Origin of the sequence: Streptomyces echinatus (assembly GCF_014203595.1) — a bacterium.
Classification (GTDB): Bacteria; Actinomycetota; Actinomycetes; order Streptomycetales; family Streptomycetaceae; genus Streptomyces; species Streptomyces echinatus.
On record NZ_JACHJK010000003.1, the window covers coordinates 401,098 to 455,774 of the forward strand.

54 protein-coding genes, 6 pseudogenes and 1 riboswitch (2 of these 61 only partly in view) are annotated in these 54,677 nt (G+C 70.4%); of the genes and pseudogenes, 24 read left to right on the top strand and 36 right to left on the bottom strand.

What is annotated here, in order from left to right; all coding sequences use genetic code 11:
- Positions 1-366 carry the 5' portion of a VOC family protein gene (locus tag FHS34_RS10440; RefSeq protein ID WP_372478548.1) on the bottom strand. It extends 30 nt beyond the left edge of the window, so 366 of the gene's 396 nt are visible here — the first part of the coding sequence; it begins with the start codon at positions 364-366; its stop codon lies off the left edge, out of view.
- Here FHS34_RS10440 and FHS34_RS43420 point away from each other — a divergent pair.
- Both FHS34_RS43420 and FHS34_RS10450 read left to right on the top strand, forming a co-directional pair.
- Positions 305-436, top strand: coding sequence for a hypothetical protein (locus FHS34_RS43420; RefSeq protein WP_263978353.1), 132 nt, complete (start codon positions 305-307; stop codon positions 434-436). The genes FHS34_RS10440 and FHS34_RS43420 overlap by 62 nt on opposite strands.
- Before the next feature lie 34 nt (positions 437-470).
- Positions 471-911 (top strand): LysR substrate-binding domain-containing protein, encoded by a 441-nt coding sequence (locus tag FHS34_RS10450; protein WP_184963516.1) that lies wholly within the window; start codon positions 471-473, stop codon positions 909-911.
- 149 nt (positions 912-1,060) lie between these two features.
- On the opposite strand, the gene FHS34_RS10455 is transcribed toward FHS34_RS10450, so the two are convergent.
- Positions 1,061-1,573, bottom strand: coding sequence for a CAP domain-containing protein (locus tag FHS34_RS10455; protein WP_184963518.1), 513 nt, complete (start codon positions 1,571-1,573; stop codon positions 1,061-1,063).
- Between the two features lie 807 nt (positions 1,574-2,380).
- Positions 2,381-2,560: a multicopper oxidase domain-containing protein gene (locus FHS34_RS10460; RefSeq protein ID WP_184963520.1), complete on the bottom strand. Its 180-nt coding sequence runs from the start codon at positions 2,558-2,560 to the stop codon at positions 2,381-2,383.
- Between the two features lie 92 nt (positions 2,561-2,652).
- Between FHS34_RS10460 and FHS34_RS10465 the strand changes: the two genes are divergently transcribed.
- Positions 2,653-3,705: an alpha/beta hydrolase gene (locus FHS34_RS10465; RefSeq protein WP_221508772.1), complete on the top strand. Its 1,053-nt coding sequence runs from the start codon at positions 2,653-2,655 to the stop codon at positions 3,703-3,705.
- Between the two features lie 62 nt (positions 3,706-3,767).
- On the opposite strand, the gene FHS34_RS10470 is transcribed toward FHS34_RS10465, so the two are convergent.
- Positions 3,768-4,799: an NAD(P)H-dependent glycerol-3-phosphate dehydrogenase gene (locus tag FHS34_RS10470; RefSeq protein WP_184963522.1), complete on the bottom strand. Its 1,032-nt coding sequence runs from the start codon at positions 4,797-4,799 to the stop codon at positions 3,768-3,770.
- Positions 4,800-5,145: 346 nt separating this feature from the next.
- Here FHS34_RS10470 and FHS34_RS10475 point away from each other — a divergent pair, with 346 nt between their 5' ends.
- Positions 5,146-6,054 carry a DUF2199 domain-containing protein gene (locus FHS34_RS10475; protein ID WP_184963525.1) on the top strand — a complete coding sequence of 303 codons (909 nt, stop codon included), beginning with the start codon at positions 5,146-5,148 and terminating at the stop codon, positions 6,052-6,054.
- Between the two features lie 81 nt (positions 6,055-6,135).
- Here FHS34_RS10475 and FHS34_RS10480 read toward each other — a convergent pair whose 3' ends face one another.
- Positions 6,136-6,678 carry a GNAT family N-acetyltransferase gene (locus FHS34_RS10480; RefSeq protein ID WP_184963527.1) on the bottom strand — a complete coding sequence of 181 codons (543 nt, stop codon included), beginning with the start codon at positions 6,676-6,678 and terminating at the stop codon, positions 6,136-6,138.
- 246 nt (positions 6,679-6,924) lie between these two features.
- On the opposite strand from FHS34_RS10480, the gene FHS34_RS10485 reads away from it, so the two are divergent.
- The gene (locus FHS34_RS10485; protein WP_184963528.1) at positions 6,925-8,169 is read left to right on the top strand and encodes an SUKH-4 family immunity protein; all 1,245 of its coding nucleotides are present in this window, start codon (positions 6,925-6,927) and stop codon (positions 8,167-8,169) included.
- A gap of 83 nt (positions 8,170-8,252) precedes the next feature.
- Here FHS34_RS10485 and FHS34_RS10490 read toward each other — a convergent pair whose 3' ends face one another.
- The 3 genes from FHS34_RS10490 to FHS34_RS10500 all read right to left on the bottom strand — a co-directional run bounded on the left by FHS34_RS10490 (position 8,253) and on the right by FHS34_RS10500 (position 10,409).
- The gene (locus tag FHS34_RS10490; protein WP_184963530.1) at positions 8,253-8,867 is read right to left on the bottom strand and encodes a hypothetical protein; all 615 of its coding nucleotides are present in this window, start codon (positions 8,865-8,867) and stop codon (positions 8,253-8,255) included.
- Positions 8,868-9,059: 192 nt separating this feature from the next.
- Complete coding sequence (locus FHS34_RS10495) at positions 9,060-9,263, bottom strand: hypothetical protein (protein ID WP_184963532.1); 204 nt, start codon at positions 9,261-9,263, stop codon at positions 9,060-9,062.
- A gap of 189 nt (positions 9,264-9,452) precedes the next feature.
- A complete protein-coding gene (locus tag FHS34_RS10500) occupies positions 9,453-10,409 on the bottom strand; it encodes an ankyrin repeat domain-containing protein (protein WP_184963534.1) in 957 nt (318 codons plus the stop codon).
- A gap of 109 nt (positions 10,410-10,518) precedes the next feature.
- Here FHS34_RS10500 and FHS34_RS10505 point away from each other — a divergent pair, with 109 nt between their 5' ends.
- Complete coding sequence (locus FHS34_RS10505; protein WP_221508773.1) at positions 10,519-10,944, top strand: type 1 glutamine amidotransferase family protein; 426 nt, start codon at positions 10,519-10,521, stop codon at positions 10,942-10,944.
- Here FHS34_RS10505 and FHS34_RS10510 read toward each other — a convergent pair.
- The gene (locus FHS34_RS10510; protein ID WP_184963536.1) at positions 10,925-11,545 is read right to left on the bottom strand and encodes a TetR/AcrR family transcriptional regulator; all 621 of its coding nucleotides are present in this window, start codon (positions 11,543-11,545) and stop codon (positions 10,925-10,927) included. The two genes, FHS34_RS10505 and FHS34_RS10510, sit on opposite strands and share 20 nt — an antisense overlap.
- 36 nt (positions 11,546-11,581) lie before the next feature.
- On the opposite strand from FHS34_RS10510, the gene FHS34_RS10515 reads away from it, so the two are divergent.
- Together FHS34_RS10515 and FHS34_RS10520 are read left to right on the top strand one after the other, a co-directional pair.
- Entirely contained in the window at positions 11,582-12,379 is a 798-nt protein-coding gene (locus FHS34_RS10515) for an alpha/beta fold hydrolase (RefSeq protein ID WP_184963538.1), read from the top strand.
- Positions 12,379-13,383 (top strand): annotated as a pseudogene (locus FHS34_RS10520) (IS481 family transposase). Before FHS34_RS10515 ends, FHS34_RS10520 begins: the two are co-directional and overlap by 1 nt.
- 18 nt (positions 13,384-13,401) lie before the next feature.
- Here FHS34_RS10520 and FHS34_RS10525 read toward each other — a convergent pair.
- Positions 13,402-13,944, bottom strand: coding sequence for a GNAT family N-acetyltransferase (locus tag FHS34_RS10525; RefSeq protein ID WP_184964266.1), 543 nt, complete (start codon positions 13,942-13,944; stop codon positions 13,402-13,404).
- A 31-nt stretch (positions 13,945-13,975) separates the two neighbouring features.
- Positions 13,976-14,878, bottom strand: coding sequence for an ETEC_3214 domain-containing protein (locus FHS34_RS10530; RefSeq protein WP_184963540.1), 903 nt, complete (start codon positions 14,876-14,878; stop codon positions 13,976-13,978).
- A gap of 209 nt (positions 14,879-15,087) precedes the next feature.
- Between FHS34_RS10530 and FHS34_RS10535 the strand changes: the two genes are divergently transcribed.
- Entirely contained in the window at positions 15,088-16,269 is a 1,182-nt protein-coding gene (locus FHS34_RS10535) for a serine hydrolase domain-containing protein (protein ID WP_184963542.1), read from the top strand.
- Positions 16,270-16,441: 172 nt separating this feature from the next.
- Here the strand turns inward: FHS34_RS10535 and FHS34_RS10540 are convergent, their stop codons facing one another.
- Complete coding sequence (locus tag FHS34_RS10540; protein WP_184963544.1) at positions 16,442-16,879, bottom strand: CAP domain-containing protein; 438 nt, start codon at positions 16,877-16,879, stop codon at positions 16,442-16,444.
- A 902-nt stretch (positions 16,880-17,781) separates the two neighbouring features.
- Here FHS34_RS10540 and FHS34_RS10545 point away from each other — a divergent pair.
- On the top strand, positions 17,782-18,339 hold the full coding sequence (locus FHS34_RS10545; protein WP_225817331.1) for a lasso peptide biosynthesis B2 protein: 558 nt from the start codon (positions 17,782-17,784) through the stop codon (positions 18,337-18,339).
- A gap of 1 nt (position 18,340) precedes the next feature.
- Positions 18,341-20,158: an asparagine synthase-related protein gene (locus tag FHS34_RS10550; protein ID WP_184963548.1), complete on the top strand. Its 1,818-nt coding sequence runs from the start codon at positions 18,341-18,343 to the stop codon at positions 20,156-20,158.
- Positions 20,159-20,181: 23 nt separating this feature from the next.
- On the opposite strand, the gene FHS34_RS10555 is transcribed toward FHS34_RS10550, so the two are convergent.
- The 6 genes and pseudogenes from FHS34_RS10555 to FHS34_RS44145 all read right to left on the bottom strand — a co-directional run.
- A complete protein-coding gene (locus FHS34_RS10555) occupies positions 20,182-20,778 on the bottom strand; it encodes an NAD(P)H-dependent oxidoreductase (protein WP_184963550.1) in 597 nt (198 codons plus the stop codon).
- Positions 20,779-21,109: 331 nt separating this feature from the next.
- Entirely contained in the window at positions 21,110-21,805 is a 696-nt protein-coding gene (locus FHS34_RS10560; protein WP_184963552.1) for a lysoplasmalogenase family protein, read from the bottom strand.
- A gap of 1 nt (position 21,806) precedes the next feature.
- On the bottom strand, positions 21,807-22,640 hold the full coding sequence (locus FHS34_RS10565; RefSeq protein WP_184963554.1) for a sterol desaturase family protein: 834 nt from the start codon (positions 22,638-22,640) through the stop codon (positions 21,807-21,809).
- Position 22,641: 1 nt separating this feature from the next.
- The gene (locus tag FHS34_RS10570) at positions 22,642-23,352 is read right to left on the bottom strand and encodes a FadR/GntR family transcriptional regulator (RefSeq protein WP_184963556.1); all 711 of its coding nucleotides are present in this window, start codon (positions 23,350-23,352) and stop codon (positions 22,642-22,644) included.
- 205 nt (positions 23,353-23,557) lie between these two features.
- Positions 23,558-23,884, bottom strand: a pseudogene (locus FHS34_RS10575) (ABC transporter permease subunit); the annotation flags it as partial.
- Positions 23,866-24,132: pseudogene (locus FHS34_RS44145) on the bottom strand (sugar ABC transporter ATP-binding protein); the annotation flags it as partial. The pseudogenes FHS34_RS44145 and FHS34_RS10575, both read right to left, overlap by 19 nt.
- Before the next feature lie 244 nt (positions 24,133-24,376).
- Between FHS34_RS44145 and FHS34_RS10585 the strand changes: the two are divergent.
- A pseudogene (locus tag FHS34_RS10585) lies at positions 24,377-25,272 on the top strand (lytic polysaccharide monooxygenase auxiliary activity family 9 protein); the annotation flags it as partial.
- A 37-nt stretch (positions 25,273-25,309) separates the two neighbouring features.
- Here FHS34_RS10585 and FHS34_RS10590 read toward each other — a convergent pair.
- The gene (locus FHS34_RS10590) at positions 25,310-26,047 is read right to left on the bottom strand and encodes a flavodoxin family protein (RefSeq protein ID WP_184963558.1); all 738 of its coding nucleotides are present in this window, start codon (positions 26,045-26,047) and stop codon (positions 25,310-25,312) included.
- Between the two features lie 178 nt (positions 26,048-26,225).
- On the opposite strand from FHS34_RS10590, the gene FHS34_RS10595 reads away from it, so the two are divergent.
- Complete coding sequence (locus FHS34_RS10595; protein WP_184963560.1) at positions 26,226-26,954, top strand: YoaK family protein; 729 nt, start codon at positions 26,226-26,228, stop codon at positions 26,952-26,954.
- A 112-nt stretch (positions 26,955-27,066) separates the two neighbouring features.
- Here the strand turns inward: FHS34_RS10595 and FHS34_RS10600 are convergent, their stop codons facing one another.
- Positions 27,067-27,765: a YoaK family protein gene (locus FHS34_RS10600; RefSeq protein WP_184963562.1), complete on the bottom strand. Its 699-nt coding sequence runs from the start codon at positions 27,763-27,765 to the stop codon at positions 27,067-27,069.
- Positions 27,766-28,384: 619 nt separating this feature from the next.
- Between FHS34_RS10600 and FHS34_RS10605 the strand changes: the two genes are divergently transcribed.
- The 4 genes from FHS34_RS10605 (at position 28,385) to FHS34_RS10620 (ending at position 32,997) form a co-directional block, all read left to right on the top strand.
- Positions 28,385-28,870 carry a universal stress protein gene (locus FHS34_RS10605; RefSeq protein WP_184963564.1) on the top strand — a complete coding sequence of 162 codons (486 nt, stop codon included), beginning with the start codon at positions 28,385-28,387 and terminating at the stop codon, positions 28,868-28,870.
- Between the two features lie 189 nt (positions 28,871-29,059).
- On the top strand, positions 29,060-31,267 hold the full coding sequence (locus tag FHS34_RS10610) for an ATP-binding SpoIIE family protein phosphatase (RefSeq protein ID WP_184963566.1): 2,208 nt from the start codon (positions 29,060-29,062) through the stop codon (positions 31,265-31,267).
- Between the two features lie 99 nt (positions 31,268-31,366).
- A riboswitch (guanidine-III (ykkC-III) riboswitch) is annotated at positions 31,367-31,431 on the top strand.
- An 11-nt stretch (positions 31,432-31,442) separates the two neighbouring features.
- Entirely contained in the window at positions 31,443-32,324 is an 882-nt protein-coding gene (locus FHS34_RS10615) for an MBL fold metallo-hydrolase (RefSeq protein ID WP_184964268.1), read from the top strand.
- A 55-nt stretch (positions 32,325-32,379) separates the two neighbouring features.
- Positions 32,380-32,997 carry a TetR/AcrR family transcriptional regulator gene (locus tag FHS34_RS10620; RefSeq protein ID WP_184963568.1) on the top strand — a complete coding sequence of 206 codons (618 nt, stop codon included), beginning with the start codon at positions 32,380-32,382 and terminating at the stop codon, positions 32,995-32,997.
- Between the two features lie 162 nt (positions 32,998-33,159).
- Here FHS34_RS10620 and FHS34_RS10625 read toward each other — a convergent pair whose 3' ends face one another.
- The 4 genes from FHS34_RS10625 to FHS34_RS10640 form a co-directional block, all read right to left on the bottom strand.
- On the bottom strand, positions 33,160-34,083 hold the full coding sequence (locus FHS34_RS10625; protein ID WP_184963570.1) for an RNA polymerase sigma-70 factor: 924 nt from the start codon (positions 34,081-34,083) through the stop codon (positions 33,160-33,162).
- 184 nt (positions 34,084-34,267) lie between these two features.
- The gene (locus FHS34_RS10630) at positions 34,268-34,741 is read right to left on the bottom strand and encodes a carboxymuconolactone decarboxylase family protein (protein WP_184963572.1); all 474 of its coding nucleotides are present in this window, start codon (positions 34,739-34,741) and stop codon (positions 34,268-34,270) included.
- Positions 34,742-34,894: 153 nt separating this feature from the next.
- Positions 34,895-36,346 (bottom strand): MFS transporter, encoded by a 1,452-nt coding sequence (locus tag FHS34_RS10635; RefSeq protein WP_225817334.1) that lies wholly within the window; start codon positions 36,344-36,346, stop codon positions 34,895-34,897.
- Between the two features lie 54 nt (positions 36,347-36,400).
- Positions 36,401-37,078, bottom strand: coding sequence for an SGNH/GDSL hydrolase family protein (locus FHS34_RS10640; RefSeq protein ID WP_184963574.1), 678 nt, complete (start codon positions 37,076-37,078; stop codon positions 36,401-36,403).
- A gap of 825 nt (positions 37,079-37,903) precedes the next feature.
- Here FHS34_RS10640 and FHS34_RS10645 point away from each other — a divergent pair.
- A complete protein-coding gene (locus FHS34_RS10645) occupies positions 37,904-38,488 on the top strand; it encodes a DinB family protein (RefSeq protein ID WP_184963576.1) in 585 nt (194 codons plus the stop codon).
- 165 nt (positions 38,489-38,653) lie between these two features.
- Positions 38,654-38,919: pseudogene (locus tag FHS34_RS44150) on the top strand (hypothetical protein); the annotation flags it as partial.
- Between the two features lie 26 nt (positions 38,920-38,945).
- Here FHS34_RS44150 and FHS34_RS10655 read toward each other — a convergent pair.
- A complete protein-coding gene (locus FHS34_RS10655; protein WP_184964272.1) occupies positions 38,946-39,839 on the bottom strand; it encodes a LysR family transcriptional regulator in 894 nt (297 codons plus the stop codon).
- Positions 39,840-39,976: 137 nt separating this feature from the next.
- Here FHS34_RS10655 and FHS34_RS10660 point away from each other — a divergent pair, with 137 nt between their 5' ends.
- Entirely contained in the window at positions 39,977-40,810 is an 834-nt protein-coding gene (locus tag FHS34_RS10660) for an inositol monophosphatase family protein (RefSeq protein ID WP_184963578.1), read from the top strand.
- Between the two features lie 40 nt (positions 40,811-40,850).
- Positions 40,851-41,447 (top strand): NADPH-dependent F420 reductase, encoded by a 597-nt coding sequence (locus FHS34_RS10665; protein ID WP_184963580.1) that lies wholly within the window; start codon positions 40,851-40,853, stop codon positions 41,445-41,447.
- Positions 41,448-41,470: 23 nt separating this feature from the next.
- Here the strand turns inward: FHS34_RS10665 and FHS34_RS44365 are convergent.
- A pseudogene (locus FHS34_RS44365) lies at positions 41,471-41,572 on the bottom strand (helix-turn-helix domain-containing protein); the annotation flags it as partial.
- 63 nt (positions 41,573-41,635) lie between these two features.
- Complete coding sequence (locus tag FHS34_RS10670; RefSeq protein ID WP_184963582.1) at positions 41,636-42,541, bottom strand: poly-gamma-glutamate hydrolase family protein; 906 nt, start codon at positions 42,539-42,541, stop codon at positions 41,636-41,638.
- A 207-nt stretch (positions 42,542-42,748) separates the two neighbouring features.
- Here FHS34_RS10670 and FHS34_RS10675 point away from each other — a divergent pair, with 207 nt between their 5' ends.
- Complete coding sequence (locus FHS34_RS10675; protein ID WP_184963584.1) at positions 42,749-43,288, top strand: hypothetical protein; 540 nt, start codon at positions 42,749-42,751, stop codon at positions 43,286-43,288.
- Between the two features lie 500 nt (positions 43,289-43,788).
- Here the strand turns inward: FHS34_RS10675 and FHS34_RS10680 are convergent, their stop codons facing one another.
- From FHS34_RS10680 to FHS34_RS10715, 8 genes are all read right to left on the bottom strand, one after another.
- Positions 43,789-44,394, bottom strand: coding sequence for an SMI1/KNR4 family protein (locus tag FHS34_RS10680; RefSeq protein WP_225817335.1), 606 nt, complete (start codon positions 44,392-44,394; stop codon positions 43,789-43,791).
- Between the two features lie 185 nt (positions 44,395-44,579).
- Positions 44,580-45,008 (bottom strand): DUF7144 family membrane protein, encoded by a 429-nt coding sequence (locus FHS34_RS10685; protein ID WP_184963586.1) that lies wholly within the window; start codon positions 45,006-45,008, stop codon positions 44,580-44,582.
- Positions 45,009-45,041: 33 nt separating this feature from the next.
- Positions 45,042-45,539, bottom strand: coding sequence for an SHOCT domain-containing protein (locus FHS34_RS10690; protein WP_184963588.1), 498 nt, complete (start codon positions 45,537-45,539; stop codon positions 45,042-45,044).
- A gap of 211 nt (positions 45,540-45,750) precedes the next feature.
- A complete protein-coding gene (locus tag FHS34_RS10695) occupies positions 45,751-46,413 on the bottom strand; it encodes an HdeD family acid-resistance protein (protein WP_184963590.1) in 663 nt (220 codons plus the stop codon).
- 324 nt (positions 46,414-46,737) lie between these two features.
- The gene (locus FHS34_RS10700) at positions 46,738-46,935 is read right to left on the bottom strand and encodes a DUF8691 family protein (RefSeq protein WP_184963592.1); all 198 of its coding nucleotides are present in this window, start codon (positions 46,933-46,935) and stop codon (positions 46,738-46,740) included.
- A 169-nt stretch (positions 46,936-47,104) separates the two neighbouring features.
- Complete coding sequence (locus FHS34_RS10705) at positions 47,105-49,795, bottom strand: winged helix-turn-helix domain-containing protein (RefSeq protein WP_225817402.1); 2,691 nt, start codon at positions 49,793-49,795, stop codon at positions 47,105-47,107.
- A gap of 294 nt (positions 49,796-50,089) precedes the next feature.
- Entirely contained in the window at positions 50,090-50,818 is a 729-nt protein-coding gene (locus FHS34_RS10710; protein ID WP_184963594.1) for an ABC transporter ATP-binding protein, read from the bottom strand.
- The gene (locus FHS34_RS10715; RefSeq protein ID WP_184963596.1) at positions 50,815-51,897 is read right to left on the bottom strand and encodes an ABC transporter permease; all 1,083 of its coding nucleotides are present in this window, start codon (positions 51,895-51,897) and stop codon (positions 50,815-50,817) included. The genes FHS34_RS10710 and FHS34_RS10715 overlap by 4 nt, the downstream gene beginning before the upstream one ends.
- 172 nt (positions 51,898-52,069) lie before the next feature.
- Here FHS34_RS10715 and FHS34_RS10720 point away from each other — a divergent pair, with 172 nt between their 5' ends.
- Both FHS34_RS10720 and FHS34_RS10725 read left to right on the top strand, forming a co-directional pair.
- Complete coding sequence (locus FHS34_RS10720; RefSeq protein WP_184963598.1) at positions 52,070-53,290, top strand: sensor histidine kinase; 1,221 nt, start codon at positions 52,070-52,072, stop codon at positions 53,288-53,290.
- On the top strand, positions 53,287-53,922 hold the full coding sequence (locus tag FHS34_RS10725; RefSeq protein WP_184963600.1) for a response regulator: 636 nt from the start codon (positions 53,287-53,289) through the stop codon (positions 53,920-53,922). Before FHS34_RS10720 ends, FHS34_RS10725 begins: the two co-directional genes overlap by 4 nt.
- A gap of 101 nt (positions 53,923-54,023) precedes the next feature.
- Here FHS34_RS10725 and FHS34_RS10730 read toward each other — a convergent pair whose 3' ends face one another.
- Positions 54,024-54,677, bottom strand: partial view of an SDR family oxidoreductase gene (locus FHS34_RS10730; RefSeq protein WP_184963602.1) — the 3' portion only. 204 nt of this gene lie beyond the right edge of the window; the window shows 654 of its 858 coding nt (coding positions 205-858); its start codon lies off the right edge, out of view — the gene reads right to left on this strand; its stop codon occupies positions 54,024-54,026.

The window sequence follows — 54,677 nt, forward strand, 5'->3', positions numbered from 1 at the left end:
TTCGATGACCTCGCCGTTGAGGCCGTACACGAAGCCGACCTCGAGGGTCATGTTGCCCGTGGCGCCCTTGGCCTGCACCTGGGCCGGCTCCATCAGCGCACGGGCGCCGGCGGCGACGGCGCGCTGGAACAGCGCGGCGGGGTCCTCGGTGCGGATCGCGAAGTGGACCAGCGTGGCGGACCGGGCGCGCTCTTCGTCGCTCGGGAGGGCGTCGGTGTCGAGCGGCTGGGCCGAGCCACCGGGCGGGGTGGAGACCGCGTCGAAGAGCTCGATCACGCGGTCATCGTCCGAGGTCGCCGGGCGGATGACCAAGGTCATCGACGGCATCAACCCCGGCGCCGGCATCAGCCGCTTCTCCGCCCGCATGGTGCGGGACTACGGACTCGAACGGCACGGATACACCTACGTGCCCGGAACCTCGGCCCGGTCGCGGTAGGCGGTCAGGTATTCGCCGTGGCTGGCGGGCAGCCATGCCGAGACCAGCAGGTCGATCTCCCCCAGGCCCTGCAGCTCGAAGAGCTGCTGGTGGAGGGCGGCTGGCCGCCGGGGTCCCCCTGGCCGACCTCGCCGAGCGGGAGTGGATCCACTACACCCCCGACAGCGGCCTTGCCGGCCTTCTGGACGAGGCGTGCGCACGGGCCGGCTTCCAGGCCCGTGTCGCCGTCCGCACCCAGCAGGCCCCGTTCGCGGCCAACTTCGCCGCCGCCGGCCTCGGCATCGCCCTCGTGCCCGGCAACGTCCTGCCGCCGGAGTTCCACGGCATGCTGCTCCGCCCCGACCCGCCCCTCCTGCGCACCCTGGCCGCCTACACCCGCGGTGAACCCGACCCCATCACCCACGCCTTCCTGGACATGCTCACCGCGGAGGTGCCCCTCACGCCCCCGCACATCCGCGACCGCTTCCCCGACTGACGGCATTTCAGGACTACCGTCCGGCTCGCACGGCGCCCGCGCGAAGGAAGCCGCGGGCGGTGCGCGGAAACCGCAGCCCTGTCGCTCACAAAGGGCGAGACGTCCAGGGGGCGACCGGCGTGGTGCGGCACCACGCCGGTCGCTCGGCCTCAGCGGGCCGTCGCGAAGTCCTGCGTCCAGTAGTGGCTCGTCCCGGAGACGCCGACGCCGATCTCCTTGAAGGAGCAGTTGAGGATGTTCGCCTTGTGGCCCGGGCTGTGCATCCAGCCGTTCATGACCTTGGCAGGGGTGCCGTAGCCGTAGGCGACGTTCTCACCGTAGCCGCGCCAGCGGTACCCGGCACGCGTGATGCGCTGCCCGGGGTTGGAGCCGTCGGAGCCGGTGTGCGACATCCGGTGGTGGACGGACTGGTCCTTGCTGTGGTTCTGCGCGGCCTTGGTCAGCTTCGCGTTGACCTTCAGCGCCCGGCAGCCGGCCTTGGCTCGCTCCTTGTTCACCAGTGCCACGACCTTGGCCGTCGGGCTGGTGGACGACGGCGCCGCGGCGGCGGCCTGCGAGGTCTCCTGGGACGCCATCGCGGCCGTGGCTATGCCCACCATGCCGAGGGCTGCGACCGCGATGGCCGCATTGCGGAAGTGCTTCTTCCTGCGATGCTTCTGCATGCCTTACCTCATTCGGAAATCGGGATTCGCGACGACGCCTCGGGGCTCCGGCGCCGAGCGGGACGCCATTGTCAGAACCCCCGCGAAGGCATCGCAAATCACTCCGCTTGACCGCCCCTCAACTGCGCCGCATCGGGCTTGAAATGAGCGTGCATTCATGCGGGGCGGGCGGACGGCACCGCTCGTGAGATATTTGATGACTCCCAGAAGCCTTGCCCACCAAGGAATTCGCCGAATGCGTCTCGAATGAAGAGACGGGCATTTCGCCGGAGAGGGCAATATCGTTCTCCAGTGGGCATGTCCGGAGATGTCGGTGGGAGCTCGCCGTCCGTAACCTGCCCCGACCCATGATCCATTTCACATCCCGGCCGGCCGGACGGTCACCCCCTCTGAGGAGGCGCGCTTTCTTGCCGTGGGTGTGCCTCGGCGAAGAAAAACATCACCCCCATCACACCCGACTTCGACGAGTTCGTACTCCTGCTCGACGTCCAGGACGTCAAAGCCACCAAGCAGTACTACACCGACCCGGCCTGAACGTCGGCAGAAGCTTCGGCAGCAAGTACGTCGAGTTCACCACCGACGCCGGACACATCACGAAGCCACCACTTCCCTGTCCGGAAGGTCGTGCCGCAGGCCGGGAGCCATGGGCGCCGTCGCAGCCGTACCTTCCCGCCGGTCCTCGAAGACCTGTCCGCCACCGGCGACGATCGGAGGTTCGGTCATCACCGGCGTCAGCACCGCACCCGTTGCCGCGAGTTGTCCCCACGCGCGGTCATGCGCGTCACTTCTCCATGTCCAGCACTGCCATCATGCCCCGGTCCCGTGGTTGAGGATGTGACAGTGCGTGACGGTCTTGCCGGCGTAGTGCTTGAAGCGCATCCGGAGCACGAGGCGGCCCTTCGGGGAGACGTTCGCGACGTCCTGCATGCCGTGGCCCTGGTGCGGACGGCCGTTGATGCTCATCAGCTGGAAGTGGTTGGTGTGCACGTGGAAGGATTGTCGAAGTCCATGCCTATGGCCCGACCAGGGCGCGCTGCGATCATCTGGTCAGTGCCCTGCCCCCGCGTGAAGAACGAGGCATGATGTCGATTCCGCTTCAAGTGCGTGCCCAGGCGGTCGCCCTCCGGGCCGCGTTCGCGTTGCCACGCCCGCTGCGGCGGCTGCTGGCGGGTCCGCCGGTTCAGCGCGACGGTCAGGAACTCGCCCTGGACGCGCAGTTGCTGCTCCGGCTGATGCGCATCGCCGGCACCAGAATCGTCGTGGACGGCAACGTCGACGCCTCCCGCGCCGGCCTGGACCTGTCGAGGCATCTGGTGAGCGGACCCGTGATCGGGCGGGTCGCCGCGCAGGAGATCCGGATCCCGGTGGAGCACGGTCGGCTGGCCGCCACGCTGTACACGCCCGAGGGGCTCGCCACGCCGTCCGGGCTGCTGGTCTTCTACCACGGTGGCGGGTGGGTGATCGGCAGCCGGCTCAGCCATGACAACACCGCGCGCTTCCTCGCCCAGCAGGCCGGCGTACAAGTGCTGTCCGTCGAGTACCGGCAGCCTCCGGAGCACATCTTCCCGGCGGCCGTCGAGGACGCGCTGGCCGCGTTCGACCACGCCCACGACCACGCCGTCGACCTCGGGGCCGACCCGGCGCGGATCGCCGTCGGCGGCGACAGCGCGGGCGGCAACATCGCCGCCGTGACCGCGCAGCTCGCCACCAGGCGCGGCGGCCCGGCGCCCGCCTTCCAACTGCTGCTCTACCCCGCAACCGACGTCTCGCGGCGTTCGCACTCGCGGGACTCGTTCGCCGACGGCTTCTTCCTCACCGGCAAGGACATGGACTGGTTCGCCGACCACTACGCCCCCGCGGGCGTGGACCGTGCGGACCCCCGGATGTCCCCGCTCCTCACCGACGACCTCTCCGGACTGCCAAGCGCCTACATAGGCACCGCCGGCTTCGACCCGCTGCGCGACGACGGCGAGGACTACGCCGAGGCGCTCACCAAGGCCGGCGTACCGACCACCCTCAGCCGCCAGCCCGACCTGATCCACGGGTACGCCAACTTCCTCGGCATCGGCCACCGCTTCCGGGAGGCAACGCTGGAGGCGGCCAAGGCACTGCGGACGGCCCTCAGCGAATGAGTGGCGGACGGGGTGCAGGACGGGGCCCGGTACGGGGAGCACCGTCGTCGTTCGTCGCGCTTTCAGGCGTCTCTGGCGGCCGGTAGGTGCTGATGGCCTTCGGGCTTGGTGGCTCGGGACATCAGCTCCTGTACGACATGCGCCGCCTTCCGGCCGCCGTGGATGATGTCGACCACGGCCCGGGTGATCGGCATCTCCACGTCGTGACGCCGTCCCAGGTCCTGAATGGCCTTGCAGGAGGCGACGCCTTCCGCGGTCTGGGTGGTGGCGGCCCGCGCCTCCTCGACGCTCAGGCCCCGGCCCAGGTGGGCGCCGAAGGTGTGGTTACGGGACAGCGCGGACGAGCACGTGGCCACCAGGTCGCCCATGCCGGCCAGCCCGGCGAGTGTGAGCGGGTCCGCACCCATGGCGACGCCCAGCCTGGTCGCCTCGGCCAGCCCCCGGGTCACCAGAGCCGCCTTGGCGTTGTCACCCAGCCTCATGCCATCGGTGACACCGACGGCCAGGGCGATGACGTTCTTGATGGCGCCGCCCAGTTCGCAGCCGATGACGTCGGTGTTCGTGTAGGGCCGGAAGTACGGCGTGTGGCACGCGGACTGGATGAGTGCGGCCGTGCTCTCGTCGGTGCAGGCGACGACGCTCGCGGCCGGTTGTCGGGCGACGATCTCGGCGGCCAGGTTGGGCCCGGACACCACGGCGATCCGGTCGGACCACGCGCCGGTCGTCTCGGCGATGACCTCGCTCATGAGCCGGCCGGTGCCCAGCTCCACGCCCTTCATCAGCGACACGAACACCGTGCGGTTCTGCCACTGCCCCGTCCAGCCTTCGAGCAGCGGACGGGCGCTCTGGGCGGAGACGGCGAGGAGGGCGATGCCGGCGCCGTGCGCCGCCTCGGCCGGGTCGGTGGTCGCCCGGACGTTGTCCGGCAGCTTGACCTGGGGCAGGTAGTCGGGGTTGGCGCGGGTGCCGTTGATCGCGTCGACCAGCGCCGCCCGGCGTCCCCATAGCGTGACCTCGCATCCGGCGTCAGCCAGCACGCGGGAGAACGCGGTCCCCCAAGAGCCGGCCCCGTAGACGGCAACACGACGAGACATGCGATGGATCTCCTGTCCAGTGGGGGAGGCACTTCCGAGGACCGGGGCGCCTCATCGACTCAACGACCATCGACCGGTCAGGCAGCCGTTCAGAACACGACGTTGTCCTTGGTGAGGATTCATACCCAGCGGGCCGTGAGTACGTCGACTCGTGATCGACCGACGGCCGTCTTCTACAGGGGCCGGGACGGGTACGGGCGGATGGAGCAGGCGGCCCCTTCGGGCGACGTGGCCGACCCCCTTGCCCCCGGCGCGAGGGCCCGGAGCGCTTCCGGTCGGTTCGAGCCGAGGCACAGGACGGGGCCCGCGTCCCACTCGCCGGCGGAGACGTGCGTAGGCTGCTCGAGTGACTGCGCACCTCCCCACCTGCTCCTGCTGCGGCGACACGCTTTCCGACGGGTCGCGGGTCGACATCGGTTTCAACCTGCCCGACGCGGCGCTTCGGGCTCCAGAGGCGACCCGCCACCAGCTCGGGGTGCGCGCTCTGATGCGCGTGGACGGCGTCGGCTGCTTCGTACGGTGCCTGTTGCCCGTCAGTCTGACGCAGGCCACGGAACTCGTGATGGGCATGTGGCTGGAGGTGGACGACGCGACCCTGCGGCGCGCTCAGGACCTGTGGGAAGACCCGCGCTACGCCGACCTCTCCTTCCAGGGCAAGATCGCCAACAGGATTCAGCCATGGGGTGACGAGCTGGTCGGGGCCGAGGTCACCGCTCGGGTCGGGGACGCCGAGGAACTGCCCTACGTCGTCACCGGTCACGGCCCCGCCGCCGCCCGCCTCCTGGCGGAGACCTGGGAGCGGGACCATGTCCTCAGCCGATTCCCGAACCCGCTTCCGGTCGACGTGCGGACCTCCCTCGGGGACGGCTGGTCGGTGGTGCGGACCGCCGGCCTGGGTGCGTCCTTCGCCGACGGGACCGACCACTTCACCGGCCCGGACCGCAGTGTCGCCGTGAACCTCATGGAGGACGACGTCCCCGGCCGCGCGCCTGAGGACTTCCTGGCCGCCCTGATGGCCGGGGCTCCCGACAAGCTGCCCGCGCAGCGCCGCACGGAGCCTGTCCCCGGCGGGCTGCGGTACGCCTTCTGGCTGACCCCCGAGGACAATGGTCGTCCTCGGCACGAGTTCTACGGCTTCACCGTGGTGACCGGATCGGCCGCCGGCGCGTTCTGCACCTACGAGGACCCCGCCGGTCTGGCATGGGCCCAGGAGACCTGGCGATCACTGAACCATGATCTCCGAACCGCCCCCTAGGTGCTGTCGGAGCAGCCGGCGCCCAGGCTGTGGTTTCCTGGGAATCTCGGGTCGGCTCTCATCTCCCGGACGGTTGCGGGGTCAGCCGATGGTTCCTGGGCAGCCGATCCGGTACAGCACACACGGGCGGAGCGGCCCCTCGGGCGCACTCGGATCCTCGAAATCGTCGGCCGGGTCCCGGGTCATGCCGATGCGGCGCATCACGGCCTGGGAGCGGAGGTTGTTCACGGTCGTCGACGCAACCACTTCCCGCAGCCCGAGGGCCTCGAAGCCGAAGGCCAGGCAGGCCAGGGCGGCCTCGGTGGCGTAGCCGTGCCCCCATGCGGACCGCTTCAGCCGCCAGCCGACGTCCACGCCGGTGAAGGGCATGTCCTCCCCCACTACGTCCAGGCCGGCACGGCCGACGAACTCACCGGTGTGCCGTACTTCGAGCGCCCACCAACCAAAGCCTCGGTCTTCGAAATCAGCCTGCATTCGTGCCATCACGGCATCGCTTTGCGCCCGTGCGAGCAGTTCGCCGAGGTGTTCCCGGACTTCGGGGTCGGCGTTCATGGCCGCCCACGGTTCGAGGTCGGATTCCTGCCAGCGGCGTAGCAGAAGGCGATCGGTTCCAAGCTCTGGCATGCCGCCCAGCCAACCCGACCCCGACAGGGATGTCGATCGGATATGCCGACCCCTGCGGTGCTCGCCCACGCCCGACCGGCTGTCCCGCCGAGGACGGCGGCACGACCGGCCCCCTCACCGCCGACCTCGGCCACGCCGACCAGGCCCAGCTCACCCGCACGATGCGCCGACATCTCGGCCGTCTCGGCTCCAGCCCGGCCCCGCCCTGTGGGCGGTGCTGTCAGTGGCGGCTGGCAGCATGTCCGCATGACTCGCGACGATCTTGACACGCTGTTCGCCTCCCCCGCGGCTCTGCTGGCCGCAGCTCCCGAGGGCCTTCGGGACCTGCCCGCCGCGGGCGGTGGAGCGGGCCGCGAGGCCTACGCCCAGGCCGTCACGATCCTCGACGGAGCCGAGGTGCCGCGGGCAGAGTTCGCCTCGTGGCTGCACTTCGGCGCGAAGGTCCTGGGCCACGACGCCTACGCCGACCTGGTGGCCGAAGCCGAGCCGGGAATGCCCTGGCGGACCGTCTGGGCCTGGTGGCGGCCGGTCGGCGCCTACCGGGCCAAGCCGAACCTGAGCGGGGACGCCGATGTCGAGGTCCACGAGGGGCCGGACGGCCGTCTCCTGCTGAAGCTGTGGTCGCAGTGGACCCAGGAGCGCTGGCTCGATCCGGCCACCGGTGAACGGGTCCCGGCCCCCGCCGACGGCGAGTTCGCCGAGCGGCCGTACGACGCCCTCGACGAGGGGCCCGTCCTCTTCGACCCGGACGACGACCACGGCCTCCACCAGCCCGACGCCTGGGAGGAACCCGCCCCTCTCGGAGGCGACCGTGTCATGTTCTTCGAGCCGCGCGGCGTCGTGGTCCTGGAGCGCAACGGCACGGCGGCCGACGGACAGATAAGCTCCGAAGCCGTCTCCTGGGGGTCGGGCGCGCCTTGGTTCGCGGGGCCGACGGCGGCCGAAGCCCCACTGGACGCCGCACGTTTGGAGGAAGCGTTCGACGCGGACGGGATGGTACTGCTGACGCCGGATCAACTGCCCGCCGCGCTGACGCACGCGCCCACCCGGGATCTGGCCGTCACGGCGGGGCTGCCGACGTGGTTCGCCGCCGGAGTCGCCACGTTCACCCTGGCCTGGGCCGACGGGAAGGCGCAGGGGCTGGAGCCCGATGAGAACGGCCTGCTGCACCTGGGCACCTTCGAGCTGGCGTATGGCGACATCGGCCGGGTTCTCGTCCACCCCGAGACGGGCGCGGTGTCGATGGTCCGCAACGGCGAGGGGCCCTTCCCCTTCGCCCGGGACACCGAGACCTTCGTGCGGCTGCTGGAGACCGTGTACCGGTTCATGAGCGCCTGCTGGAGCCCGTACCCGGGTGAGTACGGCAAGCGGGACTTCCTGAGCGAAGTCGCCGCCCTCGAACCGCTCTCGGTGGACGAGGAAGCACCTGCGGAGAACGTCTGGGAGCACCTGTTCGCGGCCATCCTCGAGCTCAGCCCGTGGGGCTTCTGACACCGGACGTACGGGCGCGGGGGCTACTGGAACGGATCGGCGTCGCGCCTCTGCCGCGCCGGAGCGGGAGGCGCTCGCCGGGGCTAGAAGCGCTGTACGAGTTCGCAGGTGTCGGGCACGACGATGTCTCGGGGGGCCCGGTCGGCGACCAGTACGTCGAAGCCGGCGCCGCAGTCGATCTGGTCGAAGCCGCCGTTGCGGCTGACGATGGTGTCGTCACCGCCGCGGCCGATCATGGTCACGGTGATCAGGGTCGGACCGGTCCAGCCGTCGAGGTCGGTGAGCCGGTCGGGGCCGTCGCCGCCGATCAGGATGTCGTTGCCCTGGCCGCCCACGAGGTCGCTCGGAAGGTTGGTGTCGTTCTGAGCCGTGTCGTTCCGGTCGCCGAGGTTGGCGATGATCCGGGTCACACCGTCGCCCGCGCAGAGCACCGTATGGCCGCTCCCGGTGCAGCCCGGGCCCGCGGTGAGGTTGCTCGTCGTGTCGGTGACCCGGAGGGTTCCCGCGCTGAAGGTGTCGAAGGTGACGTTGTTGGTCTCGCCGGCCAGGGCGGTGAAGGTGAGCCGGCCGTTGCCGCTCGTCACGAAGGCGGGGCTTGCGGACGCGGGGCTCACGAAGGCCATCGCCAGCGTGAGTGCGGCCACGGCCGGGGCGGCGACGCGGACAGCGATGCGTGGACGGGAAGCGGTCGGGCTCATCGGTGCCTGTTCCTTGGGGTCGGCCAGTGCGGATCTGGTCCCGGTTTCGTCGCCCCCTTCGCTACCCGCGGTGACGATTCGGCTCACCTGTTCGTCACACAGTTACCTCGCGTGCCGCAGCAGGCCCAGCCGGGCGGACGAGCACAGTGTGCAGGGCGTCAGCGGATGGCTCGTGCATGTGCCGGGCAAAGCTCACCGCGTGAGGTGTTCGGTGAGCAGGCGCCGTATCCGGTCTGCCGCTTCGGGCGGAACGCCGGCGAGGCCGCGCTGCACGCGGGCGCGCACGGCGGCCTCTTCGGCGGGTGACAGGTCGCCCGCGCCGAGCAGCAGCGTCAGAGCATCCGAAGACGACAGCAGCCTGCGTACCCCCACCACGCGCCCCCAGGGATCGTCCATCGGTTGCGGTGATCTCCCGACGCACTCTGACACAGCGGCGAGCGGTGCGGCGTGCCGTTCGGAAATCGGTGGCCCGAGTGGGGGCAAGTTGCCTTCATGCAGCGGTAGTTGGGGCCGCTTCGTCGCCACCTCAGGAGTCCCGGGCGTGCGGCGCGCCGGACACCCTGCCAGGCCGAAGGACCGGCTCGGTCAGGGGCTCCAGTAGTCGCGCTCCGGCAGCTGGACCCATGTATCGGGAGTGCCGACCACCGCGCGTGGGTCTGTCGGACGCAGGCCCACGAAGGCACAGCAGTACGCCACGGCGTTGTACTGGTAGAGGTAGGCGTTCAGCACTTCCTCGGGGGTGTCGTTCTCGTACGGTCCGCCACCCGGGTGCAGGTCCCAGCCCTCGACAGCTCCGTCACGGGCGATGCCGCCCTGGTTGCCACTCTTGGGGTTGGCGTACAGGCCGTAGCAGACGGTGCCGGCGGACAGCCGGGTCAGCACGCCCGGCATGTGCGGCGCGTATCCCCAGGGCTGGGTCACGACACAGCCGCCCGGCACGGACGTCACGCCGATGATCTGGGCGCTCTCGTCCATGTCGTACTCGTACGGATCTTCCAGCAGCTCACCGATGACCTCGTCCGCCACCGGCGCCGCCTCCAGGCGGCGCACCGCTTCGGCCGCGTCGATCCCTGCCACGCAGGCCAGACCGAAGCCGTCGTGGTCGAACTCGCCCAGCGCCGTGCTGAGCCGTACGGCCTCCTCCGCCGCCGCTCTCTCCGAGGTGGTCAGGCGTACCCCGGCCGGTGCCGGGAAGAGGTCCGGTGTCGGTCCCGCCAGGCTCAGCCGTCCCGGTGACCAGCCGCCGAGAGACGGCCGCCAGGGATCGGCCCCGGCAGCGGCGAGGGCGCGCGCGTTCTCCGGCTTCCTGGACACGACGGCTTCCCACAGCGCCGTCACCCCGTTCTCCAGCGCGTCCACGTCCGCGACCCGCCCTGCCAGCTCCGCAACGACCTCCGGGGAACCGAACGTCGCCGCACGATGCAACGGACGTCCCCCGCTCCACTTCTCCGGATCGGCGCCTTCGCCGAGACGCCGGCGGATGTCGCCGACATCCGTCCAGTCCCAGCCCGTCCCGGCCCAACCGTCACGCTCAGCTGTCATCGATCCCCCTCCAACGCAGTCCGCATGGCTGCCACGCACTCACACGTTCGCACAGAGGTCTGACATCACCTGCGGGGAGCGTCTGCGCATCCCCGGCGGACACGGGGCCGTGGTCGGCCTGCCGAGCAGTGATGCCGTGTCCGCGTCGCTCGACTGGGCGCTGTCGCACGACAGGTTCGTCATCACCTTGTGCCACGGCCCGGCCGCGCTGCTCGCCGCCTCGCGGGGCAAGGACGAGTCGCCGTTCAAGGGTTACTCGGTCTGCGTCTTCCCCGACTCTCTCGACGAGGGGCCCAACCTTGAGATCGGCTATCTTCCGGGGCGCTTGCCGTGGCTGGTCGTCGGGCTGTTGAGCGAGCAAGGGCTGCACGTCATCAACGACGACATGACCGGCAGAACACACCGGGACCGAAAGCTCCTCACAGGTGACAGCCCCCTCGCCTCCCACAAGCTCGGCCTGCTCGCGGCTGACGCCCTGATCGAGGCGGTCCGGGCCGAGGCCTGGTTGTTGCGGGTCAGGACGTTGGTGACGTGAGTTGTTGGCAGATCAGCTGGTGAGCAAGTTGCGCCGTCGCGAGCAGGTCCTCGCGTGCCGTGTCGACGTTGGATCGCACCGACAATCCGTGCCAGATGGATTGGATGAGCCCGGTCAGGACTGCTGCGTTGGTGCCCGCGGCTAGTTCCCCGTCCTGGATCGCTCGTTCGATGCGCACGAGGAGGGCCTGCTCGTTCGAGCTGTGCAGTTCGGCGATGTAGGCGCTGGTATCGAGCGTGCTCGTGCTGTCGGTCATCACGGCGCTGCTGATGAGACATCCGGGGTGCGTGTCGCTTGGCTGGGTGAACTCGTGGACCGAGTCGGTGAGGATGCGTTCGATGACCGTCTGGATGTCGTTCTCGGCGACAGCCTGCTGGTAGATCTCGCGGTAACGCTCGGCGTAGGTCCGCACCGCTTCCTCGAACACTCCGGCCTTGCTGCCGAAGGCGGCGTAAAGGCTGGAGGTGGAAAGCCCGAGGGTCGCGGTCAAGGTGCGGGTCGAGGTGCCGGAGTAGCCGCGTCGCCAGAAGAGGCGAGCGGCGTCAAGGACCGCACGGTCGCGGTCGAAGGCTCGGGGGCGTCCACGGTTGCGTTCGGTCACGCTTGCATTGTAGATCGTTCGCTCCATAATAGATTTATGGAGCGAACGATTCAGAAGAAGCTGTCGGTCGGCGGGGACAGCTGGGTCACGGTCGATGTGTACGGCGAGCCGGACACTCCGGGCCTCGTCGTCGTCCCGGGCGTGATGAGCGATGCGCATGCGTGGCGTGATGTGGCGGGCGCCATCGATGCTTGGCCCTCCGTGGTAGTTGTGAACCGTCGTGGCCGTGCCCCCTCGGGGCCGTTGACCAACTCGTACTCGCTGCGGACAGAGGTTGAGGACCTCGGCGTGGTCCTTGACGAGTTCGACAGCGCGAGGGCTCTCTTCGGTTGGAGCTACGGCGGCATGATCGCCTTGCTGGCCGCCAACGAGCGCCTGATTCACCAGATGATCGCCTACGAGCCGGTGATGCAGCCGTTCGGACGCCATGCGCTGCCGGACCTGAAGGTGGCAGCGGAGACGGCGGACTGGGATCGCTGCGTCGAGATCGTCAATCGGCAGATCTCCGGCTTCTCCGCAGCGTATGTCGATGACCTTCGGGCCGATCCTCACAGTTGGGCGATACTGCGTCGCTTGAGCGGACCGCTGTACGCCGAACTCGGCGCGCTCAATGCGACACCGCCTCCGGATGTGATGGCACAGCAGGCGAAGCAAGTCGACTTGATCATCGGCCAGCCTAATCGCGGAACGGCTCCCTACGGAACGTCGTTCGACCTCGTGCGGCAGCACGTCACGCATGCCGGAGTCCACGAACTTCCTGGCCAGGGTCACCTGGTCCACATTCAGGCGCCGGCAGAGCTGGGGCGCCTGCTCAACAACCTCGCCGCGATCTGATGGGTACCCATGCCAATGCGCCGCTCTCCATTGAGGGCCGCAGGCGACTGGTTGAGCGATGCATGTCACGTCCGATCGCCCACGTTGCTGCGGAGATGGGCATCTCCAGGGCATGCGCGTCCAAGTGGGTCAACCGGTACCGTCGTCATGGTGAGCTCGGCCTGCACGACCGGTCCTCCGCACCCCACCGTCAACCCACAGCCACACCGGGCGAGGTAGTGGAGCGGATCGAGCAGATGCGCCGAAACCACAAGTGATCCGCAGGACGGATCGCCTTCGAACTCAGCCAAACCGGGCTCACTGCGAGCCGACGCACCGTCACCCGGCACCTCGCCCATCTCGGTCTGAGTAGACGACGATTCATCGACCCCGACGGCCACACCACTCGGAAACCACGCACAATCACCGCTCGTCGGCCGGGACACATGGTGCACATCGACGTGAAGAAGGTCGGACGGATACCTGACGGCGGTGGATGGCGAGCCCACGGCCGAGACAGCGACCACTCCCGGGAAGTCAGCCGGAACAAGAAGAAGACCGGCCGTGCAGGGTAGGTGTACCTGCACTCCGCGATCGACGGGCACACCCGCCTCGCCTACACCGAGCCCTTGCCGGATGAGAAAGCCTCGACGGCGATCGCGTTCCTGCACCGAGCCAGGGCGTGGTTTGCCATACACGGCATCACCCGCGTCGAACGGCTCGTCACCGACAATGGTGCCTGCTACCGGGCCGACGCGTTCACCCGTGCTCTACTCGGCTCACGGCACCAACGGATCCGACCGTACACGCCCCGGCACAACGGGAAAGTGGAACGGTACAGCCGGATCCTGTCAGAAGAGTTCCTGTACGCGCGCACCTGGACCTCCGAAACACAGCGAGCCCAGGCGCTGGTGGTTTGGAACATCCACTACAACTACCACCGACCCCACACCGCCCTCGGCGGACAACCACCCGCAGCGACACTCGGCCAGACCGTCACCAACGTCCTGGCCTCATACACCTAGTACCGAGCGTGGCCGCCATCAACGAGTGGTGGTGGCGTACTGGTCCGACGACAACTCGAACACCTTCACTCGCCGACCGCTGGTGGGATTGACGGTCTCACGGGCCGGATGCATCCCCAGTTTCCTCATGATGCGTTCGGAGGCGTCGTTGCCCACTTGAGCGATGCTGACGATCCGCTCCAGCCCCCGCTCTTCGAATGCGAACCGTACAGCGGCCGCAGCGGCCTCGGTGGCCAGGCCCTTCCCCCAGTGGGAACGTCCCAGCCGCCAGCCGGCCTCAACCGCCGGCAGTACCTCCGGCAGGAACGCGGGCACCGAAAGGCCGGTGAACCCGGCCAGTTCGCCGGTGGACCTGAGCTCCACGGCGAACAGGCCGAAGCCCTGGGACTCCCACTCGCTCTCCCATGCCTGGATCCCGTGGCGAGTCTGCTGTTCGTCACGGACGCTGCCGTCACGGATCCACCGCATGACCTCGGGGTCGGCATTGATGGCGGCCATGGGCGCAACGTCTTCCTCGCGCCAGCGACGCAGGATCAAACGGGGAGTCTCAAGAGTGACCATCCAGTCATTCTGGATCACCAATTTCCTCTGTTCAAGGGCCTGCCCAGGGCAGCTGTGACAAGGCAGGGGGGATCAGCATGGGGTTCGCGCCGATCTGGTCGGGGTAGACGTCGAAATCGACACTGGGAGCTGTTTCCGCATAGGTGTTGACGGCATAGTCGGACATGAGGTCCCGACCCAATTTGTCGACCTCTTTGGCAGGCACCGAAAGGATGTAGCCCTTCGGATTGAAACGCCTCACCTGGCGAATGAACCAATCATCCCAGACGGCAGAGGAGTGAGTCGACTCAATGGCCTTCCATTGGCATAGGTTCGTAAGCCCCCAGGCGTAGGACCTGTTGACGGAAATTGAATTCCCGGGTTTGATCGCGAAGTAGTAGTGCGGGGCGAAGGTCCCGCTGTAGAAGGCCTTGACGTTACCCGCGTCGTGGACCGCTGAAAACACTGACGAGAATGCCGTCTTATTCAATGACACAGCCCTTGTCCGCTCCCCGTCCCAGTATGTGAAGGAGGGGTTGAAGTCAGGGCTGCAGGATGTGACAGCGTATGCCACCACACGGTTGCGTGGATCCGTCACGGCATCGACCCAGTATTCGTCGCGGGGCTGAAAAGTGTTTTGAGTGAGGTTCCCCAGGCTCGTCTTGCTGATCGCAACCTGGATGGAGGGCCGCCCCAGCTGCTCTTCAAATTTCGCAAGGGTGTAGCCGGCCTGAAGCTTGGCCAGCTTCGTGTACTCGCCGGCTTGCCAATTGAAGTGCTGCTGATACCAGTGCCCACCGGTGACGTATGCGGTGATAAAAGTGCTCACTGCCGTGACGGCACTACTGACATAGAGGAGGACGACCAAAGGCAGACTGCGTTCGGTCAGTTTCTTGAAGCGCTCGCCAAGTGTAAGTCTCCGCTCCTCCGGGTGCTCTCCCTCGGTCTCGGCCATAGGGCATGAGTAACTCACTGCACTGCCCCATGCCACCGGAAGTAGGCCGAACGCGGGAGCGCGGATGAGTGGAGCTGTCTCAGAGGTTCGCGCGCGTACGTGTACGACGCCCGGCCAGGGCGACAGTCCCGGAGCAGGGGGATATCCCCCTGCCGATCCTGGGGTGTGCCGGATCGCACCCCCCGAGGCGCAAAATCTAGCGTTCGGGCATGACTTCGGCCCCACGAAAGCACCTCGCCCTGGCCCTCGGTGTCGCTGCGCTCCTCACCGCCGACGTGGCCACCGCCGTCGCCCAGCCCTCAGGTCACTCCACGGTGGAGCGGTTGCGGCGGGACACCGCTGCGATCCACGCCCTCGGTGTCAGCGGTGTGCAGGCTCGCGCCGTCGCGCCGGACGGGCGGCAGTCGGTCGCCACCAGCGGCACCGCCGACCTGAAGACCGGCCGCCCGGTCGCGCCCGACGGCTACTTCCGCATGGCCAGCACGTCCAAGACGCTGGTCGCCACCGTGGTCCTCCAACTGGAGGCCGAGGGCGGGCTGTCCCTGGACGACACCGTCGACCACTGGCTGCCGGGGGTGGTACGCGACAACGGCAACGACGGCCGGCTCATCACCGTGCGCCAACTGCTGCAGCACACCAGCGGCATCCACGACGACCTGCCCGGATACACCACGCCGGCGGAGTACTACCGACAGCGCCACGACGTCTACACCAGCGAGCAGTTGGTCGCGCGCGCCATGGCGCACGTGCCGGACTTCCCGCCCGGCGAGGGCTGGGCGTACTCCAACACCGGCTACGTCCTGCTCGACATGATCATCCAAAAGGTCACCGGTCGACCCGTGCACGAGGAGATCGAAGAACGCGTCCTGCGCCCGCTCGGCCTCGACCAGACCCGGTGGATGGGCACCTCCCCCGGCCTGCCCCGGCCGCACGCGAAGGGCTATCAACTCTTCGGTCCCGGTGCCGTCGTGGACGTCACCGACCAGATACCGGTCGATTCCGAGAACCTGTCGTGGGTCACGACCACGAGGGACGAGAACCGCTTGCTGCGCGCGCTGCTGGCGGGCCGGCTGCTCCCGGCGCGGCAACTGGCCGAGATGAAGCGGACCGTACCCGTGAGCGCGGAGGTCCAACAGCTGTGGCCCGGGGGACGATACGGGCTCGGCCTGGTCGAACGTCCTCTGACCTGTGGGGGAACCTACTGGAGCCACGAGGGCGGGGACGGCGGCTACATCACCCTCAACGGCGTCACCGACGATGGCCGGCGAAGCGTCGCGGTCTCCATGTCCGAGGCACGCGGCGACACTCCGGAGCACATACTGGGCCAGGAGAACGCGGCCGGCGCCCTGATCGACCACGCACTGTGCGCCGGGGATTCAGGCACCCCGTGAGCGGAGGCGGTCACTGACCGCCCGGTGGCCGTCTGAGTCCATTAACGAGCCTCCCGTGCCGCTGGGTTGAGACTTCAATCTCGTCACCCGACGGCACGGGGGCTTTGTGCGTTGCGGCCCTCATCTCGACCGCACCGACGCTCAGAGCTTCTGAGTGTCGTTCCGGAACCGGTCAGGTACCGAAGAGCTGGGTCCAGAGGTTGCCGGAGGCGCCGGCGAGTCCGGTCTGCTTCCACTTGCAGTTCAGGATGGCTGCCTTGTGAGGTCCGCTGCTCATCCAGCTGTCGAAGACCTCCTGCGCGGTGGCGCCACCCTGGTGGATGTTCTCCTCGGTCGGACTGGACGGGCTGAAGCCGGCCTTCTCGACCCGCTGCTGGATACTCGACCCGTCGGAGCCGGTGTGCGAGAAGAAGTTGTTCTTGGCCATGTCGTCGCTGTGAGCCTGCGCGGCCGCGGTGAGCTGGCCGTTCATGCTCAGCGCCGGGCAATTGGCCTTCTCCCGTGCGGCGTTCTCCAGAGCCAGGATCTCGTTGGCGTTGGCCTGCTGCACGACGTTGGGCCCGGCGGGGGCGGCGGGAGCGGCGCTCGCGCCGGCTGCGGCGGGCAGCACGAGCAGGGGGATTGCGCACGCGGCAGCGCATGCACCGTGCAGTCGGTGAGTGAGGGCGCGCATAGCATTCCTTTCGTTCGTTCAACGTGTGCACCGGGAAACGCGGTTCGCGGTTGTCCGGCGCATGACTCGCGAAGGGCCGGCTCCATCAGCGTCTCGGCTTCGGACAGCGAGCCGCGAGGTACGGAGCACCGCTGTTCTGGCAGTGGTGACGTTCGGCCCAGGGGGCACCGCTGCCGTCACCGTCGGTGGCTGGGACGCCGACGTGCCCGTTGAGGCACGCCCTCAGGCCCCTTCGGCCGCCCCGTTCGGCGGCCCGGCGAGGAGGTGATGGCTCCAGGCCGGTCACGGGGGCCTTCAGTGTCCGGCCCGTCGTTCTTGAGTCTGCCTGCCAGCCCATTTTAGCGCCGCGGGTATCGGATCTCCTGTCCAGGCCACCCACGGCAGGCGCCACCCGGACGTTCGCGCAACGTCTTGAGCAGGCCAGAATCCCGTTCGGCGCCGCAGGAGAACCGGACGGTGGTGCCGGGACCTACGGCGAAGAGCCGCGTGGCCATGCCCTCGTACGGCAACGGGTATCGGTCGCCGTCATCACCGGTACGCGCCGTCAGGCAGCCCGGTTGCGGGGCATGCGTGGCGGCGTAGCCTGGATGAGCGGCCCTGCCTGGATCTGGAGGTGGGCGATGTTTCTCCGATTCCTGCGGCGACGTCAGCCGCGACGGCTGGTCCTTCTCGGCAAGAGCCGTCTGATTCGGGGCTTCAGCGGCGGATTCTATGACGGTCACGGATACCAGTCCTGACGCCGTCCCCGGCGAAACCCTGGAGGATGTGCGGTGGCAGAGGACACCGATGCCCTGGCAGCCATGGCAAGGATTCTGTCACCGCATTGCCGTGTCAGCCGGATGTCCGACGGAGCGCTGATCGTCGACTGGAAACGGACGCGTTTTCTCGGGATGACGGCGGCTGACGTCCGGAAACTCACCGAGGGAAGCCCTGAGGAACGCGCCGAGCTCGTCTCCGTTCTCGCGCGGGCCGGGTGCGCGACGGGCCGCCGGAGGAAGCACGCGGACGCCTGCGCCGTCGGGCTCTGGCTGCGTGCGGTGCACCTGCTCATCCGGACCCTGGGATTCGGGCGCGTCCTCCGACTGCTGTCCCTGGTCGCCCCGGGATACACCAGGGCCGACCTCCCCTCCGCGCAGGAGCTCGGACGGCTGAAGCGAGCGGTGCAGACACACAGCCGCGGCAGCTGGTTCGTCAACGGCGACTGCAAGTCGGAGGCGGTGACGGCGTTCCTCCTGTTGCGGCGGTGCGGCCTGGAGGCCGTCCTCCACGTCGGCGTGCGGGAACACCCCTTCGCCCTGCACGCCTGGACGGCCTCGGCCGGCGTGTGCGTCCCGGACGCCGATCCGCGAGGGCACGCCTTCACACCACTGCTCTCGATCGACTGCGGGGGACGGTGACGTGGACGCGCTCCGCCTCGAATGGGCCGACGGCGGCCCGAGGCTCCGGACCTCCGAGGCCATGGCACGTCAGGGACTCGTGACGACGGTCTCCACGCCGGCCGGTACCGCGGCCGTCGTCGGCTGGGTCGGCTCGGCCCGCGACCGGTCGGCGGGCGCACACGCTCTCCTCGACGCTCTGGGCCGCAGGGGAGCAACCCGGCCACTGCCGGCCGGCGACTACGCGGCCGTACTGGTGTGCCGCGACCGCATCCTCCTCACGCGCGACCAACAGGCCCGAGTCCCCCTGTTCTTCCGGGCGTCCGGCGGCCGCGTGGATGCCGTGAGCACCTCCGCCCGCGGCCTGGGCAACGCCACGGAGCTGGATCCCCGCTACTTCTGCCGGTACCTCACCGGGAACGCGGCGCAACCGCACACGGACGGCACGCCGTTCGCCGGGGTGCACCGGGTCCTCGGCGGAGAAATGGTGGAGCTGTCCCTCACCGGGCAGTTGCGCCGTCGTACGCCGTGCCCCGTCCGTCGGGCCACCGACCGGCCCGCACCCGCGGCTGAGGGGGCCCGTCTCGGTGAGGCCGCGCGAGAGCTGCGCCTGGTACTCGAGAACGCCGTCGGACGGCGTATGGGCGCGTCGACGGCCTGCCATGTCTCGGGCGGCACCGACTCCACCAGCGTCGCGCTGCTCGCCGCACGTCTGCTGGCCGAGGAGCGCATCGGCTCCGGGAACCTCGTCCTGCTCGCCGGGCGCTTCTCCCGCGGCGAGCTGGCCGAGGAACAGCGGTACCTAGACCTGGCGTTGGCGGAGATCCGCCGGCTCGCGCCCTCGGCGCGCCCCGTGATCGTCGACGCCGACGACGTGGCCGACTTCGACGACTTCCAGCACCACGCGGGAGACGCGGACGAGCCCTATGCGCACGCTTTCCGGGCCCCGTTCTGGAGCAGACTCCACTCCGAGGCCGCGGAACTCGGCTGTGACACCCTTCTGACCGGCTGCGGAGCCGATCCCGTCGCGGACGCCAACCCGTTCCATCTGCACAGGCTCGCCCGTACGGGCCGGCTGCGGGAGATGACCGAGCAGGCACGTGCCTGGGCGGCAGGGAGCGAACGGGGGCTGCGGGACGTCGTCCGCTCCTACGTGGTCCAGCCGGCTGTTCCGCTCGTGGCCGAACGGTTCGCCGCGCTGGTCCGCGGCGGAACGGTGCTCGGCGGCCTCGGCACCTTCAACCGCCCCCGATGGCTGCGCCGCGGGTTCGCGCGGGCTCACGGCTACCGGGAGGCCGGTGTCGCCGAGAGCCGCTTCGTGTTCGGGCGCCGGCCGGAACAGTCGCTGTACGACGTCGCCAACTACCTGGCCGCTCCCGATCCGCTGTCCTGGCAGCGGGCGCGACAGGACGGGTTCTTCCTCTCCCACCCCTTCCTCGACCCGGAGGTCGTCGCCACGATGAGCGGCCTTCCCCTCGCGGCCACGTTCCGGCCGGGCCGTCCGAAGGCCGTTCTCCGCGAGGCCATGGCGGACCTGCTCCCTGCCCCGATCCGGGGCAGGGCGGTCAAGGTCCCCTTCGACGACCTCTATGCCCGCGGTCTGCGGATCCACGGCGATGAGCTCATCGCCCTGTGCCGCGCGGCCCGGCATCCGCTGATCGCGGAGATGTTCGACGTCGAGACGCTGTGCCGGGCCGTGCAGGAGGCCCGGCTCGGCATGGGGGACGCGTACTCCTGGGACCGGCTGAACAGCTCGCTGGCCCTGGTGGCCTGGCTGGAGCGCCTGGGCCAGGACACGGGCGCGCGCCGGCCGGCGGTACCCGTCAGCGCCGGCTCGTGAGCGAGCCTCGGAAGCCGTACGTGTCAGGTCAGCAGGGCCGCGGCGTGGTCTCGTGCCTGGCGTAGCCAGGACGCGCGGGTTTCGGCGGAGGAGCCGGTGACCGTCCGGAAAACGACTCGGCGTACGTCGGCGACTCCCACGTACGGCAGGACGCATGCCGACCAGATCTTCTGCAGCGGGTCCCCGAACTCGGCCTCCTCGCGGTCGGCGGGGGTGTCAGAGGTGTTCAGGACGAGGGCCCGGCCGGCTTTCAGGAGGCCTTCGGGCTCCCCGTCCGCGGTCCCCAGCTTGTAGGCGACGCCGGGCACGAGCACCCGCTGCACCCAGCCGGTGAGGACAGCGGGCGGCATGCCCCACCAGTTGGGGTGAACGAACACCATGGCGTCGAGCGTGGCCACTTCGGCCCGGTGGAGTGCCAGCCCCGCATCGTGAGTGCCGGTGGCGGACCGGACCGTCTCCGTCTCGTGAGCGGTCAGCTCCGGTGCGAATCCTTCGGCGCAGAGGTCGTGCGCGAGCACCTCGCAGCCGAGGCCGCGCAGGTGTTGCACGACGGTGTCGAACACCGCGTGATTGAAGCTGCCAGGCCGTGGATGGGCGAGATAGACCCCTATGCGCGGCATACGTACCCCCGGGGAACGTCGGTAGTGTGGTCAGCGGTGAGGGCCCGTCGCAGGCCCTCACCGCTGATCATCATGACCGCAGGGGGCCACTCACCGAAACTGCCTGTCCACCGGATGGTCATCGGCTCGGCAAGGACGACCCGGACGGGGCGCTGGGGGCTCACACGGTGGAGGAGGGTTCGCCGTCCGGGACCGCGCTGCGGCTTCTGGCGACGTGGGGCCGGGAGAGTCCTCCGGTGACCTGACGCGGCGCTTCTCCTGGCCACGGCTGCTGATGTCGACTCGCGGAAATTGAGATCGACGGAGGCGTCGTGGGGGAACGGGTGACCGGTCATCCGCTGTCGGCCGCCGCGAGCATCGTCGGTGCCCGGTCTCGTGGCTTCCGTCGCGGTCGGCGGGAACCATTGATCGTCGGCCGTTCGGTGAAGGCGGTGACGAGCAGGGCCAGGGCGGCGGTGTAGGTCGCCATGACCAGCACCCCACGCCCGGTGAACTCGACTCCCGCGGCCCCCAGTCCGACGAGCAGGTCGGAGCCGAGGAACACCGATCCGCCCCAGGCCGCTCCGCGCCCCAGCACACGCGCGGTCAGTGCCATGGTGAGCAGGGCCGAGGCGTAGACACCCACCGCGATTCCCAGGACCGGCCCGAGCGCGGGAGCGAGTGCGGCGACGGCCGCGACCCACGCGGCGAAGTGGACCGCGCACAGCACACGGCGGGACCGCAGATACCCCGCGGCACCCGCGCGCAGGAACGCCGTCGTCCAGCACAGCTGCGCGCTCAGGAAGAACACGAGTCCCGAGAGGAAGGCCATGCGGCCGGGCAGCATCAGCGCCACGTCCTCGGCGGTGGCGCAGCCGAGACCCGCGAGGACGGCCCCGTGCCGCCTGCCGGTCCGGCGCCACAGGTGCACGGCGAGCACGGGTGCCAGCAAGGGCTTGGTGACCCATTCCAGGAGCGGCCACCCCGCCGCGACACCGGCGACGTCGCATGCGGCCAGCGCGGCGAAGGCGAGGATCAGCGGCGGCATGTCACGCCTTCGCCTCGGGCGTCCAGCCGGGCGGCCCGAAGAGGTATCCGGCGCGGTCGCGCCAGCGCCCGGCCGCTCGGACGTCGTTCCAGGCGGCGGCGTACTCGTGGAAGGCCACCCGCAGCGGGTTGTAGGTGTCGATGTTCTTGGTCAGGCCGTACCTGACGCGCTCGCCCTCGGGCTCGAACGTGCCGAAGATCCGGTCCCAGACGATGAGGATGCCGCCGTAGTTGCGGTCCAGGTAGGCGTTGTTGGAGCCGTGGTGGACACGGTGGTGGGAAGGGGTGTTGAAGACCCATTCGACCGGCCGCCACAGCTTGTCCACGCGTTCGGTGTGCAGGAAGAACTGGTAGACCAGGCTGACGGCCTGTTGGACCAGGATCATCCACGGTGGGACGCCGAGCAGCGCGATCGGCAGCCAGAAGGGCAGCCCCGTCATGGGCGTCCAGCTCTGGCGCAGGGCGGTGGAGAGGTTGAAGCGGACGCTGGAGTGGTGGACCACATGGCTCGCCCAGAGCACCCGCACCCGGTGGTGGGCGCGATGGAAGGCGTAGTAGGCGAGGTCGTCGCCGAAGAACAGCAGCACCCAGGTCCATACGGAGGCCGGTGAGAGGTGCCAGGGGGCGACGGTGAAGAGGCCCGCGTACAACAGGATCGTCACGGCCTTCCACGGCGCCGCGACGACCTGGCTGCCCGCGCCCATCGACATGCTGGTGACGGTGTCGCGCAGTTCGTAGCCGCGCTCGTCGTCGTCGGGGAGGAAGCGGTAGGACAGCGCCTCGACGACGACCAGGAGCACGAACGCCGGTATCGCGTAGACCACGGCCGGGATCATCTCAGCGCACCGCCTTCGGAGTCGTGGGGACACTGCGGGACAGCAGTTCGCGCGCCAGCCGTTCGGCCGGCTCCGCCTCGCGGGCCTCGATGTGGGCCGCGAGCCGCAGGTGGGCCTCGACGTCGAGGAGTTCGGCGGTGCGCAGGTCGTCCGGCACGTCGGCGACCGGGAGCGTGCCGCTCACCAGGCTGTTGAAGGCCAGCAGGTAGGCGAGGTTCCCGGAACCCTCCACGATCAGCCGCCACCAGTCGACGTCCGCCGCGCCCAGCTCGACCAGGTCGGGACCGCTACGGGCGTACCGGTCCGTGGCCCGTACGATCCGGGCGGCCGCGGAGTCGGAGCGCCGCAGCGCGCACAGGCGGGCCGCGTCGGCGCCTATGCACGCCCGCATCTCCAGCGCGTCCCGGGTCAGGTCCTGCACCGACGGGCCGCCGTCGGCGGCGGCGATCCCCACCGCCAGGTCGAGTCCGGCGGTGTGCCGCCAGTCCAGGACGAGTGTGCGACCACCGTGGCTGACCTCCACCAGCCTGGCCTGCTGGAGCCGTTTCACGGCCTCACGGACGGCGTGCCGGTTCACCCCGAACTCGGCCGCCAGGTCACGTTCCGCCGTGAGGGCGGAACCGGGCGGCAAGGCACCGCCGAGGATCCTGTCGCGCAACAGGGCGAAGACCTGGTCGGAGACCGCCTCGCGCCGGATGTGTCGCTGGGTCATGACGGAGAGGGTGGACGACGGTCTCGCACTGGTCAACTGGTTGGACCAGATTGGTCGGCGAAGTCGTGCGCGCGGACCCGTGGGGCTGGGGGCACGTGCGGGTGCGGGGAGCGGCCGGCCCGGCGGGGAGGCTGGGGCCGGCCGCTGGGTACCGGACGGGGCAACCGGGCACCGGAGGTGAGTACGGCTGCCGCGCCGGGGCTTCTCACATCAGTTGCCGTCGGCGTCCCAGCCAGGTCTGGGCGATGACCACGACGGCCAGGAAGCCGCCGCTGACGACCTGTTGGTGGGAGGAGTCCAGGGAGCCGATCTGGTTGATGACGTTCTGGATCACCTTCAGCAGCAGGACGCCCACCAGGGAGCCGCTGACGTAACCGAGGCCACCGGTCAGCAGGGTGCCGCCGATGACGACCGCGGAGATGGCGTCCAGTTCCATGCCGTCGCCCAGGATGGTCACCCCGGAGGCCAGCCAGGCGGCGTTGAGTGCGCCGGCCAGTCCCGCGAGCAGACCGGAGAGCGCGTAGACGAGGTACGGCCGGAGCCGAGCAGGCCGCCCAGTCCGACGACCTCGCCCGGCCGGATGCTCACCGAGATGCCGTGCAGCTTGTGGGGGGCCGTCAGGTCCCGTGCGGCCAGCACCGGTTCGGCGCCCGCCGTGTGGTGGTCGCCGGTGAACTTGGTCAGGCCCTCCCTGCGGACCTCGCCGAGTTCGCGGCCGAGCATGGTGGACACCAGGGCGAGCCGGTCCAGGTCGGCGAGCCGGCCGTGGTGGACGTCCCTGCTCCCTTCGTCCGCCTGCCGTCCCGCGCCCGCGGCCGTGGCCCTGCGCCGGCGGCCGTGGCCCCGGGCGTCGCGGCACCGGCCCTCTCCGGCTGAGCGCGCCGGCGCGCAGGCCCCCGACCCTTTCGACCAGTCCGACGATCGCAATCACCGTACTCGGGCGCACCTCACCGGCGCCCGGCCGTTCACCCGTTGTGACGCCCGGGGCGCACCGCCCGACGGATCCGAGCGGAAGGAGCACCACGTGACTCTGCGCAGCAGACTCCTGTCAGTGGCAGCGGCACTGTCGACGCTGCTGGCGGCCCTTGCCCTGGCTCTCCTGGGGCAGGGCAGGGCACCGCACAGGCGCACGGGGTGGCGATGCTGCCCGGTTCCCGTACCTGCCTGTGCTATCTGGACGCCCACACGACGACCGGCGGCCTGGACCCGACCAACCCGGCGTGCCGCGACGCGCTGGCCGAGAGCGGTGCGACGGCGCTGTACAACTGGTTCGCTGTGCTCGACTCCAACGCCGGCGGCCGGGGTGCCGGCTATGTCCCGGACGCCACCCTGTGCAGTGCCGGCGGCCGGTCCCCGTACGACTTCCGGGCCTACGACGCGGCCCGCTCGGACTGGCCGCGGACGCACCTGACCAGCGGGGCGACGATCCAGACCCAGTACAGCAACTGGGCGGCGCATCCGGGAGAGTTCCGGTTCTATCTCACCAAGCCGGGCTGGTCACCGGCGTCCACCCTGCGCTGGTCCGACCTCGACCTGATCCAGACGGTCGCCAACCCGCCGCAGCAGGGGTCGCCGGGCACGGACGGCGGCCACTACCACTGGGACCAGAAGCTGCCCTCCGGCCGCTCCGGCGACGCCGTGCTCTTCATCCAGTGGGTCCGCTCGGACAGTCAGGAGAACTTCTTCTCCTGCTCCGACATCGTCTTCGACGGCGGATACGGCGAGGTGACGGGCATCCGCGGCTCCGGCAGCACACCGACGCCCACCCCCACCCCCACGCCCTCGGACCCGCACACGGGTTCCTGCATGGCCACGTACTCCGTGGTGAACTCCTGGAGCGGTGGCTTCCAGGCCTCCGTCGAGGTCATGAACCATGGCACCACACCGCTCGACGGCTGGGCCGTGGCCTGGCGGCCCGGACGGTGGCGCACGGACCGGAGGCCGACCGGGTGATGCCCTACCGGTGCTCGGGATTCTCGTAGTCGTGGCGGCAGCCGGCGTCCCAGGCGGTGCGCTGGTTGCCGTAGGCGGGAATGCCTCCGAGATCCCTCAGCGCACGGGCCAGGTGCAGCAGGTTCCAGGTCATGAAGGTGGTGTTGCGGTTGGTGAAGTCGTTCTCCGGACCGCCCGAGCCCGGGTCGAGGTACGACGGGCCGGGGCCCGCCTCGCCGATCCATCCGGCGTCCGCCTGCGGCGGAATGGTGTACCCCAGGTGCTGCAGGCTGTAGAGGACGTTCATGGCACAGTGCTTGACCCCGTCCTCGTTGCCGGTGATCAGACAGCCGCCGACGCGGCCGTAGTAGGCGTACTGCCCCGCCTCGTTGAGCAGGCTGGAGCAGGCGTAGAGGCGTTCGACGACCCGCTTCATCACGGAGCTGTTGTCGCCCAGCCAGATGGGACCCGCCAGCACGAGGATGTCGGCCGCCATGACCTGCCGGTACAGCTCGGGCCAGGCGTCCGTCCGCCAGCCGTGCTCCCGCATGTCGGGCCACACACCGGTGGCGATGTCGTGGTCCACGGCCCGCACGACGTCGACGTGCACACCCTGCGCGTCCAGGATGGCGGTGCTGCGGTCGATCAGTCCCTGGGTGTTGCTCGTCTCCGGCGAGCGCTTCAGGGTGCAGTTGATCACCAGGGCGCGCAGGTCGTCGTAGTGGGCCGGTGGTGTGCCGGTGGTGGGCGGCGTAGCGGTCAAAGATCCTCCCTGAGCCCTGCCACCTCGGGTGCGCGGCGGCGCGTCGGTATCCGGATCCAGCGTGCGGGCCGACCACGGCCGGCGCTACTCACGTGCACCCCTCGGGTCGGCATCCGGGACGGGGCGGGGCGGTGTCCCCGACCGGCCCGGTGCGGCACGGTCGTGCATGCTGTGATGCATGGCCACGATCCACCGCCGCCCCGACACCGTTCTCGTCGGTGCGCTGCTGGCGGGGGTCGGCGGATTCCTGGACGCCTACACGTTCATCCGGTACCACGTCTTCGCCAACCTCCAGTCGGGTAACGTCCTGCTGCTGTGTGTGGAGGCCACCGCCCGCCACTGGCAGCGAGCGCTCTCCCTGCTGGTCCCGATCGCGGCCTTCAGCACGGGCGTGCTGCTCGTGGAGGTGCTCGGCCTGCCCCGAGTGGAACGCCTCGTGCGACGGCCCCTGCGGATCGTGCTCACACTGCAGATCACCGTCCTGGCCGTCATCGCCGCGTTGCCCGCCGACGCGCCCGAGAAGATCACCACCGTCGCGGTGTCCTTCGTGGCCGCGCTGCAGTTCTCCACCTTCACCACGCTGCGCGACGCCCCGTACACGACACTCGCGGAGAGCGGGAACCTCCAGAAATCCCTCGTCGCGGCACACCAGTGGGTGGCGACGAGGGATCCCGCGGCCGCTCGGCGCGCGGGACGCTACGGCCTCATCATCACCGCGTTCGTGAGCGGTGCGGTGCTCGGTGCGATCCTGACCCGTCTGGCCGGCACCCCCGCGGCCGGCGCGGCCGCCGCCCTGCTCACGGCCGTCCTCGTCCTGCTCATCCGCGAGACCCGACGGCTGCGACGCCAGGCGCCGGGCGCCGACGCGGGGGCGACGCCGCCGTCCGCTCCTCCGGCTGCCCACTGACCGTCCGCTCACCGCGGCACGCCCGGGTGCGGAGCCGGCCGCGGCCGGCTCCGCAGTCCCCGCGACGGCCCGGTCCGCAGGCGCTCGCCGGGGTGAGCCGATGCGAGGGCGCTCAGCCCGCCTCGCCGGATCCGCCGGGCCTGCCCGGTCTGCGGGCCATGCGCTCGTCGTGGACGAACAGGCCCAGGCCCACCGTCAGCACGGCGCACGCGCCCCACACCGCGTGCACCCCCCAGCGGAACGTCATCCAGCCGCTGCAGAACGCCCCCACGAGAAACGCGAGGACCACGCAGGCGAACTGCCAGGACCGGCGCCTGGCCTCCCGGTCCTTGGCGACCACCGCCGCGTGCGCGTTCTGCATGGCCGCGCGGAGGTTTCCGGTGGTCATCGTGCTGTTGTAGACGGCATCGACGAGCGTGCGGAACGTCGACATCTGCACGGAGGCCATGAAGGCGACCAGCACGCTGACCAGCGCATCGGGCGCGCGGGCGGGAATCAGGCCGACCACCGCCAGCACCACGATCTCCAGGGCCATGGCCACACACGCCGGCCGGCGCAGCACCGCCGCCACCCTGGGCCGCCGGAGCGTCTCGGCCACCAGCACCCCCGCCAGAAAGGCGACAACCGGGGGAACATGGCCCAGCGCCTGCCACCAGTGCCGCTGAGCGGCCGCCACCCCCAGCAACACCACGTTGCCGCTCTGCGCGCTGGCGAACACTCCTCCTCGGCTGATGAACGTGTACGCGTCCAGGCCGCCCCCGACCATCGCCAGCAGCACGCCCAACCGCACCGACCGGTCCGTCGCCGGCACGCCCGCCCCCGTCCCAGGACCGTCCGCGGGCACCGGGCCCCGCCGTGGAACGCCCCTGGGCTGCGGCGTGGCATCCGACATGCCCTTCACACCTTTCACGACTGCCCGCACCGCCGCACGGTGCCGTCCGGCGGCTCCGGCCTCGCACCGGCGGCTGTCCGGCGCCACCGCCGGGCAAGCCGGGCGGCCCGGGGGAACCGCTCTTCCGCCAGTTCGCCGCGGCGGGAGACGACGGGCAGGTCGTTCGCTCGCCTCTCGGCGCGGACGTCGACACACCCGGCGCGACAGCTGCGTATGTGTCCAGATGCTCTCGATCATCCCCCACACCTCAGGCCGGTGCACGGTCATGCACGAGGAGGGCGAAAGGGCAGGGGGCCCGCAGGCCGTGGGCCCGCCTCGTGAGCGGGGCGGCCGCGCGCCCGAAGCCGTACGTACGCGCGTGAGTCTGTGCGGCCGTACGCTTTCCCGCTCGGCCGCACCTCCCCACCCGGTCGCGCCGCGCGGATGACGAGGCGGTCATCCTCCCGGTCCTGCGGACGGGGGATCCGCCGCGGCGAGCGACGTCCCTAGCGTCGTGTCGGCGACGGGCCCACGCCGCCGGTGGGAGAGCGAGAGTGTCATGCACAGCGAACAGCACAGGAATCAGGGACGCGTCATCGCCGGCGTCGACGGTCCCAAAGGCAGCGTCGTGACGCTGCGGTGCGCGGCCGAGGAGGCCCGACGGCGTCACGCCGTGCTTCTGGCCGTCACGGTGTGGAGCCCCTTCGGCGGCGACACCGCCGAACGCGCGTTCCCCTGCCCCGAGCTGGACGCGACCCAGCAGGCATCGGCCCGGGCCACGCTCGAAGCCGCCTGCGAACGGGCCGGCCTTCCCGAGCACCTGCACGTACAGCGCCGGGTGGAGAGAGGTCTGCTGGGACCGGTGCTGGTCCGCCTGGCCCACGGCCCGCAGGACCTGCTGGTGATCGGCCTGCGCCAGCTGCGGGCGGCCGCCTGGCTACGCTCCTCACCCGACCGGTACTGCCTGCGGCACGCAGCTGCTCCCGTCCTCGTCGTCCCTCCCGACTGGACACCGGGTGCCGCCGGGGCTGCGCCGGCGCTCTGAAGGACCCACTCGAAGTGGTGGACGCCCGGTGATGGGCCACGGGGTTCCGATGCCGTCCGCACAGGAGGAGGGCCGCCGCCGGGCCGTCGGGGCGGATGCGACCGTGTGCCGCCGGAGAGAGCATGGAAAACGTGCCTGACCTCCAGCCTCACCCCTGTCTCAGACGGGTTCTCGAGATGGGACACGGTCATGACAGACCAGACGGACACCTACACCACCCTGCATCGCGACACCGCACTCGCCGACACCCTGCAGGAAGTGATCGAACAGCTCGGAGCGAACACGGGCCTGGCCTACCTGCTCGCCGATGACGACCGCACCCTGCGCAGCGTGATCATCGGCGGAGCCCAGCCGGCGATCTACGTCATGCCCGAACGCGTCGGCACCGACGCCCCCTACGCCACAGCCGCCGCGTTCCGCACCGGAGAGATGACCACGGCGGGGTTCCCCATCCCCCACCCTCCCGGCCTGAAGTTCGCCAGCCGCATCCCCTTCCCGTACTCCGTCGTCGCCCTGCCCATCGACACCGAACACGGCCGGCTCGGAGTCGTCACCTTCGTCTGGGTCCCGCCCCGTACCCACTTCCTCAGCACCCGCGAAGTGGCCTGGCTGAAGGACACGACCGAAGACCTGGGCCGGATCCTGGGAGCCCTGGCGGACAGAGCGGTCGGCATGCGCCCCGGCACCAAACCGGCCCTGCTGCCGCTGTACCGGCGCGGGCCACGCCCGGCGGGGACCGTCGACAGCCGTTGGGGGCTGCCGGGGCATCCCGGCTCCACGGAAGTCAGTTTCATGTACCAGATCCACCAGCTGGCCGCCGAGCTGAACGAGGCCACCAGCGTCAGCGACGTCACGGCCGTCGTCCGGCAACGCGTCATGACCCCTTTCGGGGCCACCGCGTTCCTCGTCCACGTCCTCAAGGACGGCCGGCTGTGGGTGGCCGGACACAGCGACTACCCCACCGTCGCCCTGCGCCTCCTCCACGGTGCCGCGGCCACCGCCCACCGTGCCGACGCCGACGCCCTGCTCACCCGCACCCCTTTGTATTTCGCGGACCGTTCCGCCCTTCTGCGCACCTATCCGCACGCCGTCGACGACGGCCTCGAGGCCACCGCGTATCTGCCGATCACCTCGCATCAGCAGCCCTTGGGCGTGTGCACCCTCGGGTTCCCGCAGCGTCGCGTCTTCAGCTCGGAAGAACAGGCCGTGGTGATGCTGATGATGGATCTCATCGGCCCTGCCCTCGAACGCGCCACGCTCACCGAGAGCACCCGGCAACTCGCCGAGAAGCTCCAGAAGAAGCTGCTGCCTCGCGACCTCGTCGAAGTCCCCGGCATGACCACCACCGCGCGCTACGTCCCGGCCTCCTCCACCGCGGGGCTGGGCGGCGACTGGTACGACATGATTCCGCTGCCCGGCTGCCGCATCGCGCTCGTCGTCGGCGACGTGGAGGGCCACAGCATCGAAAGCAGCGTCGTCATGGGCCAGCTCAGGAGCGCCGTGCGTGCCTATGCCACCGAGGGCCACTCCCCCGGCACCGTGCTCAGCCGCGCCAACCGCCTGCTGAACGAACTCGACACGGACCTCATGGCCACCTGCTGCCTCATCGACTTCGACACCACCACGGGCACCGCCGAAACGGCCCTCGCCGGCCACCCGACGCCTCTCTTCCGCACCAGCGACGGCACCGTCATCACCCCCCGTCTTCCCGCCGGCCTCCCCCTCGGCATCAGCCCGGACACCCACTACACCACCACCGACATCCCCCTCACCCCGGGCGCCACCCTCTTCCTCTACACCAACGGGCTCACCGCCACGCCCGACACGGACAGCACCGACGCCGACGCCGGTGGCTGGACGCACAGCCTCCTGTCACCGGCGCCGCCGAGCATCGATGAGCTCGCGGACCAGTTGATCCAACAAGCATCGGTCCACACGGCGCACCACGACGACGTCGCTCTCCTCATCGCCCATTACGAAGGCCCCGTGCCCGGTCCCAACCGCCGCATCACGCGCATGACCTTCCACCGTCACGACCTCAAAGCCGTCAAGACCGCGCGCCAGTTCATCACCGACAGCCTGCACACCTGGGGACTCGACGACCTCATCGACAGCACCCGGCTCGTGACCTCCGAAATCGTCACCAACGCCCTCATCCACGCGGACAGCGACGTCGACCTCCGCCTGCGTGAATACCCCGACCACCTCCGGCTGGAAGTACGCGACACCGACCCCACCCCGCCCATCCCCACCGCGATCACCCTCACCACCGAGACCAGCCAGCACACCGAACACGGCCGAGGCCTCCACATCGTCGACGCCCTCTCCACCGGATGGGGCAACAGCCCCACCGGCCGCGGCAAGACCATCTGGGTCGACATCTACAACAACCCCTGAGCCGACCACCCCGACCCGCCTGGCTCCTGGCCCGGCGGCACAGTGCATGGGGTCCGGGTTCGTTGAGGGGGTCGGATCGGGCGTAGTAGATTTCGGGGGGAGGCGCAGGAGTGCCTGCCCCGGACGAGATGTGCGCCGTACCCGGTCCGACAAGACGACGCTCGCGGGAGGCGTCATGGGCGTGCACGGGCAGTGGATCGACTTCGGGTCCGAGGCACCGGTGCACCGGGCCCTGGATGTGGACTGGATCCATGGCTCGCCGTCGGCGAAGCACAACACCGATCCCGACATCCAGGTGCACGCGTACGACGAACACACATTCATCCTGCGCCAGAACAAGGCCATCAACTACGAGGCGCCGTTCCTCTTCCTGGTCTTCGGCAACACACGTGCCGTGCTCATCGACACCGGAGCCACCGAGTCGGCCGAGTTCTTCCCGCTGCGCCGAGTGGTCGACGAAGTCGTCGGACGCTGGCTGGCCGCCCATCCGCGCGACGACTACGGCTTGCTGGTGCTGCACACCCACGCTCACCGCGACCACATCTCGGGCGACGCGCAGTTCGCCGACCGCCCGGGCACCACGGTGGTGGGGGCGGATCTGGACAGTGCCTGGGCGTACTTCGGCTTCGCCGACGAAGCCGACCGGGTCGCCCGGGTCGATCTCGGCGGCCGGGTGCTGGAGTGCCTGGCCACGCCGGGCCACCACAAGGCCGCCGTCACGTACTACGACCGGCACACCGGATTCCTGCTCACCGGTGACACGGTGTATCCCGGGCGGCTGTACGTGGAGGACTGGGCCGCCTTCGGCCGGACGGTCGACCGCTTGATCGCGTTCGCCGGCACCCGGCCGGTCACCCATGTCCTGGGCTGCCACATCGAGATGACCACCCAGTCCGGCGTCGACTATCCGGTCCGCACCACCTACCAGCCGGACGAGCCGCCCCTGGAGATGACCGTCGACCACCTGCGCGACATCCGCGCGGCCATCGACGAGATCGGCACCCGCCCCGGACGCCATCCCTACCCGGGGTTCGTCATCTGCCGCGAGGACGACTGAGCGGAGGACGACTGAGCAGGCCCGGCCCTGTCGCCCCTGGGGTACGATCGACCGTATGGGTAGTGCCATGGCAGATGTCACCGACAAACGTCTCCTGCGCGGCGCCCGGACGCGGAAGACCGTACTGGAGCGGGCGGTCGACATCGCCTCGCTCGACGGTCTCGAAGGAGTCAGTTTCGGCCGTCTGGCCACGGACACCGGGCACAGCAAGGCGGGCATCCAGACGCTCTTCAAGACGAAGGAAGCGTTGCAGCTCGCGGTCGTGGACTTCGCCCGCGAGATGTTCATCGACAACGTCGTCCGGCCGGCCAGGTCCGCGCCGCGCGGCGTCGCCCGTCTGCGCGCGCTGCTCGACGAGTGGGTCGTCTACGCCTCGACCCCGCTGTTCGCGGGCGGCTGCTTCCGAGCCGCGAACCTCGCCGAGTTCGACGGCAAGCCCGGTCCCGTCCATGACGCGCTCTTCCGCGATCAGCGGGAATGGCTCGAAGTCATCGCCGGCGAACTGCGGCACGCCGTGGACAGCGGTGAGATAGCGGACCTGGACATCGACCTCGCCGTCTTCCAGATCGACGCGGTGCTGTGCGCCGCCAACACGGCTCTACGGCTCGGGGACGACAGCGCGGTGAGCAAGGTACGCCGCATCGTCGAGGGCCTGCTGGCCGCCCCGCGATGACCGGCCGGTGACAGGAGAATGCGGTGGGCCTCGGTCCACCGCATCGTCCTGTCAGGTCACTTGGCCGGCTTCGCCGGGCCCGGGGGCCCCGGAGCGGATCGCCGCCCCGTGGCCGCTGCCCCGGGCTGCCGGAGAGCCAGTCGGCCTACACCGGCTCGAAGGTCACTTCGTCTGCCTGCGGGCCTGCCTCACCTCGCGGTCGACAGCCCAGGCGTCGGCGACCGGCCCGAGGTGGCCGAGCTTGTCGGGATTGATCACCGAGCGAATGGTCTCGATCTGCCCGTCGAGCGTTTCGAGGACCAGGATGTGGAGCACCTTGCCGTCCCGGTCCTGGAAGACCGCACCGGGCTGCCCGTTGATCTCGCGCGGCCGGAAGGTCACGCCGACCCGGGCCATGAGGGGGTAGACGGAGGCGAGCAGCCGGGCCACGTTGTCGGTGCCGGTGATGGCCCTGGCGAGCTGCGGGGCCTTGCCGCCGCCGTCCCCGACCATCTGGACGTCGGCTGCCAGCAGCTTCCGCAGCCCGCCCACGTCACCGTCCTTCAGGGCGTCGAAGAACCGGGTCGCCAGCTCCTGCCGCTCCTGACGGTCCGCCTCGAAGCGCGGCCGCCCGGCCCGCATGTGCTGCCGCGCCCGTACCAGCAGTTGCCGGCACGCCGCCTCCGACCGTCCCACCGCCGCGGCGACGTCGTCGAATCCGAAGCCGAAGACCTCCCGCAGCACGAACACCGACCGCTCCAGCGGGCTGAGCCGCTCCAGCAGGAGCAGCGCCGCCATCGACACCGAGTCGGCCAGCTCCGCCGAACGCGCCGGATCCTGGTAGGGATCACTGAGCAGCGGCTCGGGGAACCAAGGGCCCACGTACTCCTCCCGCCTCACCCGCGCGGAGCGCAGCACGTCGATCGCGATCCGCGTCACCGTGGCCGACAGGAACGCCTTGGCCGACGCGACCTGGGTGGTCGAGCCGTCGTAGCGCAGCCACGTCTCCTGCACCGCGTCCTCGGCCTCACCCACGCTGCCCAGAATGCGGTAGGCGATCGAGAACAGCAGCGGCCGCAACTCCTCGAACTCCTCGACCTTGTTCACGACGAATCCCCTCCCGTGTACCTTTCCACTCCGGCCGCGGTCGCCGGCGCCCTCATCTTCGGTGATCACCGGGACCGAGGTCTCCCGGACCGCCGGTCGTCCGGACCGGCGGTGGGTCACGTCGGCGCGACCGAGGCCGGGACCGGGGCCCGTGGCGGGTCCCCGGGCCCGGCGGTGATGCCGGTCAGTGGAACTGTCCGGGCTCGTAGTCGCCGGCCGGCTGCTGGGTGATGATGTTAAGCCGGTTCACCGAGTTCATGAAGGAGACCAGGATCACCAGGGCGGTGAGCTGTTCCTCGTCATAGTGCTTGGCGACGTTCTCCCACACCGCGTCGCTGACGCCCGTGGCCGCGTCCGCGACCCTGGTCCCTTCCTCCGCCAGTTCCAGCGCGGCACGTTCGGCCTCGGTGAAGACCGTGGCCTCCCGCCACGCCGCGACCAGGTTCAGCCGCACCGAGGTCTCGCCGGCAGCGGCGGCCTCCTTGGTGTGCATGTCGATGCAGGCGGCGCAGCCGTTGATCTGGCTCACGCGCAGCGACACCAGTTCCTGCGTCGCGGCCGGCAGCGGTGAGTCCTTGAGCGTCCTGCCCGCCGACATGAAGTACTTCAGAGCCTTGCCGGCGGTCGGGCTGGCGAAGTAGTTCAGTCGCGCTTCCATGATGTGCTCCTCCGTGGTCGTCGGTGGCTACACCCCTGGGACGAGGTGGCCCGCCCCGCTGTGACACGGAGGGATGTGACCCGCGTCTCCCCGAGGCCGGTGCTCGTCGGCCCGTGAGGGAGGCACGCTCCACGGAGCTTCCGCAGTCCTCGCTCAGCCCTGGGCGGCCGGCCGCTTCGGCAGGAGGAAGACGACGAGGCCCGCCACGACGGCGATGACGAAGGTGGCGAAGGACGCGATGGCGAAGGCGTGGCCGGCGGCGACCCTGCCGACCGCCTCGGGGTGGAACGAGCCGAAGAAGACCGCTCCGATGACGGCGACGCCCAGCGCTCCGCCGCACTGCTGGGCCGTGGACAGGACCCCGGACGCCACACCGGCGGACTCGGGCTTGACACGGCTCAGCACGGTGTTGAGCGCCGGTGTGATGACCAGTCCGCCACCGACGCTCTGCAGCACGAGGGTGGGGATCACGAGCAGCGGTGTGATCCGTGGGCCGGACACCAGCAGGAGCCCGGTCGCCAGGTAACCGGCCGCCAGTATGACCACCCCGATCTCGAGGACCCGTCGTCCGTACCTCGGGATGGTCCGGCTCGCCACCATGCTGAACACGAAGAAGGCCGTGGCCGCCGGAGTGTGGACGAGGCCCGCGCCGAGCGCCGACATGCCGAGGCCCTGCTGCAGCGTCACTGACAAGGCCAGGTAGTACGAGTAGATCAGCGCGTACAGGGCGAGGACGAGTACGAGCCCGAGCGAGAACGAGCGCTGCCGGAACAGCGTCAGCGAAACCAGCGGATCCCCGCCCCGCCGTTCCAGACCCCGCTCGATCACGACGAACGAGCCGAACGCGACCGCACTGCCCGCGAAGCATGCCCAGACCCACCCCGGCCAGCCCGCCTGCTGCCCCTGGATCAGCGGGAGCACCAGGAGGAAGAGCGCCGCGCTGAGCACCAGGACGCCGGGCATGTCCAGCTTGCGGCCGGCGGCTGAGCCCGTCTTCGGCACGTATCGCACGGCGAGCAGGAACATGGCGATGCCGATCGGCACGTTCACCCAGAACACCAGGCGCCAGCCGGAGCCGAACAGGTCGGCGCCGATCAGCAGTCCCCCGACGACCTGTCCTCCGATGGTGGCCATGCCCATGACGATGCCGAGTACGCCGTACACGCTGTGCCGCCTCGCCACCGGCACCAGCACCGTGACGTACGCGAACACCTGAGGAACCATCAGGGCTGCTCCCAGGCCCTGGACGACACGTGCGCCGATGAGACTGCCCGCGTTCGGTGACAACGCGCAGGCGACCGATGCGAGGGTGAACAGGACCACCCCGAGAAGGAAGATCCGCTTGCGGCCGAACAGGTCGGCCAGGCGGGTGGCGGTGATGATGAAGACCGCGTAACTCAGCTGATAGCCCGCGAGGACCCATTGGACGTCACTGTCCGAGGCATGCAGGTCCGCCACGATCGAGGGATCGGCGACCACGACGATGAACGAATCGAGCACCGCCATGAACAAGGCGGCCAAGACGACCGATATCGTCATCCAGGGAACGGCGTCGGCCTTCGCGGCCACCGGCGGCCGGCTGACCGACTGCTGACTACTTGCCACGATGAGAGACCTCTTTGTTCGTCGGGGTCCGGCCGGACATGGACGGGTCGGGCATCACGGCGATGTGGTCCGTCCCAGGGAACCGGCCAGCTTCCTGACCATTTCGGCCGCCATGACGGCCTGTCCCGAGGTCGAGAAGTGGATGCGGTCCTCGCTGAGCAGGTTTCCGCGGTCGTTGACCGGGTGATCCCACATGTCCACCACGACGGCGCCGTATTCGGAAGCCAGTCCGCGCACGATCTCGTTGACCGCGGCGATCCGCTGCGGCCAGTCGGGGAAGACCGGCACGACGTACGCCCTGCCGAGCGTGAAGGTGGTCAGCAGGGCGCCGGTCCCCTGCGCCACGTCGTACATCCGCCGGAGCGTGCGCTCCATCTCGCCGAAGTCCGGCCTGCGCCGTGCGATGTCGTTGGCCGCGCAGGGAAGGTGGAGGAGATCCGGGGAGAACTCGACCATGCGGGCCGCCTGTTTTTCGAGCGTCTGGGCGGTGGTCGCTCCGGTCTCGGAGACATTGAGGTAGTCCAGGTCCGGCCGGACGGACCGCAGGACGTCCGCGACGCGGTCCGGCCAGCCCTGGTCCTGGTAGCCCGGGGTGGGATCGCCGGTTCCCGCCGAAAGGCTGTCTCCGATGACGGCGTACCTGCCCCAAGGGGCCCCGGCCAGCAATGTCATGGCATCCGCCCGGTCCAGGCAGAACGGGTCGGTCGCCTCAGTGAAAACGGGTTGCTCCATGCCAAAAAGCGTACAGTCGATCGTATGTTTTCTTCAAGAGGGTTCCTGGGCGGCCTGACCCTTGGGGCGCCGACGGCGCGTGCAGCGCCTGCTCGGGGCCGGAGAGCTTGGGGGCACGGTCCGCGCCGGCTGGGGCGGTCATGCGACCGCGCGGGTGATCCCTCACGACATCGCGCTACCGCGCTGCCTCACCTCGGGAATCGGTGCACTCGTACAGCCGTCATTCCGGCTTCGGGCGCCTTGAAAAACATCAAATATCGCGCCGCACAGAGGAGATATCGTGCTGGCGAAGAATTCCACTCCGGTGAAGCGCATCCGTCTCGCCGTGCCTTATGGCACGAGGGCCCGTCCGAGGGCTCTTGCCACTGTCACCGCCGTCGGCGTACGCGGCCGAGACGCCCCACCGTTCGACACGGGTCACTTCCGAGAGCGCTCACTCCGCGGACGAGTGCGCGAACTCCTCGGGATTCGCGCTGGTGGTCGACCTCTACCTCAAGGACGCCGCGTCGGCGCGCCCGTACGACGCACTCGTGGCGCGAACGCTCCCCCAGATTCAGGCCAACGAACCCAACACCTGGATACAGGGTGTCAAAATACTGCCTCGTGGGCGGATTCAGCAGAAAGACGGAGTCGCACTGACACCACCCGCCGAACCCGACAGGGGACGCCAGGCAGCCGACCAAGAGGTTGTCTCGCATGGCGGGTTCTGCGAACTACTGGCCGTAGCTCAGGGCGGCGGCCATGGCCAGGCCCGGCTCTGCCGGTCGCTGCGGTCCACGTACGGGATCTTGAGGCCACGAGCAGCCCATGGCAGGCTCATGCCGCATGATCGATGAGTTCGCGAAGGACAACCTGCACGGGAGACTGCGGCGCGACCGCAAGGCGCTGCTCTGGAAACTCGACGGCCTGTCCGAATACGACGCCCGCCGGCCTTTGACAGCGACTGGGACCAATCTCCTCGGCCTGGTCAAACACATGGCCTGCGTCGAGGCCAGGTACCTCGGAGAGGTCTTCGACCGGCCGTCGCCGGAACCGCTGCCTCGGTGGCAGGACCACGACGGCAGCGACCTGTGGGCGACTGAGGACGAAACGCGCGATCAGATCATCGAGTCCTACCGGCGCACGTGGGAACACTCGGACGCGACGATCGACGAGCTTGCCCTCGATGCCCCCGGCCACGTGCCGTGGTGGCCGGAGCCTCATCCCAACACGAACCTGTTCGCCATCCTGGTCCACGTCCTCGGCGAGACCAACCGGCATGCCGGGCACGCCGACATCCTGCGTGAAGGCCTCGACGGCCGAACCGGGATGCGCCCCGAACACGTGATGCAGATCGATGAGGAAGCCCACGCCGCCTATTGCGCGAGGATCGAACAGGCCGCCAGGTCGGCCGCATCAGGCAAGGCTTAGAAGGCTGTCTCACGTGACTTGATGTTCGAGCGGGATGACGCCGGCCGTGGGTGCTGATCTGTCGAAGCGTCTGATTCCTGGTGAACTTGGGTTCGTGGTCGCCCCGTTACTGCCGTCGTTCGCGGCTCGACCGCAAGGTGGCGGGACCGCTCCGCGTGACGAGCGGGGCCGAACCCGGTCGATCACGGCAAGAAGGGCGGCAAGCTGCACTTGGTGTCCGATGCCCAGGGCGTCCCCGCTCGCCGTCGCCGTGTCAGGTGCGAACCTGCACGACGGTCTCGCCCTCAGGTCACTCGTCCTCGATCGCTTGGCTCTTCGGCTACCGCCGCCTGACCGCCCGATACGAACGAAAGGGCTCGCACTTCCTCGCCTTCCTCGGCCTGGCCGCTGTCCTGAACTGCTACAAGAAGCTCGCGAAACCTGCCGCGTGAGACACCCTCTGAAGGTGTGGGTTACCTCAGGGCGTCAACGCGGTCCGCGCCAGGTCGCGGAGCCAGACGTGGGCGGGGTCGGTGTCATAGCGCTGATGCCATGACAGGTACACCGCGGCCGACGGCAGTTCGAACGGCAGTGGGAGCAAGGTCAGACCGAGAACCGTGGCCGCTGAACGCGTCGTCGATTCGGGGGCTGTGACGAGGAGGTCGGAGCCGCGCACGAACTCGAACGCGGCCCCTTCGGTGGGCGCGGTCGCCACTACCCGTCGAGTGAGGCCGAGCCGCGCGAGAGCGTCGTCGACGGCGTTGCCGAGCCTTCCGCGCCGCGAGACGGTGATGTGCTCGGCCGCGGCGTACCGCGCGACGGTGACAGCCTTGACTCGGGTGAGCGGGTGCCCTCGCCGTACGACGATGACGTGCTGGGTCTCAGCCACCCGATCGGCACGGATGTCGGGTGCGGTCGGGCGGTTCGCGTTCGCCTCCAGGTCGACCTCGCCGCGACGCAACTCGGGGGTGTCGGTGCTCGATTCCGCGATGAAGCGCACACGCACGCCCGGCGCCTGCTTGCGTACGGCCGCGAGAAGCGCGGGGCCGCTGAGGGCGACGAGTGCATCGTGCCAGCGGAGTGTGAAGGTGCGCTCGAGCGTCGCGAGGTCGAGTTCGCGGCTCGGTGCCAGCACGCCCTGGACCTGCCGCAGCAGCTCGTGCACCTGTTCCCGGACGGCGATCGCGTACGGCGTCGGGGTCATCGTGCGCCCGGTACGCACCAGGATCTGATCCCCCGTCGTGCGCCGGATCCGGCCGAGGCTGCGACTCATCGCGGGGGCGGTGACGTGCAGGCGCTCAGCAGCTCCGGCCACGCTGCCTTCCTCCAGGAGCGCATCGAGCGCGGCGAGCAGGTTCAAATCCAATTGCATGGGACTCATCCTAGCCGTGCTTTACATGCACTTGCAGTTAACTATGGGCCCTCCTACCTTCGAGATGCGGGCGCGAACGAAGCACGGTTCTCACCCGGTCCGCCTCATCACCCCCCTGCTCAGACGGGAGCACCGCCATGCCCGAGTCGATTCAGACCACCGGAATCGCTGCAACCGCCGGCTCCGCGTCCGACGCCGACCTGCTCGCACAGACCGCGATCGCCGTGCGCGCGGCGGCTTCGGCGCTGCGGGAGCGGTTCGGCGACGTGGTCCGCTACCAGACCCGCGAAGAACTGATGCGCGCGCTCGCCGCCAACGACGACGCGGCCCTCGACGTCCTGCGCCCCCGCCTCACCCTCCTGCGCCCGGGCGCCCGCTTGGTGGAGGACGAGCTCGCGGGCGGGGCCCTGCCCCCCGGCGAATGGTGGGTCCTGGATCCGGCTGAAGGCAACGTCAACCATCTGCACGCCCTGCCGGAGTGGGCGGTGACCGCCACTCTCGTGCGCGACAACCAGCCGGTGCTCACAGCGGTTCACGTGCCGTTGACCGGTGAGACGTACACCGCGCTCGCCGGCGGCGGCGCCCACCTCGACGGCCGCCCGCTGCACGTGTCCGAGACCACGGACCTCGGCCTGAGCCTCGTGGCCACGAGCCAGGCCAGGCCGGACGAGGACGAGAAGGTCGTGCGGCGCATCGGCTCCTCGATCACCGCGATGCTCTTCGATGCGCTCGTGGTGCGGACATCCGTGCCCGCCACCCTGCACCTACTGAACGTGGCCGCCGGCCGGATCGACGCCTTCTGGCAGTTCGCCGGGGCCCGCGCGGACCTGCTTCCCGGGGCGCTGCTCGTCGCCGAGGCCGGGGGGCGGATATCCGACGCCGAGGGCCGCCCCTGGACCCCGGAGAGCGAGAGCTTCCTGGCCGCCGGGCCCGGCGTGCACGCCCAAGCCGTCACCACGCTCTCCCGCTGACTCCCACGACAACCACAAGCATCGGAAGGACCACATCAGCATGACCATGATCGCCGTTCTCGGAAACGGCCGCGTCGGCGGCAGCCTCGCCCTGGCCCTCACCCGGGCCGGGCACGAGGTGACCGTGGCGGACCGCTCACCGGGCTCTGCCGCCGACGCCGCCCGGACAGCGCAGATCGTCATCAACGCCACGCCGGGCGCCGGCTCGCTGGAGCGGCTCATCGCGCTGCGCGAGGAACTGCGGGGCAGGATTCTCGTAGACGTCTCCAACGCCACCGTCGACGGACCGGACGGACTGCCGGCCGAGCTGCTCTACCCCGGCTCAAGCCTCGCGGAGCGACTTCAAGAAGTTCTCCCCGACACGCGCGTCGTCAAGACGCTCAACACGATGCTCTACACGGTGATGACCGCGCCCGCCGCGCTCACCCAGACACCGACCGCCTTCCTCTCCGGCAAGGACCCGGAGGCCAAGCAGGTCGTACGCGGGCTTCTCGCCGACCTCGGCTGGCAGCAGGAGTGGATCACGGACCTCGGCGGGATCGAGACCGCGCGGGCCGCCGAGGCCGCGATCCTGTTCGTACCACACGTGATCCGATCCAGCGGATTCGCACCCTTCGCAATCTCGATCACCCGCTGAAAGCCCGACGCGACTCTTCCTGAGGATGCATCGGGCTTGCAACGGGCGCGTCTGGGGCCCTTGGAGGCCAGGCCCTGCCTACCGCCCGATGCCAACACCCGCCGCCAGCGGTTTGCCGACATCCTCCCGGCACAGCGCGGTCCACGACAGCCGCCACGGCCCGACGTAACCCGCGCCGTCAAAGATCCCTAGAGCGAGTCGAGGCCGAGTTCGTGGTTCTTGATCGCTTCGCGGACGGCGCTCACGAAGCCGTTCCAGAAGTGGTCGGCGTAGGGGCTGCCGGGGCTCGGAACGCCGGCCGTCGTCCTGCGCTTGGCCGCGCCGGAGAAGTCACCGAACATCGCCTCGCGGAGCGCCGTGGACAGCTCCAGCTGGGCGCCGGCACCCGTGCGGGTGCGGTTGACGATGTTGGCCGGGTCGTCGCCGTTGATGGTGTCGCCGGTGCCCGCGAAGACCACGCTCACGTTCCAGTCGATGGTGGTCGTGGGCGAGGTCAGCCCGTACTTCGTGAAGGCCGCCATCAGGTTGCGCTTGAGCCGCTCGTCCCGGCCGCCGATGATGATCTTCTTCGCGGCCGTGTCGTCGAAGCCGTGCAGGGAGACGGCGTAGAGGTTGTTGGCGCAGACGGCGAGGGCGGCAGGGTCGTCGCAGTGCGTGGAGGTGACGTGCTGCGCGGACGAGTTGGCCAGGGCCTCGAACATCCAGTAGTCGCGCTGCGGCTCTCCCTGCACCGCCGCCGTCGCCGGGTCGGTGTTGACGTCGAAGGGCGTGTATCCCGCGACGGCCAGGCACAGCTCGCTCGTGCCCGCCTCGATCCCGCCGCCGTGCGGCGCGATCACCGCCGTGCTGCTGACGGGGCTGCTCGTACTGCGGGCGTTGTCCGTGATCTGCGTCGGCGCACCGATGCGGAAGCGGCGCATCCAGTCGGTGCCCTCCTTGGCGGCGGTACGGGTGTACAGCTCGGTGTTCGACCCGTACTGGTCGGCGGCCGCGGCCGGCGTGGCGCCACTGCCCATCACGGCGTTGAGGGTCGGCAGCGCGGCGGCGACGGCCGCGACGGAGGTGAGGACGGTGCGTCTGCTGGTGTTGTTCATGGGGTGATCTTGCATCACGATCCGACCTCCCCCTCCTTCGGGTCCCGTGAGCATGACAGCTTTGGGGGGCCATTCGTGAGCGTCGGGCCCAGGCCGTGGCAGCCGCGGCCCCTGGGCCGCGCCCGTCGTTGTCCAAGTGTCGGCACTGCCGTTGATCGACTCGCAAGGGCTGTCCCACCCGCACTCCGGCTGACAGACTCTTCGGCCATGGCGGACAGCGGACTGTGGGTCGGCGTCCTCACCGCGCTCACCGCGCTCGGTGCCAGCTCCATCACCGCGCGCGCGGCCTCGCGTGCGGCACTGCTCCAGGCCCGGACGACGGCTCGGGCAGAAGCCCTTCGCGAGCAGCGGGACCGGCGCCGGTCCGCCTATCGGGAGCTCATGGGCTGTGCTCACTCCTTCTCGGCGGTCACGTGGCGGATCGACGAGGTCGACGCGGCCGACGACCGTGAGAGCAAGGATCGGGTGCTTCGGCAGATGCACGAGCGCATCGGCCCGGCCATCGGTGACATGAACAGGGCGATGCACGAGGTCCGGCTGGACGGTCCTGCCGAGGTCTCCGCCGCGGCGGACCGTGTGCGGGACAAGGCGAGGCGCGTGCAAGCCACACTCAAGCCGCTCATCGGTGACGCCAGTCCCGAGCGGCGGGACGCGTACGACGCCGCCTTTCGGGATTTCCGGGATGCCTACATCGCGTTCATCGGCCTGGCGCGAGGAGCGCTGGAGGTCAAGGACGAGGACGGGTAGCCCGGTCTTCCAGGCGTGCGACCGGCGGTGTGCCGGCCGAGCAGCTGAACGTCCTTTCCGGTCAACGCCGTCGAGACGTCGGGCCCGGTGCCGCCATCGGGGCACTGACCTGTTCCCGGTCAGCGACCGCTGCCCCGCGGACCGTTGCGGTGAGCGGGCGGGTCGGGACCATCGGGTCACCGGGGGGGGACTCATGGCCGACGAGGAGCAACGGGATCAGGGCGAGGGAGACGTCGCGGGGCTCCCGGCCTCGGCCGCCGTCGCCGTCGCCGTTCGCCAGGCGCAAGAGCTGTGGCCCCACGTACAACAGGATCCGCAACCGGGCGCGTTGCCGTACGTGACCGTTCACCCATCAGGGCAACCCCGCGGCACGCTGATCCCTGCCGGCCCGGCACCCACGTTCAGCATCCGGCCGGGTGTCTCGCCCACCGCTGCCGGAGCCGCGTCAAAGCCGCTGACGGGGACGGCCGCGGTCGGCCGACCCTTCGGGCTCGCGACCGCTATGCCCAGGGCTCGCCGGTGGCGGGGTCGAGGCCTGCCTCCCAGCGGCGTTGCTGCTCGCGCCAGTTGACGAAGGAGCGGTCCGCGGGAAGGACGACGCTGATCGTCTCCTCCTGGAATTCGTCGTCCGTGAGCAGCCTGCGCAGGAACTCCGCCATCCCGAAGGGGTGAATCTGGAAGGGAGGATCCGTGTGCCGCCCGCACACGAAGACGGGCCATCGGTCGGGATCGTCATCCGTGGTCAGCCAGCAGTAGATGTCCGCGCCGCTGGTGACGCCCCAGGCCAGGATGGAGTCGGGGGCCACGTCCAGCGCCGCTCTGCCACCGAGCATCTTCCAGGTGCCGCGGGCGTTCTCCGTCTCCTGCCGGAGGCCGGTCCCGTCCGCGTAGGCATCGGTCCGCGGGACCGGCAGCAGGATGCCGACCGCGTCACTGATCTGCCCTGCGCCGTACACCTCCATAAAGGCGATGTAGTCGGCGGGGAACCGGGTCCCCCAGATCGTGCCGACCTCGCTCCAGTCGATCCGCTCATCCACACCGTGCGTCGACGGCACGACCTTTTCGAGCGCCGCTATGCGCGCGTCCCCGCCCACTGTCACTCCCACTCACGCATGTCCGAGAGCCACAACCTACGTGATCGTGCTCCCTGTGGGCGGCGCACGGCCGGCGCGGGCGGTTGCCGACGGCAAGGCCTCCGTGCACCGGGGACGGTCCGCAGGAGTCGTCCCCGTCGACCGGCCGCACCAGACGACCGCCCACGCCCTGGTGCCGGTCGAGCCGGCACCAGGCCTCAGTCGAACATGCTCGACACGGTCTCCGGCCGGACCACACACAGGGCCCAGATGATGAATCCGGAGAAGGCGATCAGCACGATCGACCAGAGCGGGTAGTACGGAAGGGAGAGGAAGTTGACGATGATGATCAGCCCGGCGATGGCGATTCCCCCGACACGCGACCACATCGCGGCCCGGAAGAGGCCGAAGCTGATGGCCACGGCGATGACTCCGAGCACCAGGTGGATCCAGCCCCAGCCGGTCAGATCGAAGTGGAAGACGTAGTCGGGCGTGGACAGGAAGACGTCGTCCTTGGCGATGGCCATGATGCCGCGGAAGATGCCGAGCAGGCCCGCGAGCATCAGCATGACGGCGCCGAACATCGTGAGCCCTGTGGCCCATTGGTCCTTGGCACTGGGCATGTGCGGGGTCTGTGCGGAGGTCATCGTGCTACCTCGTTCCCATCCCGTGAGAAGTCGTCACCGCGCGGGGGTGGAGGGTGCGGATCCCGTGGGCGCGGAGGTGGAAGCGGTGGCACCCGTGCGTTCGGACGGTCCCTGGCCGGCCAGGACCAGTGCCTTCGCCCGGCCGAACTCCTCCTCCGTGATGTCACCTCGGGAGCGCATCTCGGCCAGCTTGGCCAGCTCGTCGGCCTTGCTGACGCCGGCGCCGCCCAGGGCGGTCTCGCGGATGTAGTCGTCGACGGCCCGCTGCTGGGCACGTGCCTGTTCCAGCTCACGACGGCCCATGCCCTTGCCGCGGGCGATCAGGTAGACGAACACGCCCAGGAACGGCAGGACGCAGACGAAGATCGTCCAGCCGGCCTTCGCCCAGCCGCCCAGGTCGTCGTCCCGGAAGATGTCGACGATGACCCGGAAGAGCAGGATGAACCACATGATCCACAGGAACAGGACCAGCATGGACCAGAAGAAGCCCAGCACCGGATAGTCATACGCGAGGTAGGTCTGCGCGCTCATGAATCTTCCTCCGTTCCGGCTGTGAGCCCGGTAGTCGTTCTGGGCCCTCCTCAGGGTGCGCCGGGCACGGACCCGGCCACCTCACCCGAAGCGGGTGAACAGGCTCCCCGGGTCGGGGGATCAGCCGCTGTCCGGTGCGGCCGGCGCACGAAGGTGCCGGAGACCGCCGGTGTCGAGGACCGCCACCGCGGTCCCCGTTCCGCGCGGCGCCTCAGCGCGGGGTACCGGGCGCGTTCGAACCGGTGAGGCCCGATCGGCGGAGTCCGGCTCGCCAGGAGAAGGCGAGCCCGACCTCGGAGAGGCCGACCAGCACGAGCCACAGGCCCAGCAGCCGGGTCAGCGCCCGGGCCGATTCCGACGGCAGGGCGAGTACGACGACTGCCGCGAGGATGCCGATCACGGCGGTGCCGGCCATGAAGCCCCGGTGCGGCAGGCCCCGTGCCGCGAGGGCCGTGTAGAGGGTGAGGATGCCGGAGGCCAGCCAGACGATGCCCACGATGACGGACAGGGCGGTGATGGTCTGCAGCGGGTTGCGCAGGCACAGCACACCGGCCAGTACGTACAGCACCGCGGAGAGCAGCAGCGGCAGCCGCTCCCCGTGGCTTTCCCTGCCGAAGACCGCGACGAACCGGAACGCCCCTGTCACCAGCAGGTACAGGCCGATGAGGACGGCCAGTACGTGCAGCGTCTCGCCCGGCCAGACGAGGACGAGGACGCCCACCACGAGGGTGGTCACGGCCGACGCGAGGATCCAGGTCCAGGAACGGCCGAGCTTCGTCAGCAGCTCCGGCGGTTCAGTGGTCGTCGTGTGAGGGGCCCCGCCGGGAACCTGCTCCGCTCCGGTGTAGGGCCCGTGACCACGAGACTCGGTCATGGCTCCTCCTCGCGTGGTGGAAGGGTCCGCATCGGACGGCCGGCGGGGCCGTGTGGGGGGACCTCACCGCACCAGCCTCCGCCGGCCCGTCGCCGCCCGCGTCACCCTGGGCGGGTGATCCGGGCGCCGGGAGGACTCCGGGCGCGGAAGGACTCCGGGTGCGGAAGGACTCCGGGTGCGGAAGGACTCCGGGCGTCCGGAAGGACGATGAGGCGGGCACCGGGGGGCCGGACGGCAGACCGGTCCCGGGCGACGGCAGCGGGTCCGACATCCGCACCCGGCATCCCGCATCCCGCGTCCGGCATCCGGCGTCCGGCATCCGCGTCATTCCGGCATCTGGCGCATTTCGAGTACGTGCAGGCCCAGCGACTGGCAGCGGGCGAGCAGCCCGTACAGCTGCGCCTCGTCGACGACCGGTCCGAACAGCAGGGTCTGGCCGGACATGATCACATGGTCGAGTTCAGGGAACGCCTTGGCCAGCGTCTCTGTCATCTGTCCGTCGACGCGAATCTCATAGCGCATGAGGTGCTCTCCCCCACGTGCCTCGAAAGGGCGTGCCACTCCCCGTCGGTGCGATCCTGGGCCCTGCGCCCCCGCATGGCTTCACCCCCTGGAGGGGATACCGTCGGCGGGCCGGCACCGGGACACGGCAGGCCTGGGTGATCCGGCAGGATCGCCTTCCCGTCCACGGTCACAGCAGCCCGAGCTCGCGGGCGCGCCGCACCGCGTCCTGGCGCCGGTTCACGGCCAGTTTCCGGTAGGCGCTCTTGATGTGCGTCTTCACCGTGTTGACCGACACGTACAGGTCCGCGGCGATCTCCTCGGTCGACATCATCTCGGCCAGTCGTCGCAGCACGTCCCGTTCGCGTCCGCTGAGTTCCTGCACCACCGGTAGTGGCGGCCGCTCCTGGACCGGCTCCGGGTGGCCGGGTGACGGCGGTCCGGGTACGAGCCACCCCTCGGCCAGTCCGCGCAGCGGCACCGTGCGCAGCAGCGCCCGCAGCCACGGTCCGGCTTCGAGGAAGGGGCTCCGCAGTCGCTCGCGCCGGGCTTCCTCGAGCGCCCGGGCCACGAGCCTGCGCTGAGTGGCGACGTCCCCCACTTCGCCCGCCACCTGCGCCCGGGCCAGTGCGGTCCGTACGGTGATCGCGGGGCCGGCGTGACCCTGTGGCCGCACCCGCTCCAGCAGTTCGATCGCGGCGCCGGTCCTGCCCACGGCCAGCTCCGCCCGCACGGCCCCCACCAGGCACACCGGCTCGCCCTCGGGTTCTTCTGCCAGGAGTTTCACGGCCATCTCCGGGCGGCCGTCGGCGAGGTGCGCGGCGGCGGCCACCGCTGTCGTGTGCGCCGCGGCCCACGGAGACGTGACGTCGGCGCCGGCGGCCCGGTCCGCCGCCTCCAGGGCGGCCCGTGTGTCGCCCCGGGCCAGCAGGACGCGCCCGGTGACCAGGGCATGGACGGCCCGCGCGAGCGGGTCCGGCAGGGGGTGACGCGCGTCCGCCGCGGCGTCGAGGTGTGCCTCGGCCCGGTCCAGCTCGTTACGGTCGACGGCCACTGCCGCGAGGACCAGTGAGGCCAGCCCCGGACCGGGTGCCGCGGGCGGGCCGCAGCGGCCGGCCGCGGCGGCCACGGCCGATGCCTTGCGCTCGGCTCTTGCCGCCCAGCCGTTCAGGTAGTCGATCAGGGCCAGGTGGCCCAGGCACTCCTCGCGCAGGTGTGCCGTCGGTGCCGTCCGGCCGGAGTCGGCCACCGTGGTCAGGGCCGCTCGCGCGTCCTGGAATCGGCCCGCCCACAAGCGCGCGGACCCGAGGTGCGTGACCAGGAGCGCCATCAGCTCGGGATGCTCTTCCAGGCGCCGGCCGGGCACCTCGCTGCTCAGCCTCTCGGCGGTCCGGGCGGCTGCCTCCGCCCGTCCCGGGGAACCGGTCAGCCGTGCCGCCGTGACTTCCAGGAGGGCACAGCTCAGCCGGGCCGCGGCCAGGCCGGGTCCGTCGTCCTCGGATGATCCGCTCTGCCGGGTCAGAGCCCGTTCGGCCCGTTTCAGGCGGCCGAGGCCGCGCTCTACGTCGCACTGGGCCAGATGCCGGGCCGCGCGGACGAGGTCGGTGGCGGGGGTCGTGGGCTCGGGGCCCATGCGGGAGAACAGCTCGGACAGCGCGTCGGTGCGGAGGCCGGTGAAGATCTCTCCGATGGCGAGGTCGTCCACGAGGGCGTCGGCGGCGGACTCCCAGTCGTCCGCGGCGGCCGCGTGGCCGAGCGTCTCGTCGAGGGATCCTGAGCGTCGTAGCCAGTGCGCCGCCCGGCGGTGGAGTTCGGGTTCCAGACGGGGGCGGCACACCCTCAGGTGGGCCCGCAGGATCTCCGCGAACAGCGGGTGGAACCGGAACCAGCCGTGCCCGAGGTACTCGACGAACGCGTTCTCGCGGTGCAGTCCGGTCAGGATGAGTCCGGCGTCGGTTCGCCCGGTGAGGGCGTCGGCCAGTTCCGGACTGAACCGTTCCAGGATGCTGAGCCGCAGCAGCAGATCCTGCGTCTGGGGAGGTTGCCGCTTGAGCACCTCGGCGAGCAGGTAGTCGGCGATCGTGGTGCGGTCGGCCTCGAATCCCTTCAGGTAGGTCCGCGGATCGCCCTCTCCGCGCGCGGCCAGGGCGCACAGCCGGAGTCCGGCCGCCCAGCCCTGCGTGCGATTCACCAGCGCACCGATGTCGTCGTCCGGCAGGCGCAGTCCGTGCAGCGTCAGGAGATCGGCCGCTTCGCGGGGGGTGAAGGCCAGCTCGGCGTTCTTGATCTCGGTGATCGCGTCGGCCGCCCGGTAGCGGTGCAGCGGCAGCAGCGGCTCGGTGCGCGTGACGAGGATCAGGCGCATGCCGCGGCCCGCCTGTTGCAGTACGAAATCCAGTTGGTCCGCGATCTCCGGGTCGGTCGCCTGGTCGTAGTCGTCGATCGCCACGACGACGGGTGCGTCCCTGGCGCTCAGCTCGCCGGCGAGCCGCGTGAGCAGCGCGTCGTCCACGTGACCGGGTTCGGCCGGGGTGCCGATGTCACCGGACAGGGTCACGTCGGCCAGGCGCAGGGCCTGGAGGAGGTACGCCCAGAAGGTTCCGCATCCTTTGCCCGCCAGCCGTGCGGTGAGCCAGGCGACCCGTCTGTCGCGTGCCGCGGCCCAGTCGGCGACCAGCAGCGTCTTGCCCGCCCCCGCGGCTCCGTCGACCACGGTCAGCGGGGTCAGCAGGGCCTCGTCGAGGTGCTCGTCCAGTCTCTCGCGGCGCAGGAAGGTCGCGGGGCGCGCCGGTATGACGAACTGGGTCCGCAGGAGCGGGTTCCCCCGGGGGTCCGCATGCGGGGTGGCCGGCTCCGGTCCGTTCTCGTCCAGCACGGCCATCATGTTCACCGCCACTGATCTCGTCAGGTCCCGAGCATCGCTTCTCCCGCCCCGTTCATAGCGTTCCCCGTCGCGACGACGGATCACAGGGGCCGTTCGTCCCATTCGTCCCAGTGGTAGCGCGCCCGGGACGCCGGGAGGTACCGGAGAGCTGCCGGACCGGAGCGCTTCGGGGGCGGACCCGGGACGCCGGGCGGCGCCCGGGAGCTGTCGGACCGGGGTGCTTCAGGGGCGCACCCGAAACGCCGGGCGGCGCCCCGGGAACTGTCGGACCGGGGCGCTTCGGGAGCCGGGTCAGCCGGCGGCGGCCGCGCGCCCAGGACCCGGACCGTCACCGTCGGGACCGGCCGGTGTCGGCATCTCGAGGCGGCCGTCGTGGATCTCGGCGATCCGGTCGACGGCGGTGAGGTGCGCGCGGTCGTGGGTGACGAGGACGGTGGCGGTGGCCTGCCGGCGGGTGAGGCGGGTGATCAGGTCCACGACTGCGGCGCCGCGTTCGTGGTCGAGTGCGCTGGTGGGCTCGTCCACCAGGAGGACCGTCGGGTCGTTCATCAGCGCACGAGCGATGTTGACGCGCTGGCGCTGGCCCCCGGAGAGCTGGTGGGGGCGGCGGTGCGCGTGGTTCGCCAGGCCGACGGCGTCGAGCAGTTCCAGGGCCCGGCCTCTGGCCTTGGCGGGTGGGCGGCCATCGATGTGGGCCAGCACCTGGAGCTGCTCGGCCGCGGTGAGGGAGGGCAGCAGGTTGGGCTGCTGGAAGACGATGCCGATCTTGTGACGGCGCAGCTCGGTCAGCTCGCCGCGGGTCATTCCGGTGGTGCGGGTGCCGTCGATGGTGACGGTGCCGGCGTCGGGGCCGATGAGGGTGGCGGCGACGGCCAGGAGGCTGGACTTGCCGGAGCCGGACGGGCCGACGACGGCGGTCAGGGTGCCTCGGGGGACGTCCAGGGCGACGCGGTCGAGTGCGGTCAGCCGGGAGTCGCCGTCGGGGTAGCTGAGGGTGATGCCGGTCAGGTTCAGGCTCATCGGGCGCTCCCCAGGGCGGTCAGCGGGTCGACGGAGGTGATGCGGCGGACGGCGAGGGCGGCTCCGAGCACGCCGAGCAGGACCGTCACCGCCGCCGGTACGAGGACGGTGGCGGGGCCGAGGACGAAGGGGACGGCTGAGCCGGCCACGGCGGCACCGATGCCGGCGGCGAGGGCGGTGCCGGTCAGCGTGCCGCAGACGAGCAGGAGGGCGGCCTGGCCGAGCGCGTCCTTGAGCAGGCCGGCGGTGGAGGCGCCCAGCGCCTTCAGGACGGCGACGTCGCCGCTGCGCTGGATGGTCCACACGGTGAAGAAGGCGCCGATGACCAGGGCGGAGATGGCGAACAGGAAAGCGCGCATCAGCTGCAGGGAGCCGTTCTCGGAGGTGTAGGAGCCGATCGCGGACAGCGAGTCGCCCTTGGAGACGGTCGTCGTGCCCGCGGCCCGGTCGGCCGCGGGGACGTCGGTCGTGGAGGTGGTGTTCAGGGCGATGACGGTCGCGGAGGGGCCGCCACCGGTGGGCGGCGCGATCCTCTGCCAGACGCCGAGGTCGGCCCAGACGACCGGGGTGTGACTGAAGTGGGCATCGCCCCGGACGGCGCCCACCGTGAGCCGCTGTCCGGCGACGGCGAAGGTGCCGCCGCGTTCCAGGCCCAGGTCGGCGGCGGCCGTGGCGGACAGCACCGCGGTGCGGGCGTCGAGCCTGCCGCTGTCAGGGGCGAGGAAGGAGCCGGACCGCACCCCGAAGACGGTGATCCCGGCGCTCCTGTCTCCCGCGGTGGCCCTGGTGGTGGTGATGCCCAGGGGTTCGGCGCCGGTGACGCCCGGCGTTCTGGCCCACCGCTGCCACTGCCTCTCGGTGACGGTGGAATCGGCGTACGCCAGGTCCTGTCCGTCGCCGGGTGCGCCGAAGGCGATCCGGTCGGCTGGCAGGGACGTGATCGCGGAGACGTTCTGCTGTGCCAGCCCGGCGGTCAGTCCGGACAGCAGCCCGACGAGCAGGGTGATCAGTACGATGACGGTCGCCATCAGGGCGAAGCGCCCCTTGGCGAACCTGAGGTCTCTCCAGGCGACGAACACGGCCTCGGCCCTGCCCTTTCCGGTGGTGGAAGCGGTACGGCTCCACCGTCGCCGCCGGGCCCCGGTGCGGGCATCCGGCTCAGGACGGCATTCCAGGGGCCGAAAGGCGGGGCACAAGTTGTAACTTTCGGCAGAGGCGTGGGCCGGTGAGGTTCCTTAGCCTGTGAGGACCGTGAACACCACCGCCCTCACCCTGACCCCGACCACCCGGGCCCTGGCCTGGTGCCTGCATCTGCTGGTCGTCGCCCTGCTCACCCTGGCCGCGGTCCGCGCCGTCGTCGGCGGGCGGCCGCATGCGGGGGTGACCGTCGCCGTGGCCGTGCTCTGCGGGCTTGTCTACTCGGCGGGGCCGCTCCTGCCCCGCGTCCGTGGCTCGCGGCGGGCAGCCGCGCTGTGGCTGGCCGCGGTGGGCCTGGTCTGGCTGGCGCTGCTCGTCCTGTCGGCCGACGCCGTCTGGGTCGCCTTCCCGCTCTACTTCCTCCAGCTTCACCTGCTGTCCCGGCGCGCCGGCCTCGTCACGGTGGCGGTCACCGCGATCGCGGCCATCGTCGGCTTCGCCGCCCATCAGGACCTGTTCAGCCCGGCCATGGCCATCGGCCCGGCGCTGGGCGCCGCGGTGGCCGTCGCCGTGGTATGGGGTTATCAGGCCCTGTACCGGGAGAGCGAGCACCGCCGCCGGCTGATCGAGGAGCTCACCGCGACCCGCGCCGAGCTCGCCGCCGCCCAGCACACCGCCGGTGTGCTGGCCGAACGCGAACGTCTGGCCCACGAGATCCACGACACCCTCGCCCAGGGCCTGACCAGCATCCAACTGCTGCTCCGGGCCGCCGAGCGCGTTCTTCCCGAGCGGCCCGAGGCCGCCGCCCGCCACATGGACCAGGCCCGCCAGACCGCCCTGGACAATCTCGCCGAGGCCCGCCGTTTCGTGGCCGCCCTCGCCCCGCCCGCCCTGGACGGCGCGACGCTGGCGGACGCGCTTCGCCGCCTGTGCGACACCACCGGCGCCCACCACCGGCTCACCGTGCGCTTCCGCCTCGACGGCACCCCGGCACCGCTGCCGACCACGTACGAGGTCGCCCTGCTGCGCATCGCCCAGTCCGCCCTCGCCAACACGGTCCACCACGCGCACGCCACCGCCATGGACGTCACCCTCGACTACACCGGCGGACAGGTCGCCCTCGAGGTCGTCGACGACGGCACCGGGTTCGACGCGGCAGGACTGCCCGACCCCGGCCCCGAAGGCGGCGGCTTCGGCCTGACCGCCATGCGCGCACGCGCCCACGCCCTCGGCGGCACCCTGGCCCTCGCGTCCGTCCCCGGGCACGGCACCACGCTGACCGCCCGGCTGCCCCTGACCCCGTCCGCCGCGACCGAGCCCGAGGCCCGCCTGTGACCGACACGCCCATCCGCCTCCTGCTGGCCGACGACCACCCCGTGGTCCGGGCCGGTCTGCGGGCCGTGCTGGAGACCGAGCCGGGCCTCACCGTGGTGGCGGAGGCCGCCACCGCCGAGGACGCCGTCGCCCGGGCCGCCGCCGGCGACGTCGACGTGGTGCTCATGGACCTCCGGTTCGGCAAGGGCATGGGCGGTGCCCAGGCCACCGCCGCCATCACCGCGCGCCCCGGCGCACCCCGGGTACTGATCGTCACCACCTACGACTCCGACGCCGACACGCTGCCCGCCATCGAAGCCGGTGCCACCGGCTACCTGCTCAAGGACGCACCGCCCGAGGAACTGGCCGCCGCGGTCCGTACCGCCGCCGCCGGCCGCACCGCCCTGGCCCCCACGGTCGCGGCACGGCTCATGAACCGGCTGCGCGCACCCGGCACCGCCCTGACCGCCCGGGAGACCGAAGTCCTGGTCTTGGTCGCCGAGGGGCTGTCCAACCAGGCGATCGGCGAACGCCTCCATCTCACCGAGGGAACCGTGAAGTCGCACCTGACCCGCGTCTACACCAAGCTCGACGTCGACTCACGCACCGCCGCCGTCGCCGCCGCCACCGGTCTCGGCCTCATCCGCCGCTGACCCGGCACCGCCGGCGACGAGCGCCGCCCGGGCCTGTCTCACCGCCGGCGGGGATGATCTGCGAGCCGTCCGGGTCACGGCCGGCGCCATGGCGCGTCGGGTCACCGGGGGCCGTCGGCCGGCCACCGTCGGGACGGCAGCCCCCGCACGAGGGTCCGGGCCGCCGCGAACTCTTCGCGGCTCGCCTGCTCGGCCTGGTCCACATAGCCGTACGCGTCGTCGCCGACGGGGATCCGGACGGGCAGGGGCACGTCGGCGGCCACCATGTCGAGGACCGCCGCCGCGAAGTCGTCGGGGTGGCCGGTCTCGGGGTTGTCGGCGACGCCGCGGGTGCCTTCCAGCATCTCGCGATTGGTCACGTCGTAGGCGGGGACCCGGTGGCGCGCCTCGGCCAGGGAGATGCCGTAGCGCGTGGCGAACATGCCCGGTTCGAGCACGGTGACCCGGATGTTGTGCGGGGCGCCCTCGATGGCCAGGGCCTGGCTCATGCCTTCGAGAGCGTGTTTGCCGGCGACGTAGGCCGCGAGACCGGGGAAGGCCATGCGGCCCACCACCGAGGAGACGTTGAGGATGTGGCCGTTCCCCTGGGCCCGCATCAGCGGCAGGACCAGCCGGGTGAGGCGCCAGGGACCGATCAGGAGGGTCTCCAGCTGGTCGCGCAGCTCGGTGTCCGAGACCTCCTCGACCGCGCCGAAGAGCCCGGCACCGGCGTTGTTGACGAGGATGTCGATGCCGCCGAGCCGGTCGGCCGCGGT

What these genes read in the sequence shown, in the direction of transcription:
- FHS34_RS10615 (WP_184964268.1), top strand. Translation starts at nt 31,443, where the DNA reads ATGGGCGTGCACGGGCAGTGGATCGACTTCGGGTCCGAGGCACCGGTG.
- FHS34_RS10640 (WP_184963574.1), bottom strand. Translation starts at nt 37,078, where the DNA reads ATGGAGCAACCCGTTTTCACTGAGGCGACCGACCCGTTCTGCCTGGAC.
- FHS34_RS10470 (WP_184963522.1), bottom strand. Translation starts at nt 4,799, where the DNA reads ATGTCTCGTCGTGTTGCCGTCTACGGGGCCGGCTCTTGGGGGACCGCG.
- FHS34_RS10620 (WP_184963568.1), top strand. Translation starts at nt 32,380, where the DNA reads ATGGGTAGTGCCATGGCAGATGTCACCGACAAACGTCTCCTGCGCGGC.
- FHS34_RS10645 (WP_184963576.1), top strand. Translation starts at nt 37,904, where the DNA reads ATGATCGATGAGTTCGCGAAGGACAACCTGCACGGGAGACTGCGGCGC.
- FHS34_RS10490 (WP_184963530.1), bottom strand. Translation starts at nt 8,867, where the DNA reads ATGAGCCCGACCGCTTCCCGTCCACGCATCGCTGTCCGCGTCGCCGCC.
- FHS34_RS10595 (WP_184963560.1), top strand. Translation starts at nt 26,226, where the DNA reads ATGGCCACGATCCACCGCCGCCCCGACACCGTTCTCGTCGGTGCGCTG.
- FHS34_RS10495 (WP_184963532.1), bottom strand. Translation starts at nt 9,263, where the DNA reads ATGGACGATCCCTGGGGGCGCGTGGTGGGGGTACGCAGGCTGCTGTCG.
- FHS34_RS10675 (WP_184963584.1), top strand. Translation starts at nt 42,749, where the DNA reads ATGGCGGACAGCGGACTGTGGGTCGGCGTCCTCACCGCGCTCACCGCG.
- FHS34_RS10670 (WP_184963582.1), bottom strand. Translation starts at nt 42,541, where the DNA reads ATGAACAACACCAGCAGACGCACCGTCCTCACCTCCGTCGCGGCCGTC.
- FHS34_RS10480 (WP_184963527.1), bottom strand. Translation starts at nt 6,678, where the DNA reads ATGCCAGAGCTTGGAACCGATCGCCTTCTGCTACGCCGCTGGCAGGAA.
- FHS34_RS10630 (WP_184963572.1), bottom strand. Translation starts at nt 34,741, where the DNA reads ATGGAAGCGCGACTGAACTACTTCGCCAGCCCGACCGCCGGCAAGGCT.
- FHS34_RS10465 (WP_221508772.1), top strand. Translation starts at nt 2,653, where the DNA reads ATGATGTCGATTCCGCTTCAAGTGCGTGCCCAGGCGGTCGCCCTCCGG.
- FHS34_RS10485 (WP_184963528.1), top strand. Translation starts at nt 6,925, where the DNA reads ATGACTCGCGACGATCTTGACACGCTGTTCGCCTCCCCCGCGGCTCTG.
- FHS34_RS10555 (WP_184963550.1), bottom strand. Translation starts at nt 20,778, where the DNA reads ATGCCGCGCATAGGGGTCTATCTCGCCCATCCACGGCCTGGCAGCTTC.
- FHS34_RS10665 (WP_184963580.1), top strand. Translation starts at nt 40,851, where the DNA reads ATGACCATGATCGCCGTTCTCGGAAACGGCCGCGTCGGCGGCAGCCTC.
- FHS34_RS10705 (WP_225817402.1), bottom strand. Translation starts at nt 49,795, where the DNA reads ATGGCCGTGCTGGACGAGAACGGACCGGAGCCGGCCACCCCGCATGCG.
- FHS34_RS10605 (WP_184963564.1), top strand. Translation starts at nt 28,385, where the DNA reads ATGCACAGCGAACAGCACAGGAATCAGGGACGCGTCATCGCCGGCGTC.
- FHS34_RS10565 (WP_184963554.1), bottom strand. Translation starts at nt 22,640, where the DNA reads ATGATCCCGGCCGTGGTCTACGCGATACCGGCGTTCGTGCTCCTGGTC.
- FHS34_RS10610 (WP_184963566.1), top strand. Translation starts at nt 29,060, where the DNA reads ATGACAGACCAGACGGACACCTACACCACCCTGCATCGCGACACCGCA.
- FHS34_RS10710 (WP_184963594.1), bottom strand. Translation starts at nt 50,818, where the DNA reads ATGAGCCTGAACCTGACCGGCATCACCCTCAGCTACCCCGACGGCGAC.
- FHS34_RS10655 (WP_184964272.1), bottom strand. Translation starts at nt 39,839, where the DNA reads ATGCAATTGGATTTGAACCTGCTCGCCGCGCTCGATGCGCTCCTGGAG.
- FHS34_RS10525 (WP_184964266.1), bottom strand. Translation starts at nt 13,944, where the DNA reads ATGGTCACTCTTGAGACTCCCCGTTTGATCCTGCGTCGCTGGCGCGAG.
- FHS34_RS10450 (WP_184963516.1), top strand. Translation starts at nt 471, where the DNA reads ATGCCGAGACCAGCAGGTCGATCTCCCCCAGGCCCTGCAGCTCGAAGA.
- FHS34_RS10530 (WP_184963540.1), bottom strand. Translation starts at nt 14,878, where the DNA reads ATGGCCGAGACCGAGGGAGAGCACCCGGAGGAGCGGAGACTTACACTT.
- FHS34_RS10685 (WP_184963586.1), bottom strand. Translation starts at nt 45,008, where the DNA reads ATGACCTCCGCACAGACCCCGCACATGCCCAGTGCCAAGGACCAATGG.
- FHS34_RS10700 (WP_184963592.1), bottom strand. Translation starts at nt 46,935, where the DNA reads ATGCGCTATGAGATTCGCGTCGACGGACAGATGACAGAGACGCTGGCC.
- FHS34_RS10455 (WP_184963518.1), bottom strand. Translation starts at nt 1,573, where the DNA reads ATGCAGAAGCATCGCAGGAAGAAGCACTTCCGCAATGCGGCCATCGCG.
- FHS34_RS10690 (WP_184963588.1), bottom strand. Translation starts at nt 45,539, where the DNA reads ATGAGCGCGCAGACCTACCTCGCGTATGACTATCCGGTGCTGGGCTTC.
- FHS34_RS10695 (WP_184963590.1), bottom strand. Translation starts at nt 46,413, where the DNA reads ATGACCGAGTCTCGTGGTCACGGGCCCTACACCGGAGCGGAGCAGGTT.
- FHS34_RS10500 (WP_184963534.1), bottom strand. Translation starts at nt 10,409, where the DNA reads ATGACAGCTGAGCGTGACGGTTGGGCCGGGACGGGCTGGGACTGGACG.
- FHS34_RS10570 (WP_184963556.1), bottom strand. Translation starts at nt 23,352, where the DNA reads ATGACCCAGCGACACATCCGGCGCGAGGCGGTCTCCGACCAGGTCTTC.
- FHS34_RS10660 (WP_184963578.1), top strand. Translation starts at nt 39,977, where the DNA reads ATGCCCGAGTCGATTCAGACCACCGGAATCGCTGCAACCGCCGGCTCC.
- FHS34_RS43420 (WP_263978353.1), top strand. Translation starts at nt 305, where the DNA reads ATGACCAAGGTCATCGACGGCATCAACCCCGGCGCCGGCATCAGCCGC.
- FHS34_RS10515 (WP_184963538.1), top strand. Translation starts at nt 11,582, where the DNA reads ATGGAGCGAACGATTCAGAAGAAGCTGTCGGTCGGCGGGGACAGCTGG.
- FHS34_RS10535 (WP_184963542.1), top strand. Translation starts at nt 15,088, where the DNA reads ATGACTTCGGCCCCACGAAAGCACCTCGCCCTGGCCCTCGGTGTCGCT.
- FHS34_RS10545 (WP_225817331.1), top strand. Translation starts at nt 17,782, where the DNA reads ATGTCCGACGGAGCGCTGATCGTCGACTGGAAACGGACGCGTTTTCTC.
- FHS34_RS10560 (WP_184963552.1), bottom strand. Translation starts at nt 21,805, where the DNA reads ATGCCGCCGCTGATCCTCGCCTTCGCCGCGCTGGCCGCATGCGACGTC.